The sequence below is a fragment of the Methanobrevibacter boviskoreani JH1 genome (assembly GCF_000320505.1).
Lineage (GTDB): Archaea > Methanobacteriota > Methanobacteria > Methanobacteriales > Methanobacteriaceae > Methanarmilla > Methanarmilla boviskoreani.
In genome coordinates, this window is the sequence record NZ_BAGX02000020.1 from 288,357 (window position 1) to 346,027 (window position 57,671).

The following is a 57,671-nucleotide window of genomic DNA, read 5'->3' on the forward strand; positions in this document are numbered from 1 at the left end:
AGGGGATATACTATGGAGAGTCCCTTAGGGATTATCTAAATAATAAAGGATTAAACAACTCTAATTCCTATCTAAATGCCAGATCACCATCCATTATCAAAGAATGTCCATATACGCCATATCCCATCCATGGAAATAATGGTTTAATCTCCAACTGTATTGAAAATAAGTATTATCATGAAAGTTCAGACGGAAGTTGCATATTCTGTAGAATGGAAGGCAAGGGGAACTGCTCCCACTATGGAATTGAAACCTTTATCATTACAAGGGACAGTAACTATTCAAGTTCCATCACCTCATCGGACCATGTTATATTCTCGGACAATCCCTATTATGGAAATAAAATCAATTTAAATAATTCCACCTATGTAATTTATCTGGATAATGGCCATGAAAATAAGTATGGTCTAGACAATTATTAATGGGGGTAATTTAATCTTAGACAATAAAGGAAATATCTACTCTTTAGAACTACTAGTTTCAATAGTGTTAATTATTCTAATCTTGTCCACTTGTTCCAATATGATTTACACTACAAATAACAAGATTACAAATAGGGTGGATATGGATAGACTAGAATCCATCAGTATGAAAACCATGGATCAACTGATTAAAAACCCTGGAAATCCAAGCAACTGGGAAGAATATAGTGACAGTTTAGATTATACCCCAGGTTTAGCTAAAGATTCCCCAGATAATAAGACGAATCTCTGTATCCTATCCTATCGAAAAATCTTAGCACTAAAAAATAATTATGATGCAATTGATAGAAATATATTCCAGGACGAGATCAGCAGTCAGATAATCATAATCCCCTCATCTGATAGTTTAGATAAGATAATTCTGGGAGATAACCTGGATTTTAACAATCCCAAAAACATCATATCAATAAATAGAATGGTGAAGATAGACTATTATAGTGGTTATACCATTTTAAACATTAAAAAATCAGATTACATCTGTAATCAAAATCATGATAAGGCATATTGGAGATGCAATACCTTTAAAATAGACTATGGTGATTTAAAAGACTCAGACTATTATATATTAAATGACAAAAGTGAAAACATTGAATTTTATTTGGATAATGGAAAGAACCACTCGGATTTAAAAACTGCAGGTAGTAATCCGGTATGTTTAAACGACGATTTAAATAGCCTAATCAATCAGAATAGCTCAACAAGTATTATAGTCCATGAAAATACAGACAATGTCAATTCCATAATCGTAATGGTACCTAAAGATTTCAATAAAGAACATCTAAAATACGACTATTTTAAAGAGATTAATGGAAAAATAATACTTAAAACCTGGTATAAATGAAAAATACTTAAAAAAAGACTGTTTTATGGAAATCAACGAAAAACAATTCCAAAGATAGTATAAAAGGATACAAACTTAGGTTATATTATAAAAAAAATATTATAATTTAAATAAAAGATGGAATTCCATTTATTATAAAAAAAATATTAAAGGATTAAAATTATTATCATTAATTAACATCATATGTAAATTTATCGATTAAGTCCCTGTCACCATTAGGCTTTTCTTTATATACAAACACTTTTAGATAGGATATGTTAAAATCATTGGAATTCTTTTGACCAAACATCACATCAGCTGTTTTACTTGCACCGGAGCTAATATTATCATCATAACAAAGTATGTTTAAAGAATTCAAACCAAAGAAATTTGCCATGACATCTAATTGTTTGCCATCTGAGGAATATGGATATATTTCCACGGTTGTATCTTTTAAGTTATCTTTAGCAGTATAAGTTATCTTATATGATTTGGTATGACCTTTATAATCATCGGAATTTAAGTCCTCGCTACCAGTTAAATCTACAGAATTAATTGCAATTTTATGTGGCATTAAACTGAATTTCATTGCATCCATATCTCCATGGGAATTATAATATGAAAATCCTGTAAACGCGACAACTGCAATAATAAGTATTACAACAAGGACTGATAAGTAGTTTTTATTACTGGTTTTAGGTTTCCTTGAGGCATCTGCAGTTTTATCTTTATCATCAGGCAACTTTCCATTTAAATAAAAACCGCATTTATAGCAGTATTCATGATCCTTTTTTACTTCTGCACCACACATAGGACAAAACTTAAAATCAGACATTTAAAACCCCCTTTAATTCAATTTTAAAAAAAATAGATTGTTTAATCTTTAGTCTTTTTAAAAAAAAAACTAGATATTAATTTATCATCTTAAATATTTAAAATTTTTTAAAATCTAGTACTAAACCAAATATCTTAAAATATTTATAAAATCTTGATTTGAACTAGATAAATACCTTGAATATTTAAAATCAGGTATTTAACTAGATAAATATTGCAATGATAATTAATGAAAATACAACAAGTAATGAGTTAGATAATGCATCTGTAAGACTTGTTGATACTGGAATGATTACATTATCCGGATCAAAACCCTTATTGTATGAATGCACACCTATAAAGAACACAATAAACATCATTATAAATATTAGTATAAGTCCTGCAAGCATACTAATCAGGATCAATTGAGCCATTGGAAACATCTGTACACCTAGTAATGCACTTGAAATATCTGCAATAATAGCTATAAATGGGTATACAATCAGGGACAATAGGAATATAATGAAGAAATTATATTTCATTTGACTTGTAAACCTGAATTCTGCTTCTATTAAACCGGAGTGTAGTCCTGAAGATAATCTTGCACCTAATATACTTACTAAATCCCCACTTTCACCTGAAAATAGAGGCACTAATGTTAATAAAGTTGGGTTTGTAAGTAAAGTAGATTCGCAACTATCTAATATAAATCCTGCAAATATACCTAAGAATGAACATAAAACCAATGTAGGTGTTGATTGTCTAAGAATCAATCTAATATCCTCGTTAGAACTTATAGCATATACAAATAACAATATAATAAAGATTAAAACCCCAACAAATATTATTGTTTTAATAAAATAATTGTTAATAAACAATTTTAAGATATATATTGATGCTATAATTGCAGGTAAAGTAAATAAATCCCCAAATGCTGCAACAATAGGTGTTGTTATGTTATCCGGGTCCCATCCACCTATGTAACTTTTAATGGATATGAAAAATGTAATCGGCAACATTATAATACTTGAAATTGCACCTGCGAAAACGGATATTAGGATTATATCCATAATACCAATACATTTCAAGTGGAAGATAAAACATATTAACTTAGCAAAAATAGCTAAAAATAGTGATAAAACCATAGTTAATATAAATGAAGCTGAAAGGTTTGTATTAAGTATTGGAGACCATTTAAATTCCGGATCCAAAGTACCGATATGGAGGTTGGTACTTAATCTTGATGCAAAAGATCCGAATATATTGCCTCTCATTCCAATAGCCCCAGGAATAAGAACAAGAAGTCCAGGGAATAAGTCTAAGAAATAGGTCATGTTTCCTAAGATTATACCTGCGCATAAATCCCCAACAGCACATATTAAAAGAGCAGTTAAACTTTCCCTAATAAAGGATTTGTTTACACTAATTATATGAGGTAACTTATCTACTTTAGTTTTATATTTCATTATATCAACATTATTTAATTAATAAAAGGTTTTTAAAACAATATAGAATAAATTAACTCATATTAAATAAAAAAAATTGAAAAATTTTATAATTTAATCATCATCGTCATCTAAACTAATATCAGAAAGGTCATCAAATGACATTTCTCCATCTGCAATTTGAACTAATATATCAGAACCTGTTTCAGTTCCCTTAGCAAGTAATACATCATCCTCTAATATTACAGTATGTTTATTTGGTCCGTAAATCCAGGTGTCATAACGTCTAATAGCTATAACCCTCATACCGGTACGGGTATCTAACAATAGGTCTCCTAAACTCTTGTTGCATAGTTCAGAATCCCCCTTTACAGTTACACTAGCAATCATCTCATCGGATTCCTCCATAACACGTTTAAAAATTGGATGTGGTTTGAATCCTTTGATTACTAGATCAGCTAAATCCTTTGCAGCGTTTGCAATTGATTCTGTTGCCTCTGCAATTTCAAGTAATGCAGTCAATTCCTCAGCATCCTCTTTTGACCTTGCAGCTAAAAGAGATTGAGTCTTAATTTCATAGTTTAAACTATTAATTCTATTTTCTAATTTCAGCACCTCGTGTGAGGCGTCTTTACTATTAAAAAGAACAGCAGAATAGGCTAAATCTACCATTAACTCTGACATATTCTTCATTTCAATTAAAATATCTTTAATACTCGGCATTAAATCCCTTCAATATATTAAAATTTTTTAAAAAAATTCTAAATTCAATATTATATCTTTTATTTCTTTAAATATAAATATTAAATTTTCATGAATTATCATTGATAAAAATCAAATATAGATAAAAAATCTAGTATTTGCAAGTACTAATTAATAATGTCTAAGTAGATTTATAAATAGATAATAAAAACCGACTATTTAAAAAAAATCAATACAATAAGCTTATAAAAAACATTATTAAGAAGAAATTGATTATTTAAAAAGATAGGATAAAATATTAAAAAAAATAGTTCAACAAATAATCAACAATCTTAAAAAAGAATTAATAATTTATTGAAGATTATCATAAAAATATAAAAATAAATTTTAAAAATAAGAGGTTACTTATTCTACTTTTGGATTGGACAAAATACAAGCCCGTCTCAATTTTAAAAGGGCTTTCTTATTCTTTAATAAATCGTTAGGCTCTTTGACTAATTTATTGACATATGGTTTTATACAGTCAATGTTTTCCTTTTTATGTACCCACACACAGTCCTCACATGACCATACATTCTTGTTCTTGATCCACCTTCCGCCTGTTGACGGATCTCCACAGGGATAAAATGGACAATAACAGAAATCGCAGTATTGACCGTCCTCATGACATGGATAATAACCACAGGATTTATTCGGTCCTGTTGGGGTCTCACCATCAATATATCTTTGATAGAAATCCACAGACATTGGATGTAATCTTTCACGAACCACATACCCTCTTGAGGTAATCATGTAACCGTTTTCCTCATAGGTCATCTTATTTCCAACAATAAGACATGTAAACATGTTAATTTTATCTGGATCAAGCTCTTTTAATTTAATTACCTTAACCTTTGACGGATAGGTTTCACTGTTTACAATACCTATTAACGTATTCTCTCCACGGATCTTTAAAGTTAAATCCATGAACAATTTAAATGGCTCTTTTCTTGACTTACTTATTGGATTATAAATAGCTATAATCAAGTTTGACTTTAAGGCATGCTCCAATTTATTTTCAATTTCGGATAGTGGAGTTAATAGATTACTTAAACTGATGGCTGCAAAATCATGAAGTGGAGCTCCAAGCTTACTTGCGGAGTAATTTAATGCTGAGACACCTGGATAAACATTTATGTCAATGTTATCATATTTACTTCCTATTTGAAACAATACATTTGCCATTCCAAATACGCCAGGATCGCCTGAGGATACAATGGCCACAGTCTTACCTTCAAGACTTCTTGCTATAGCCATTTCAACTCTCTTAACCTCATCGCCCATACCTTTTTTAATTACTTCCTTACCTTCAATTAAATCAGATATAGCCTCGATGTAATTTTTATAACCAACAATTACATCGGAATCCTCAATAGCTTTTAAAGCTCCAAGTGTCATTGTATCTCTATCTTGACCAATACCAATAACATTTATCATAATACCAACTGTTATCCATTTACATTAAAATATTAAAAATAGCTATTAAAATTAAAAATTATAAAAAAATAATATTAAATTAAAAATCTAATTATTAAACAATTCCTAATGAATCATTGGATCCATTTGACGTATTATTAACTGTGTTAGTTGCATTTGGATTATATATCTTCAATATTGAATTAATTTTAATTGAATTTAAATTAACCTGATAACCTTCATCGGTTGAATTAGCAGTTGCAGTAGCCAATATCTTATAGTCAGGACTTGCACTGATTACAATTGATGAACTTGAAGATGAAGGACTTGAATAACCATATGCAGTAATATTTAAATTGATTTCATCATCATCAGTAGAATCAAATGTTCCAATAGTTAAATTATTATAATCGATTCCATCTACACCCGTCAGGTTCTGCAGTTGTGCTGCAAACTCCTGTTTATTTGTTACATTAATAGGTGTTGGATCTTTAATAACTACACTATTAATATTTTGAGATGAAAAGATTCCATTTATAGTATCCATTTGTAGGTTAATCAATCCACCTACATCTGGAACCTGAGATGTAACTATAGTATAAGAACTTAATAACCCAGCTTCGAAAAAACCTATAAATAAAACTATTATAAGTATTCCTTTAAGCACTTTATTCATTATATCACGTTCTAAATTTTAAATCATGAAAATATTAAATATAATAATAAAAATTATTTAATTGAATTACTAATATATTTGAAAATCCTTGATTTATTATACTATATTTAAATTTATTAATATAAAAATATACCTAATTTATAAAAAAAATATCTGAAAAATCCATTGATTGAAATATTCATAAAATTTTATATAATTCTAAATAAAAAATTAAATAATGATAAAAATTTAGAAATATTCTTTTATAATAAATTGAGAATTTATTTAAATTTACTGGTATTTAGCTTAAGTCCGTTTTAAAGGATTTAAATCCTATAAATAAATAAAAATGATTATTATGTCTTCAGAAATTCTTTTAAAATTTGCAAAAAAAGGTTTCAACCTATCACCAGCTGCATACTCCAAGATTCTAGAATCAAATGATCCTTTAACTCTTACATCATCAATCATTGTTAAGTTAAAAAGCAGTGACCTTACAAAAGATGACTTTGTATCCGTTAATGAGGACATTATAGAGAAATTAATTAATGGGGAGAATGTCGACAATCTAGAATCTAAAGATATTAAAAGTATTCAAAATCAAAATAAACCTTTAAACAAGGCCATTAATAATGATTTAAAAATCTCAAAAGAAGTTGAGGATATTGAAAACAACGGTATAGAAATAGAACCAGAAAAAACCATCAAAAACAGAAAACCAGAAACAGAACCAAAAATAGAAAACAACATTGAAAACAACAACATAAAAACAGAACCGGAAATGGAAAAGCCTCAAACTTCAATTGAAAGTGAGTTAGACGAATCAGAAGAGGATGGGGAATTTGATGCATCTAAAATAAGGTATAATCCAGGTACCGATGCACAGGCTGAAAAGATTGCAGATATTAAAAACATCAAAGACAACCACAAAATCTGTAGAAGAAACATGGAGGAAAGCAATGTCGAATATGATTTTGAAATACTTCAGGATACAAGTAACAAGTCATATACTAGTGGTGAAATCGGAAACCTTATAAGCTACTTCAGAAGCAGATATGAAAAGGAGGCGGAGATTCTATCTAAAAGACCTGAGCTTAGAGTATACCAGAAAATTGAAGATATCTCAGATGATCAGACTGATTTAGCTCTAATTTTAATGGTCAATGAAATTAGAACCACCAAAAAAGGCCATAAACTAATTGAATTCGAGGATGAAACCGGTACAATTCCAATCCTATTTAGTAAGGATAATACTGAATTGTATAATGAGGCTGAGAAACTTGTAAAGGACGAGGTAGTAGGAATTCTTGCAAGTAAAATGCAGGGTAGTGGAAACCAGCTTGCGATTGGAAACCAGATTATACATCCAGGTGTTCCAAGAATACCTCAAAAGGAGATGGACTTTGGTATAGTATTCCTATCCGATGTCCATATAGGCAGTAAAACATTTCTTCCTGAGGCATTTGAAAGGTTTATCATGTGGATAAACGGTGAATATGGTAATGAGGAACAAGTCAGAATAGCTAATGATGTTAAATATCTTATTATTGGTGGAGATATTGTGGACGGAATTGGTGTCTATCCAAACCAGGAAAAGGAACTGGAAATTAAGGATATCCGTCAACAATATGACAAGGCGGCTAGTTACTTAGGACAAATCAGAAGTGACATTAAAATCATCATTACCCCTGGAAACCACGATGCATCTAGGGTTGCAGAGCCTCAACCAGCTGTACCGGAAAAATACGCAAAATCATTATATGAACTAAACAATGTGGAATTTATCAGTAATCCGGGATATGTGTCATTAGATGGAATCAAAGTTTTAATATACCATGGACGTAGTTTTGATGATATGGCAATGAGTGTCAAAGGATTTTCCCATGAAAGAAACGATATATTAATGGAAGAACTCCTTAAAAAAAGACATCTAGCACCAATCTATGGGGAAAGAACTCCACTTGCATCAGAACTTGAGGACTATCTTGTAATCTCCGATGTTCCAGATGTGTTCCATACTGGACATGTACACATTAACACACATAAGGTATTCAACGGCATACATCTAATAAATTCAGGAACATTCCAGACCCAGACCGAGTTCCAGAAGATTTATAATATTGAACCAACTCCTGCGGAAGTTCCTATACTTGATAAAGGAGTTTATAGACAATTAAAATTCATATAAATAGTTTTTATTTTTTATTGGAGGTAAAATATGACAGATTCAAAAACACTAATTGTAGAATATTCAAAAAAACTTTATGACTTAGGTCTAGTTCCTGGAAAATCAGGAAATGTCAGTATAAAATTTAAATCAGATGATGGCTCAGATTTGGTAGCCATTACACCAACCTTGGTTTCATTAGGTGATCTGACAGAGGATAAAATTGTAGTTATTGATTTAGATGGAAATATATTGTCCGATGGTAAGCCTTCATCTGAGTATGTAATGCATTGTTCCATTTACAAGAACCGTGAGGATGTATCAAGTATTGTACATACACATTCACCATTTGCCACAGGCTATGCCCACTCCAATAAAAAACTTAAAAGATATGAGGGTTTCGGACCAATTAAAGCTCCTACAAATCCTGAGATTAAATACTACAAACCGGGAACATTAGAGCTTGCAGAGAATGTTGGCAAGGCATTTAAAGAAAATCAGGATAATATATCAGATGTATTAATCTTAAAAAACCATGGAATAATCACTGTCGGATCCGATATAGAGGAGGCATCTAACCTTGCTGAATTTATTGAATTAACAGCCAAAACACAGTACATATCCCAAACATTAAATTCACTATAAACCATTTTTTAAATGTATCTTATTTTTTTTTTAAAAAAAAGCTTTATATACCATAATAAAATAATATTAATTTTAGCAAAATTTTAATATTATAAAAAAAATAAATAATAATAGTTTATTTTATTTACCAAAAATAAATTTAAAGGAGTGTTATTTATGGTTAACGAAATATTTCAAGAAGTTTCAGAGATATTAAATTATATTATGGAAAACAATACTGTACCAAGAAACATTAGAAAGGCTGCAGAAGAATCTAATGACATTTTAATGAATGGAGAGGACGACGATACAGTAAGGGCAAGTTCAGTTATTGTTATCTTAGATGATATTAGTAATGATCCTAATATTCCTGTACATGCTAGAACTTTAATATGGGAAATTCTAAGTAAATTAGAATCATTATAGATAAAATTTTATTTTATTTTTTTAATTTAAGCTATTTTTATAAAGCTATAATTTTAATCAGCATTTTTATTTAATGTTAAAACTTTTTTTTATACATAATATAATATTGAAATATCTAATCACTTGCTTTTTTTATATATTAATTGAATTATTAGTAATTTATAATAATCAATCCATCGCTATTTTTTATAAAAATTAATTAAATTACTAACTAAATCATTTTAAATTATAAAATAACCTATATTTCTTTTTTATAAAAAAAAATATTATAATAGATTATTATACTAAATTAAATAATATAATAATAATAATAATAACTTAAACAAATCCTAAATCTATTTTGAAACAGCTACTGCTACAGTTACACCATCTATTGCTATTTTTTTATGGATTAATTTTCCACCTTCACCTACAGCTATCATTGCACATTGCTCACAGACACCGTCTATTCCAAATTTCTTCTGGACGAACTCAGATCTGGAACAATCATCTGATGTGAAAATACGGACATCATCTATATCAATTATCTCCAATGGTCTATTGTAATGTTTGCATGCATTAATTATTCCTTCCTCATCTTTTTTAATTGATATAGTTGCAAAACTATTAACTCTACTGATAGGTATATTCAAATTTTCGAGTGCATTTTCAACAGCTATCATCACATTTTGCATGGTCTTACCACGTCTTGAACCAATGCCCACCACAAGTTTCCTCTCATCCATTTCAAGTGTAAACTCCTGACCATCACTTTCAAACGAGAATTGAATCTGTCCTAAATTCACCTTATTTTCAAGATTGTTATCAGAATATCCCTTTTCAGGTAATTGCTCAAACTTGCATCCTAAAAAGTATTTTTTTAAAAAGTTTATATCCTTTTCTGATTTAATAGTAAAAGGGATATTGTTTAAAACGGCCTTATTAAATGGCAATATTGATTTGACGTTATTAATTCTATAATAGTATCTAGATGCAATTGTATCAACACCATATTTATAATTTACATCTGTAGATGTTGAAATGACAGGTTTTGCCCTGATTAATCTAGCTATCTTTCTTGTTAAATCATTTCCACCACCTAAATGACCTGAAAGTAGACTTACAACATATTCACCCTTCTCATCTATATTTAATATTGCAGGATCCTTATCCTTTGATTTGATTAAAGGGGCAACAGTTCTAACCGTAATGCCACTAGCCATTATTGCAATTATACCATCATAGTTATTGAAAGCATAGTTAAAGTTTTCCTTAACATTTTTATAGAAACAATCACACTTTATAACTGTAGGATCTTTAGATAATTTCTCCTGAATCTCCAAGCCTAAATTTTTAGCATTTTCTGTAACTGATATTATTGCAATCTTCATAATTACACCTATAAAACCCTTATTTTACATTAAATTACATTATACTAAATAATAATTAATTTAATAAATCTTGCTTTATATATAAAACCTATTTAAAAAAAAATAAAATCTGATTTATATTAATAATATGTTTTTTATTAAATAAAGTTTTTAAAATTAATAGAATATCCTTATATTTAAAGAATAATTTATCTAAAAAATAAGAATAAGTATTTGTTTAATCAATAAAAGGTTTTTATATCATATATCAATTAAACAATAATTATCATATGATAAATTGAAAAACAAAACATATCATATATTTATAATTAAATAAACTATACTGAAGAAATCAAAAATAAACAGTAAAACAATGGATAAACAATGATATTCAATAATATTAATAAAGTTAGTAAAAATAAGTAAAAAAAAATAGAAAATCAGGAAATTAGATTATCCACATTACGATTAGTATTAAGAATAGAATTATAAATTGGAATAAGATGAAAAGGAATATAGTCCATCTAGACAAATTATATGCTCTTCTAATATCATATGGCTCTATACGTTTTATTGGATCTCCTAAGATATAATGATTCCTCTTAATCAATTGTATTGAAAGTGAACCGGCTGCAGCAGCCATTGGATAACCTGAGTTTGGACTTTCACATGCTCTTGCATCTCTTCTCATTATCCTTAAACCATTCCTCCAATCCATACCAAGAATTCTCGCAGACAATATCATTAAATATCCTGTAATCCTTGCTGGAATGAAGTTCAATAAATCATCGCATATTGCAGGAACAAATCCGATCTTGATGTATTTTTTAGTTTTATATCCAACCATAGCATCCTGTGTATTGACAATTCTAAAGAGATATGCAATGATTATACATACAAATATCAGATCAATGACAACCCTATTTGCATCTATCTGCATATTATTTAAAACAAAGAGATTGAGGTTTGTTACAATATAGCTATAATCAAACAAATGGTTATAACAATTGAATATGATAATTAAAAATCCCAATACAAAGTAATAGAACAATGGACTTATTACAGAGTCTGTAACATTTTCTGTCAAACTCTCAATTGTAGCGGATATAACATAGTTCTGGTTTAAGCCACTTAAGTCTCTGCTTACTAACTGTGATACGGCTTCCCTTGCTGCAAAAATTTCCCTGTTTTCTAAAAGGATCCTGACATGTTCGGCAGAACTTAAAAGTAGATTAATTGAAAATGTAGATGATAGAAGCAATGCGAAAAGTATTATTGTAATTATCAATGGAAGGTATGTGATAATCAATAGTACAATATAGCTCACTATCAAAAATACAAAAACAACTGACAAAAGTAAATACAGTCCTGAAAGATAGGAATCGAGCTTTATATAGATATTCTTAAAAAAATTAGTTAATTTTCCAATAAATACAACTGGATGCATATTTGATGGAACCTCACCAATCAGCTCATCCATCAATATTGCAAGTATGGAAACTACAAAAAACACCGTAGTTGTTATATAAAAATTATTTAAAAGAATACTATTTATCATTATTAAATGTTTTTTAAAAAATCATATAAATAATATACTATTTTTTTTAAATAATAATAAAAAGGAAAAAAATTACATATGAATTATTTTAAAAAACCCATTCAACTGTAATCTTCATATTATGTAAAAGTTCAATGAAGTTTTTTTTTAAATATTATTATAAAAATAAATATTCTTTTTATAAAAAATATAAAATCAATATATTAATGAATAAAACAAATATCTTAATTAAACAAATATAATATAAAAATATTATATTATATGATAATTATTATTTTTTAAAAAAAAAGTTTACAGATGATATAAATGATCGATGAAAGTAAAATAATCAAGTGGCTAACTGATGAAGGTCTTTTAAATAAGAAAATCCAGGATCAAAATGCTAATTTTCATTACATAATCAACTATCCCCAGGACCATATGATGGATTTGATTCAACCTGTTGGAAAGGAGGATATGATCCTCATAGGATGTGCAACCGAAATTGCCGAAGAACAGAAGAAGATGATCAGTCAATCCTCAAAACAGATAAAAGAGAATTTCATATGGGCTATGAGGTTTACATTGAATCAATTTCTAGTTGATTTCGAACTTGAACATCCAGATAACGAGTTGAATAGATTCCTTATTACAGATGAAATATTTGAGGATGGTCTTACAAAAAACAAGTTAATTCACACCATTAAAAGAATTTACAAATCTAAACTTCAATGTTTATGGTTGATTGACAAGACATTCTCATCAACAAGTATTGATCTAAATGATTTTGACAATCAATAGAATTTTTATTCTTTATTAATTTATTTAAATTATTTTTAACTATTTTTATTTTTTTTTTAAATAAAATAAATTTTTTTATATTTATTTTATATTCATTTTATTTTTTTTAAAATAAAATATAACTTTTTTTTATATAATGATAATATAAAATATATATTAATAAATATAATTTTAAAATATTAATAATAATAATAATAATAATAATATTTTTTTATATTCCAATATACCTTATTATATATCATGATTTATTATTTTTATAGTTGAAATTATACCTAGAAATTTCATTGGACTTAACTCTATTTTTTTATATAATTTTACCAATTATTATGAATTTAATTTTTTAATTTTTGGTGTGTGAGAGAGGCATTTCAAGTGAAAGTAAAATTGGTATATATTAGAACTTAAGAGGTATATTTCATCTGTAAAATTTCATAAATTTTACCCCTCTATTTTTTTGACAAAATTCAAAAATTTTTATTTTTAAAAATTTTTTAAAAAAATTTACACTTGAAATAGATGTTTTCATTTTGGTTTTTTACTGAATATTGTTTCACTTGAAATACACCTCACACACACATTTATAAAAAAAGTTAATTCATAGAAAAATTTATAAAATATAATCATCAATATTACACTTGCAGTTGTACTTTGAAAAATTTTAATATAGGTACATATTTTTACAGTTGAAATAGACCTTTAAAATTTTTAGGTGATATTTCACATAAGGGAAATTTTAGTTATTTTATTTTTATTTTAATTTTATTTTAAAATATTATTCTATAACTTTTTTTTAACAATCTAATAAGGGTTTATTTAATTTACCTTTATTATATTGTTTATTTTTTTGTAGGTGGCACAATGACAGATAATATTTTTGCAAATTTAAAAGACCGAAGCAATTCAGTTTTTAAAAATAAAAAACCTTTAGATCATAGGTTTTTACCTGAGAATTTACCTCATAGGAATGAACAAATTACATTAATAGCTAAATATTGGGTTGAAGCATTGGACAATGTGACTCCATCTGATTTAACTATATATGGTAAAACAGGTACCGGGAAAACTGCAGCAGCTAAATTTGCACAACAACAACTTTTAGAAGCTGCTAAAGAAAAAAAGCAATACATTAGAGTTGAATATATTAAATGTACTGATTACACTACTGAATATCAGGTTTTAGCTCAACTATGTCAAAGATTAGGTAGAGATGTTCCATACAGAGGATGGACTAAAGGGGAAATTATCAATACATTTAGGGATATTTTCAAACAGGAATTTAATGGTAATGAATTGATCCTTATAGTAATCTTGGATGAAATTGACATATTACTTGAGAAGGACGGTGACGGATTATTATATACCCTAACCAGAACAGACAATGTTTCTATCTTATCCATCAGTAACTTTTTAGACTTTAAAAAATTTATTAAGCCAAGGGTAATGAGTAGTTTAAGGGATAAGGAAATTGTTTTTCCACCATATAGGGCAGATCAATTAGCTGATATTTTAAAGGAACGTTCTAGAATGTCATTTAAAGAGGGTGTTCTTGATGAGGATGTTATTCCATTATGTTCTGCAATGGCTGCTAAAGAGGAGGGTGATGCAAGATATGCTCTTGATTTACTCAGAACCGCTGGTGAATTAGCTGACAATGATAAATCAGATAAAATAATAGGAGACTATGTTATTGCTGCTAAGAATGAAATTGAACATAATAAAGTTACGGATATTATCTTAACCTTACCAACTCAACAACAAAGGGTTCTTGAAGCTATTTTAATATTAACTAAGGAAAAAGAGGAAATTACTTCAGGTAAATTATATGAAACATATAAGGAAGTTTCAAAAGGTGATTCCGTAACTTATAGAAGGATCTTTGATTTCATTAATGAATTGGAAATGTTAGGTATAATTTCAACAAACACCAAATCCTTTGGTAGAGGTAAAGGTAGAACCAACATTATTAAACTACAATGTGATGAGAAATTGGTTGAAAATACCTTATACTCCATGTAATCCTTTATTTTATTATTTAATAATTTAATTTTTTTTATTATTATTTTAAATGGAATTTAAGTTTTTAATTAAACAATGTCTAAAATTAGCTTTTTTTAGTTTATATGATTAATTATATTGTTAAAATCAGTTTTTGAAAAATATTAACTCTTTAATTAAAAATTAGAAATAGTATTTTAAGATTAATTAAAAATAAATAAATAATTCAATGATTATTTATTATAATTAATTCTCTTTTAGATTGAATATTTTAATCTTCAAATTTTTTATTGTTTAATATTAGATTTTTAAGAATTGCCATTCTTACAGGAACGGCGTTAAATGCTTGTTTAAAGTATCTATTATGTTTGGTATCATCAACATCATAGTCTATTTCATTGATTCTTGGAAGCGGATGCATGACTATTAAATCCTTTCCTTCTAACATTTTTTTATTAATTAAATATGCGTCCTTTATTTTCAAATATTCCTCGACATCTGGGAATCTTTCTTTCTGGATTCTTGTATCATATAACACATCAATATCATCAATGACATCATTGAGATCAGTGTTTTCCCTATATTTAATATTATTTTTTTCAAGATCACGTAAGATTTCTTTAGGCATCCTAAGTTCATTTGGTGATACAAATGTCATATTCACATTATATAATCCTAAAGCATATGCCAATGAATGTACGGTACGACCATATTTTAAATCTCCAACAAGTGCAACATTCAGATTTTCAATATGACCGAATTCCTCTCTCATGGTATATAAATCAAGTAATGTCTGAGTTGGATGTTGGCCTGCCCCGTCACCAGCATTGATTACTGGAATATTCACAATTTCTGATATGAATTGGGATACCCCTTCAAGCTCATGTCTTATGACAAGTCCGTCACAGTATGATTCCAACATCTTAGCAGTATCTGCAATACTTTCACCTTTCTCCATTGATGATGATGAGACACTGTCGAATCCTACACAAGCTCCACCTAATCTTTTCATTGCAGTTTCAAATGATAGTTTAGTTCTGGTTGATGGTTCAAAAAACATCATACCAAGAATCTTTCCATTTAAATCATTGGAAATAGCCTGTGATTTAGCAACCTTCTCAAGTTTCTTAGCTTCATCTAAGATGTAATTAATATCTTCCTTTGAAAAATCTTTAATAGATATAACATTTTTAAGATTAAAAATTTCAATCACCTTAAATTATTATTATGATTTTTTTAAGATATATTTATTTATATTTAAAATTAGTATTGTAAAAATTAGAATTCTTCATGGAATCTTAATTCTGTTTTAGCTCTTTAAAGTTAGATCTTATTTTTATGTGTCAACAATTTAAAAATCAAATAGGGTTAACTATTTTAGAAACTGGTTTTGTTTTTTATTAATTGATAATAATTTAAAAAGAGTATTGTTTTTGAATTGAATTGTTAGAATATAGTTTAAAAATGAGTAAATTAAATTAATTTAAGTGATGTTATCACTTAATTAATTGAATATTTTATTATTATTTCTTACGACGAGCACTAAGCTCGTTGATTTTATCAATAAATGATTTTATACGGCTTTTATTTAGTTCGTTTATTTTACCTTTATTAGGTGTTTTTGTTCTAGGTCTTGAAAAGAAACCTGTGTTGATATTCTCATCATAGAAGAATTCTGTTAGATATGCGGAACTTACTAACTCTTTTGAGTAAAGTTTGTATAGATATTTGGATTCCTTTTCCTTTTCATAGGTTGTAATAAATATTCCAATGTTTTTACCTTTTAATGTTCTCATGTTTCTTTGAACATACTGTTTAAGTTCCCTTGGAATACTTCTTTTACTGACAGATCCACCTAATATTATAAAATCATATTTTAGTAAACATGCATCATGAGCTTTATTTACAGGAAATGCTCTTTTAAATTCTGAATCTACATTTTCAAGGATTTCATTTGCAATTTCTGCAGCTTTACTGTTTACATTATCGTAAAGGATTAAAATTCTCATTACACTCACACCTTATTCATTAATTAAAAATTTAATTTAAATAGCCTTCCCATAATAAAAATAATTTGTACATCATTATAAAATATGTTTTATAAATTATATAAACTTGAAGCTTTTTTAAAAAAAATTGTTGCTTTCTAAAGTAAAATATTATTGACATTTGATAATAATTTCATTTATAAAAGAAGCTAATTTCCGGGATATTTGGATGATTTAATGATTTTCTTTAATTAATTTAAGCTTAATTCATGTTTTATTAAAAAAATATAGATATTAATTTTTGATTAATGTGTTTTTCAATGTTCCAATGTTTTCAATTGTAATTTCAACGGTATCATTTGGTTTGATTTCACCTACACCTTTTGGTGTACCTGTTGATATCACATCTCCTGAGTTTAATGTCATGATATTGGATATAAAACTTAATAATTGGTAGACATTGAAAATCATGTTTTTAGTATTGGAATCTTGCTTAATCCTGCCATTGACTTTAGTCTCTATCTTTTGGTTAAGGGGATTTAAGTCGGTTTCGATACATGGTCCTATAGGGGCAAATGTATCAAAACTTTTGGCCCTTGTCCATTGTCCGTCCTTTGCTTGAAGATCCCGTGCTGTAACATCGTTGACTATGGTGTATCCAAATATGTAATTTTTTACCTCTTCAATGTCAACATCCTTACATTCTCTACCTATTACAACAGCCAACTCCCCTTCATAATCAACCTGGTTTGACATTGATGGGTATATGATCGGATCTTCATGGGCTATTACGGATGTTTCTGGTTTTAGGAAGATTTTAGGTTCCTCTGGTAATTCCATCTCTAATTCTTCACCGTGTTCTTTATAGTTAAGCCCAATACATACCAGTTTAGATGGTTCTGTAGGTTCTATTATTTTAATTTCATTGAAACTATAAGATTTATCATTAATAATGTCCCGATTAAAATCGATATCTAGTAATTCCTTATTATCATCATAGTCTATTTCATAAATCTGACTGTTTTTGATTATCCCTGATTTGACATCATCATTGTATATAAATCTTATAAATTTCATCAAATTACCTTCACTTTAATAATCAGTTAATAACCCTTTCAATCGGAACAACAAGAATGTCTCTTGCCCCTACTTTTTTAAGTTCATTAACCAATTTAAATACTTTGTCCTCATCCACTACAGCTTGAACCGCAAACATATCCTTTTTAGATAGAATCTCGGATATTGTTGGTCCACTCATACCTGGAAGAACATCCTTTACCTGGTTTAAGTTTTCTTTATGAACATTCATTAGTATCAACTTTTTGTTTGATGCATTTATTACACCTTGGATACTGGTTGTAACAGCCTCAACAAGTTCATATTTTTCAGATAAACTGTCTTTATTTGCAATCAATTTAATGGTACTTTCTAAAATGGTGTCAATAATTTTAAGATGGTTTGTTTTTAATGTTGTTCCTGTACTGGTCAAATCGGTAATTCCATCTGCGATTCCTATAAGTGGAGCTATTTCGGTAGAGCCTGCAAGTTCCACAATTTCAACACCTTCAACACCATTTTCTTTAAGGTATTTTCTGGTTAAGTTTGGAAACTCTGTTGCGATTCTCATGTTTTCATTAAAATCTTTTATGCTTTTAATGTTGGAGCTTTCAGGAACTGCAAGTACTAACTTTGTTTGACCAAAATCAAGATCCAATATTTCCTCAACATCCGCGTCTTTTTCATGGATTAAGTCAACGCCGGTAATTCCCATATCAACGATTCCCTCTTCGATAAATGTTGGAATATCACTGGCACGTGTAAACATAACATCTATATTAGGATTATGTGTATTTGCCATTAGTTTTCTGTTGGTGGTGTCTTTTAATTTTAAACCAGCTTGCTCTAAAATTTCAATTGAAGGGTCACTTATCCTTCCTTTTGAAGGTATAGCTATTTGTAATTTCATATTTATTTCCTTTCATTATTTGTTTTTAAGAATTGGTCATGTAAATATAATTAAAATATTTTTAAATAATTTCTATGATTTTTTCTTTAATACATTCCTCTATTAATTATAAATATATTTTATTAATATTTAATTTTATAGATATTCGATTTTAAAAAATAGTCTTACTATAATAATATTCTGGGATATTGATTATAGTTTTTACACTTGAAATGGTTCTTAGATTTAAGATAACAGTTTCATTTTATAGATATCTATCTTAAACTTTAATGATTAAAAAAAGTATTAGTATAGTTTATAAAAACTATACTAAATTGATTGCATCTGGAACTTTATTTAGGATTTTATTTGAGATGTTTGGTATTGTTGATGTAATGATTGTATCATCTGACTTTTCAGAACTGTTCACGTCTCCGTCTCCCTTGATGATAGTTGCATCTAGTTCCTCTTGAAGGTTGTCTACGGTAACATTCTGAATCCAAGGGTCGACATCAGATATAATAATCTCATCCACTTGTTTATCAAGCTCTTTTGCAATTACCCAGGATATGAATCTTCCACCAAGCAATGCAACACTGCTACCATTTACTGATTCCACAATACTATTTAGATCATGTTTTAGATTGATGTTGTCATATATTCTGGAACTTGTCAATGTAGCCCAGTGTGCATCTCCAACGGTGTATGATCCGATCTTTTTAGGGTATATGTTCTCGGGCCCAGCTATCTTAACGGAGGTTGCAAGGGCTATTAACTCTTCCCTTTGAATTGGTACCCTTGTATACTTGTTGTTAACCTCTTCATTCATTATTTCAATTACTCTAGGAAGACCGAAATTACCCCTTTTAGCAGTTCCCGGTTCATATCCACACATATATCCATGATGGTTCTTTGGAAAACCTGTTATAATCATGTTTAGTCCGGATCTTAATCCTGCACGGCATTCATGTTCATATGCTCCATTGGTTGCAACAACCTTTCCAGGACATAATATTCTTGATGCAGCTATTGCTTTGGCATATGCTTCCGTGGTATTTTCCGCACGGTTATAAGGTCCACCTTCTATTACAAACACGTCTGCTCCAATATCTATAGCCTTTTCAAAACCTGTAATAAGCTCATCATATCCATCACCAACAAACATGATGGCTTCAAGTCCCTTATTATATTTTTTAGCTAGATTCGCAACGTCCACTGCCTCGGCATATGGAGCTGCATGTCCCTCACCACTTTGCACTGAACTTAAGTTAATGGCAACGGAAGATGATAGTTTCACCCATTCCTCCTTATCGGATTTTTCTTTTAACTCTTTATCTATTAATCTTTCATGGATTCTTCCTCTTGGGCATTCAGTAAATGCAGGACCTTTGTAATAACATTCTCCACCACATCCAACAATATTCTTAGGAAGTCTCATAGGTCCATTTTCACCAAAATGATCAAGGTCTAGTGGAACATCAACGGTATCATGGACTTTTTTCATAACGTCTATTCCACGCATATCATTATTTTCAGCTATGTCTGCAAATGCATATGCACATATATGAATGGGAGATCCAATCATATTGGCTAGCCTGCAGTTTCCAAGTAAATCCTTTAATTCCAAATCTGATGCACAGGTTCCAACGATTATCTCATTCAAATCACATCCGATTGGGAACTTTTTAAATCTGGTACCAAGTTTCATGGTTTCTTCTAAGGATAACTCAGATATTGCATCTACAACTTCTGTCACATCTTTATCCATTTTTGATAATTCAATAGCAGCCTCATCACTATTGACAGCTTTTTTAATTAATTCATACATTTACCTAAAAGCCTCCAGTTGAATATTTATTATACTTTGTTATTTATCATATTTAATTAATCTCATTTGTTATTAAGTAATAATTATTTAGTTGATTAATAGAATAAATTAATAATTATGTATGCAGTTTCATAATTAAATATAAAAATTTATATATTCTTATTTTTATAATTCTATATATTACTACCATCTGTTCTAAGATAAAATTATTTGAAAAATATAGGGTTTAAAAAATTTTTATCTACTCTTAAAATAATTAATAGATTTTATATATTAAGGCACATTTTCAATAATTTTTTGTAGTAATAGTTTTAAATACGAAATTTAAAATTTAAATATTTTTTAGGAGACAAAAAATGAAAGTAGCTATTTTAGGTGCAGGATGTTACAGAACACATTCTGCAAGTGGTATTACAAACTTTACAAGAGCTTGTGAAGTTGCAGAACAAACTGGTAAAAAAGAAATCGCATTAACTCATTCAACTATTGAAATGGGTGCTGAATTATTACACCTTGCTGGTGTAGATGAAGTAGTAGTAGCTGATCCTGTATTTAAAGAAGGTTTAACTATTGTAGACGATTTTGATTATGATGAAGTTATCGCAGCTCACAAAGCAGGTAAACCTGAAGATGTAATGCCAGCAATAAGAGAAAAAGTAAACTCATTAGCTGAAACAGTCGCTAAACCACCTAAAGGTGCTATTCACTTTGTAGACCCTGAAGATTTAGGAATGAAAACTACTGCAGATGATTCTGAAGCTGTAGCAGATGCTGACTGGGTAATGACCTGGTTACCAGAAGGTGGAATGCAACCTGATATAATCAAAAACTTTGCTGGAGATATTAAAGAAGGTGCTATTGTAACCCACGCTTGTACTATCCCTACCACTCAATTCAAAAAAATCTTTGATGATTTAGGTGCTAAAGTAAATGTAGCTTCCTACCACCCAGGTGCTGTACCTGAAATGAAAGGTCAAGCATACATTGCTAAAGGATATGCTAGTGATGAAGCAATTAACACTTTATTAGAATTAGGTACTAAAGCAAGAGGTGAAGCATTTACCTTACCTGCAAACTTATTAGGACCTGTATGTGATATGTGTTCAGCTGTAACCGCTATTACCTACGCAGGTATCTTAGCATACAGAGACACTGTTACTCAAATCTTAGGTGCTCCTGCTGGATTTGCACAAAACATGGCAGATCAAGCTTTAACCCAAGTTACTGCACTTATGAATGACGAAGGTATTGATAAAATGGATGAAGCTTTAGACCCTGCTGCATTACTCGGTACTGCAGATTCAATGAATTTCGGTGCTTTAGCTGAAATCGTTCCTACTGTATTAGATTACTTAGGAAAAGATAAAAAAGAATAGTTATATTCTATAAATAAGTTGAGTTGATTTTTAAAATCAACATATTTAACTTATTTTTTAATCATTAAGTTAATTAGTTATTAAAAAATAAGTTTTTACTATTTTTTATTTAGATTTATTTATTTTTCAGGTGTAAAATTGATTGATGAAGTTTTAAAAAAAGCAGAAAATAATAAAAAACTAAGTGATGAGGAATATATTCAATTATTAAAAATTGACAATAGAGAAGACTTAGATAAGTTATGTGATATTGCAGTTAAAATTCGAGATAAGAATATTGACCAAATTAAATTAACTTCAACAATCCATATTACTAATAAATGCCAGATATATCCAAGATGTAAATACTGTGGATTTGCAACAGAAACATCTACTGACGGATATTACGACTCTTTTTTCAAGAACAAATATGAGATACTGGAGGCTGCAAAATCTATTGAGGAGGCAGGAATCCCTAGGGTTAGCTGTTCTGGTGGTCATGGTTACAATGGAAAACAGGCTATTAAAGCAACTGAAATTGTTAAAAACAACACCTCCCTTGAAGTTCTTGTAAATGTAGGTGCAGATTTAAACGAGGAGGCTATTAATAGACTTAAAGAATTAAATACCGATACAATTTGTTGTAATTTAGAAACAACCAATGAAGATTTATTTAATTTTGTAAAACCTGGTGAAAAGCTGGAGGATAGGGTAAATGTATGTAGGATGATAGATGATGCAGGTGTTTCACTATCCTCAGGTATATTAATCGGCCTTGGTGAAAGTTTGGAAGATAGGATAGCACATTTACATTTTCTAAACACTTTTAAGAATCTTGAGGAAATTCCTCTTATGGGCTTTAATCCATATAAAGGCACTCCAATGGAAAACCATCCGGCATCTCCATTAGAGGAACAATTGAAGATGATTGCAGTTACCCGTATAATGTATCCAAGTATTAGAATCACCGTACCAACTCCAACCATTGGACCTGAAAATGTTGTATACTCTTTAAATGCTGGAGCAAGTAATTTAGCAACAGTCATTGCCGATAACTATCCATTGGATGTTAAGGGTGTAGGTTCACCTATATGTGGAAACTTTAAAGATGTAATGTCTGTTATAAATAACTTGGATTTAAAGGCTCAGACCCTTTGTTAAATCATTTTACTTAAAGCTTTTAAACTTTTAAAACATAATGTTATTTGATTTTAAAACTGATTAATAGTGTTTATTATGTCTTTTGAAAAGATGATTAAAAATGCATTTGAGGAATCTGAAAATAACTGCCGCTTTGGGGATAAGATCGAAGAGGTTCATGAGATTCAAACTTATATAAAGAATGCTAAAAAAATCTATGTTCCTAATAAGAATGGAATTAAGGTTAAAGTTTTAAATAAGGTATTAAAAGAGTATGGTCTTAACGAAGCTCATATTTTAAAGATAAATACTAATTTTGCAGATACAAGTAGAATACCTGCTCTTTCAAAGGCATATATTGCCCTTGATCAATGTGACTGTGACTTGATTATAAGTCGCGGTAGACTTGGAGTACCTGGTTCAGGTTCACTTCTAGTTTTCATTGACAATAAGGGAAGGATTCTAACAGCAGGATCATCACCGTCACATGCTGTCACATCTAAACCCTTGGAGGAGGCAGTTTATATGGAGGCTGTAGAGGCTTTAGAGAAGGTCGGATTTAAAAAGATCTAGATTCTCATTAAGGTAAACTGTTGAATTTTTTTCATGCTTTAGGAAATCTTTACTTAGTATTTGTTAAAGAAGGTTAAATAATGGATATTGATACTGGAATTACCACGGAAGTATATACAATAAAATCAAAAACAAGATTAATAGATATATTTGATGAGATAATCAGTAAGAAATCTTCAGTAACACTTGATTATGTCAATTCCCTTGATCTCGATAGGGATTCTAATATTATTGTAGTTGGAACATATTTTACAGGACTTGGAATCGTAAAAAAACTCTCTAGGTATTATAACAACATTACATTGATTGATATCTATCCACATCTTGAGGAGCTATTGCATGCTGATATTGGTGGTGAACTTTACTGTGATGTTGAATTCTCATCCAATCTGGATTTAATCTATGCTGCTGATGTTTTAATAGATACAACAGGTTTTGGAGGTTTAACAGTCAAGCAATCATCAAAACTTAATCTTAAAGGATTTATTATTGAGGACCCTGTAGCTGAGGATAACGATGAGCTGTTAAAGGATAAAAACAATATCCATAAAAGGTTGGAGGTTGTAAACTCTCCAAACAAGGCTATTATAAAAACAAAGGGAATCAATACAAAGACGTCCGGTACCATGACTTTGACTATCGGCGTCTTGACAGATGTATTAAACAAGGCTCAAAACATGGATGGTGTCCTATACAGTGCCTGTGAGATGACCTTTTATGAGGAGATTATCTTCAAAGAGAGGAACATTGAAAAATTTATGAATCTTGCATTAAGGCAGGCTCTGAAGATATCTACAATAAATCCATTTGACTGTGACAAGCTTTTAAAAGATGAACTAGATAAGATACATTCAGAAATCATTATTAATTAATTTTAGGTTAGATGCATGATACTCAAAGATATTATAGTATATATTGATAATAGAATTCCTAAGGATTTTGGCTTAGAAGATGACAGTATAGGTTTTCAGGGAGAGTATGATTTAAATCAGGAAATAGGCTCAATTTATATATTGATGGATTTATACAGGGAGGATGATTTGAGATTTTCAGAGGAAAATATTCTGATAGTTACACATCACCCTCCATTGTTTACACCTAAAACCCCTACATATACTATCCATTCAAACTGGGATATTATAGATGGGGGTGCAAATGAATCACTTGCAAATATATTGGGTTTGGATGTTGTTGATGTATTTGATAAAAAGACAGGTATTGGAAGGGTTTGTAGGTTTGATGGTGATTTTGAATCATTCAAATCCACAGTCTCATCTATTTTTTCCAATGTCCGAATCGTAAACCAGGTTGAGGATAAGAAGCAAGTAAATAATATTGGGGTGATCTCTGGTTTCGGACTTAAAAATCCTGAATACATAAAACTAGCATCTGATTTAGACTTGGATATTCTGATATCAGGTGATTTGACTCAGGAAACGGCAGTCTTAGCCTCATATTTGGATATTACTTTAATCGACTTAGGCCATCATGATAGTGAGGTTCCAGGATTATATGATTTAAAGAATATTCTATCTAAGTTAAATATTCCAATAGTTGTCTTAAATAAAAAGCCGTGGGTGGATTTACCATAACGTCTTAAGAGGTTATATTATTGAATAATGATTTTTTTATAAGTTGATTTGCTTTTGTTCGTTTGCAAGTTGAGTAATGGTTTATTTGATTATTTTAGCTATTAAGCTTGAATAGATTAGATGTTTTATTAACTGTTTTAGTTATTTTTACAGGTTAGATAAACTTTTTTGTATATATCTATTTCAGTTTATCTTAAAAGGGCATGATATAATAAAGCATGGATAGATTTATTTAACCATTTTATTTATTTATTTTTTATAAGAGGTATAGAATGATAGAAGATATTGAAAATCAGAGAGTTCCTAAAGGTAGAATAGACCTTGTAGGATTTGGAAGATTAGGTTTAAGAACTGGTATTAATTTAATTCAGGTACATCGTGGTGGACCAAAGGAGATTGTGGCTTTTGATGGTCAAAAGATTGCAGGCTCAGATGTCATTTTCACGTTACTTGGAGGGGAGATAGGTGAATATAAAACAGATTTCCTAAAAAGAATATGCACCCATGATGAGGATTATAGAAATGTTGTAAGTATTCCTGAATATATCAATGAGGATAATATTGATTTAATTAAGGGAGATGTTGTGGTAATTGAGATAGCTGGAGGAAATACAATACCTATGGCGGCTAAAATCATAAAACATGCTAAATCAATAGGTGCCAAAACTATTAGTACCGGTGGAATCTTTGGCTATGGTGATGAGGAGATTACCGTTAAGGACATATCAGAATATAAGGACAATCCTGCAGTAGACGAACTTAAAAAGGAAGGTATATTAAAAGATCATTTAATTGTTTCAACTAATAAGTTATTAAGGGACCACGAACCTATTACTCCATACACCTTAGATGAGGTATCCAAGGCTATTACTAAAACAGCTTTAAGATTATTGGATGATAAAGATGATTAGAATTGCCACGGCAGAATGTTTCACCCATGGTAAGATTGGACGTGAGATCCACGCACTGGCCCAATCCTATGAAGGTAATTTCGGAAGGGACTATATTAAAAATCCAAAGGAATTCGGGGATTTTGACTATAATGATATTGGTCTTGTTTGTGGTTTATTCATTCCAACAATAGACGCAGTTAAGACGGTTTTACAGGTTGAAAATCCTCCGGAACCTAAAACCTTAATTAAGGGTATAAAGGTCTATGATGAAGAGGGGGATAAAAAGGTAAGTAAGATAATGGCCGAGGCTGTTAAAAATATAACCGATTCCGACATAGCCATCGGTACTACAGCCGGTATTGGAAGAGGCGGAATATGTATTCTAACAGATGATTATTCCATCGTCACCACTACCGATGTTTTCTCAGATTTAAGGGAGAATAACAGTGAGGAGCTATATAACAGACAGGAAGATGGAATCAGAAAAGCTTTAAGGATTCTATTATATCTTTTAAATAACGACTTTAAATCCATTGAGGATATGGACAATGTTTCAATTGAAAAAATCTGATTTTTTTAATTAAATGCTGTTAAATTTATCTGAGTGTTCCTCTTCTAATTATAGTATTATTTCATTTAAAAATCTTATTTTTTAATCTAATCATGTTAAGTTTATCAAATAAGCTATTTCATCTTTTAATTTTAGTGTTATTCTATTTTTAAAATCTTATTTTTTAATTTAGGCTATTTCATTATAAGGTTTCTAAATTTAATATTAATTCTTTTTTATATAGTGTATTATAACTTTAAAAGTTTAATTTTCTTTATCTTCTTTTATTAAATTTTTTTTAAAATGAGTATTTATTTTAATTAAAAAATATAAAGTTCTATTATCTAAAATTTTATAATTGAATTCTTTTAAGTCATTAGGTATTAAAGTTAGATTTTTATCGTGTTTATTATTCTAATTTTTATCTTGACTTAAAATTTAATTTATTATGTATCTTAATTATTTAATTGTTAATTGTAGAAACAATTTTTATTTTATGGTGATTTGATGGAGACAAATAATATCTTAATTAAAAATGGAACTATTTTAAATCCTAAATCCAATGGTGAAGTCGAATATGGTAAATCTTCCATTTTAATTGAAAACGATAGAATCAATCTTATTGAAGACGATATAGAAGACGGTAATGCAGAAAAGGTCATTGATGCAGACGGTAAAATTGTAATGCCTGGATTAATCAATACTCATTGTCATATACCTATGACTTTATTTAGAAGTTTGGCAGATGATTTGGAGTTGGATTCCTGGTTAAATGATCATATCTGGCCTATGGAGGCTAATCTTAACAGTGAATATACCTATAACGGTGCTCTTTTAGGTGCTCTTGAGATGATAAAGTCAGGAACAACCACCTTCTCAGACATGTATTTCTATATGGGTGATGTTGCAAGGGCTATTGATAAGGCCGGTATAAGGGCAGTACTATCCTATGGTATGATTGATTTTGGAGATGGGGAAAAACGTGAAAACGAGTTTAGGGAAAACATAGATCTAATTAAAAACTATAACAATACCTCCGACGGTAGAATAACCACTATGTTTGGACCACATTCAATCTATACCACCTCTCCAGAATTAATAAAGAGGGTAAGGGCTGAGGCTAATAAGTATAATGTTGGAATTCATATACATATGAATGAAACCCAGAAAGAGATTAATGATTCCATTGAATTAAATGGCATGAGACCTTTCGAATACTTGGATGATTTAGGATTCTTATCCTCAGATGTTGTTGCGGCACACTGTGTATGGTTATCAGATAACGAAATCAGTTTAATTAAGGAGAACGATGTCAAGGTATCCCATAATCCATGTAGTAATGCGAAACTTGCATCAGGTATTGCACCTGTATCAAAACTTTTGGAAAACGGTATCTGTGTATCCATCGGTACCGACGGTGCTTCAAGTAATAATAATCTAGACATGTTTGAGGAGATGAAATTCGCTGCCCTTCTACAGAAGGTATCAACACTTGATCCCGAGGTTTTATCTGCAGAGCAAACAGTTGCGGCAGCTACTATAAATGGTGCAAGGGCTTTAGGTTTGGATAAGGATATCGGATCCATTGAGGAAGGCAAGAAAGCAGACATCATACTGGTTGATACAAATAGACCTAACTTCACCCCTCTTGGAAACTCATTATGTGCAAACATCGTATACTCTGCAAACGGGGATAATGTTGATACAACCATTTGTAATGGTCAAATATTGATGGAAAATAGAAAACTAAACACCCTTGACGAGCTTTCCATATTAGAAAATGCAAAACAATCTATTAATGAGATGATTGAGCTTAAAGAAAATAGTGAAGAATAAGATTCAATTGTTATTTTATTTAATCTATTATTAGAATAGTTTTTTTCTAATATTTTTAATGGATGGGATAAATAATATTTTTATTCCATTTAAATAAAATAGTTATAAATTTAATTAATATTAATTTATTTAATAGCTATTTTATTATATCTGTTTTTGTTTATTTTATATTTATTGGACTAATGTTTTTATTTATTATTTTTCTATCTATATGTCTATATATTATTTTTATATTTTTTAATCATTTGATTATAATTTTGATAATTAGTTTTTTTTTATTTTAAGTTATTTATATTGAGATTTTTTAAAATTGTTTTAACTATTTATCTTTTATTTTAAGTACAATTTCAAGTGTAAAATTATTTTATGAAAATTCCATATGATTAAATTAGTATTTGAAAATTAGTTTATTTTTTTAATTATTGTTAAAATTAAGTTATAAGGATTGATTATTTTTTTTAAATATATTAATGGGATAGAAAAATTAGTTATAAAGATAAAATGGATTTACTCATCAAGAGTAAATTTTCCATCTCTTTTTAGGAACTTAACCTTGGATTTTCCCATAAGAATACTTTTATCCCAGCCATCATAGGTTTCTGGGAAATCTTCCCTATAATGTGCTCCTCGGCTTTCACGTCTTATAGTTGCAAACTTGACTATTAGAATAGCAACTTCACACATATTGATAACCTCAAGTCCCTCTTGCAAGTCTTTATTATAGGTCTTATCAGAGGATATTCTCATGTTGTTAAGCTTATTGTTTTTGATGTCAAGCAACTTTTTAAGTGCAAGACGTAGGTGTGTTTCGTTTCTTATGATGGATACATTTTCCCACATTATGGTCTGTATTTCCTTTTTAATTTCACTAGGTTTGTATTCTCCGTCTTTTATAAGATTTTTAATACGCTGTTCCTCTTCTTCGACGGATTTATCGTTTCTTTCGAATTCCTCTATCTCTGATGCAATACTTGCAGCCTTACCTGCACGTTTTCCAAAGACCTGTGTCTCAGCAAGGGCATTTCCACCTAAACGGTTTGCTCCATGAACTCCACCGGAAACCTCTCCACATGCATATAGACCTTCAATTGTGGATTTACCATTGACATCAATAAATAATCCGCCCATGCAATGGTGTGCGGTTGGTGCAACCTCCATAGGCTCATTCTTAATGTCCACACCTACATCGGCAAATTGCTCCACCATTGTCTCGAGCTTTTCATCGATTACATCATCATCAAGATGACTTATATCAAGGTAAACTCCACCGTCCTCTGTTCCTCTACCTTCCCTGATTTCATTATAGATAGACCTTGCAACAACATCACGGGTTGCAAGTTCACCTCTGTCATCATAGTTGAACATAAATCTCTCATGGTTCTTGTTGAACAACTTTCCACCTTCACCTCTTACGGCTTCGGTTACAAGTACACCTGCCCTTGATTTAGGTTTTATCATACCTGTTGGGTGGAATTGTATTTGTTCCATATCAACTAGATCTGCACCGGCATCCCATGCAAGCGCATATCCGTCTCCATTCTTCTGGAAGGTATTGGAGGTTATAGGATATAGTTGTCCTGATCCTCCTGTTGCAAGAATAACCTCTTTTGCCTGGAAGAAGATGGTACTTGAATCTTTAAGATTGAATCCTACAGCACCTATTACCTTTGGGAAATCATCATTGTTTAAGATTAATTTTGTAATCATTACCTCATCAATGGTTTCAATGTCCCTCTTAATAACCTCTTCCTTAAGTGCTGTAATGATTTCATGTCCCGTTCTGTCTCCTGCAAAACATGTTCTTCTGTATGTCTGTCCACCAAACGGTCTCTGATTTAGTTTTCCATTTTCCTGTCTATCAAATAGTGCACCATAGTTTTCTAGATCCACTAGTCTGTCAGGTGCCTCGTCCACTAATACATTCACTAATCTACTATCATTTAGATAGCTTCCACCTTTTAATGTATCTTTAAAATGTGCTTTTTTACTATCATCGGAGTCTACAAATCCAAATGCAGCATTATATCCTCCTTCAGCCATTCCAGTACATCCGGATCTAAATGAAAGACCTTTGGAGACAATGATTGGTTTTTTACCTGCCTTTGATACTTCAATAGCAGCCCTTGCACCTGCTCCCCCAGATCCTACAATCAATACATCAGATTGGATTATTTCACTTTCCATATTAGTTTCCTCTATTTGATTTTATAAATTAAATCTATCATTGATTTTAAAACAGTCAAATTGTTTTTTATTTGACTTAATAAGTTGAACTTTAAAGTAATAGTTTAATTAACTATCTTTGGTTAGGTATTCTTTAATATCCTCGATGGTTAAAATTGGCATATCCCTTTCTTTAGAGAATTTGATTATATCTGGCATTCTTGCCATTGTACCATCTTCTTTGGTGATTTCACATAGGACACCATATGGTTTAAGACCAGCTAATTTCATTATTTCAACATTAGCCTCTGTATGTCCGTCACGTTCTAATACTCCACCGTTTTTAGCTCTAAGTGGGAATACATGTCCTGGATGATGTAAATCACTTGGTTTTGCACCGTCTTTGGTTGCAGCTTTAACTGTTGTTACCCTATCTGCTGCTGAAACTCCGGTTGTTACACCTTCTGCCGCTTCAATGGATATTGTAAAACCTGTACCATATGTACTTGTATTGTTTTCCACCATTAAAGGTAAATCCAATTCATCGGCTTTACTTTCTGGTAGGCATAGACATACTATTCCACTACCTTCCCTGATGAGCAATGCCATTTGTTCATTTGTTAGATTTTCAGCTGAAAAGAACATGTCCCCCTCATTTTCACGGTCTTCATCATCGGTAACTATAATTCCTTTTCCAGCTTTTAGATATTCTATTGCTTTATTAATACGATCTATGTATGTTCCTTCTAACATTTCTTCATGATTCATAGTAATTAACTCCTGATATTTTATAAAGTTTCTAGATTAATACTAGAATCAGGGCAAAAAAAGATTAATAAATGCCAATATATAAAAAAATAATTCTATAGATTTATATATTTACTTTCTAAATTCTCTTTCATCCGGACTTTAACCGTTGGTTTTGGATTTTCACCAAATCAACACTTCATGGTGCTCGTGGACTTTTTAACCTATTTTAAATTACCACCAGTGGAGAATTTCACTCCGCCCTGAGAATAGCAAGATTCTTTATTCCTTTAAATATTTATTTTTTATTAGTTATAAAATGTTATGATTTTATTTGAAATTTAATTTAAAAATTACTTCCTTTTAAAATATTTTATAGACTGGATTTAATGTCTCTCTATTAATCCTATTCTTAACCTGTGTTTTTTCATTGATTTTTTATAATAATAGTTATATTTAAATATAATTCACTTAAAATTATTATTGTTAATTACTATTTATTTTTATATAGAAAGATTTTTTTAATTATTTTATGAGGTTTATTATGAGATTAGAAGGTACTGTTACTACTGGTTTAGGTAAGGCTGCTTATTTTTTAGGACAAGATTTCTATAAAAATCAATTTGAGGAAAAATGTGGTTTTATTCCATATCCCGGTACATTGAATATTATCGTTCCAGAAAAAGATCTAGATAATATTGCTGTTATGAAGAATAATTGTCCTAATGTTATTGTATCTGATCAAGGTTTCGGTGGTGTTAAATATATTAAAGCTATTTTGGAAGACACCATAACCGGAGCTATTGTTTTTCCAGATAAAACCACTCATGAAGAGAATTACCTTGAGTTTATTGCTCGTGATAAATTAAGGGATAAGTTAAATCTTAATGATGGAGATAAAGTTACACTTGAAATTGATATCTAATTTAACTTTACCTTTTATAATTGTTTTTCTATTTTTAAAGTCAGGTTTTAAATCTGTATATTAGATTTTCTTTTAGTATGCTTTTTTTTTAAATGTTTCTATTATTTTAGTCTATAAGTTTTTTTAAGTCTATAGAATGAGATTTTCATTTAGAATTAATTTTTATATTCCCTATTTTTTTTTATTTTTTTTTTTTTATTTTATTTTTTTTTTAGTTTATAGTTTCAAGTGTAAAAATTATATTTAGTTTTTAGATTGGTTTGTTTTAAAATTAAATTAATTTCCAATCTATAATCGAATCTTAACCAAACATTAATTCTATTTTTACACTTGAAATACACCACTTGAATGACATTTTTTTAGAATTCTTAATATTCCCTATTTGTTATAGATGTCTAGAATCTCATCATAATCCAGGTATCTGTCAAATGAAGGTTTTTCCTCAATATATCTGATTAGATTTATATCAAAGTTTTCATTCATGGTTTCATATGCCTTGATTGCGAAATCCTCAAATTTGATTTCAACCTCAGGTGTTGCGCCTCTTTCCTCTAGTTTTACCTTTGGTATTGCTATCACGTCTTCTATTCCTGTCTCGGATTGTATGTATCCTTTTACGCTTTCGAATATGTCCATGTCATATACCTTGTTTAATACAATTCCTTTGATGTTTATACCAAAGTCCTTTAGTTTTTTAGCATGTGCGGTTATATCGATTGCTGCAGACTCAATTCCACCTTTGTTTACACCGGTTGTAAGTATCATAGGAATATTTCCGGCTCTAGCTATCTCAGCACCGGAGTAAGGTATTTTTCTATTTAACATCCCTGTAAATACACTCATCACACCTTCAATCAATACCACGTCATAGTTGGAATTTTTAAGGGATTCCAATACGTCTGGAAGTTGACACCAGCCGAGATTTGATATTTTTATTGAGCCATAGTCCTCCATATATCCATTGGTAAGGTATAGACCTGGTACTATGTCTCTTATATCCGGACCAATCTTTATAAGTCCAACGTTAAGGCCTTTTTCTCTTAGTATTCCTGCAAGACCTGTGGTCATAAATGTTTTACCACTGTCGGAACCTGTACTTCCAATTATAAGGCAGGTAGGCAATTTGCCTTCCTGTTTTTTGAGATCTTTTGTAAGGCAGTTTTTACCAGGTATTCTGATTTCCACATTGGTGTCGATACCAATCTCTCTATTGATATTCCTCACACATTCCCTATTTCTTTCAAGTATTGATGTTCTATCATCCTCATCTGCATCTATAAATTGAAGGAAATTCTCCACAACCTGGGGATTGTTATCAAAGATTCTATGTATTACGGTTCCAACTATATTTCCATTGTCACTTACTACACCTGACAGGTGTTTTTCCCTCTTGTTTCCATAATTGATTCTTTTTAACTCTGAATAGATTAGGGGTTTAGCCTCACCTTTAATGTCCCCATATGTGTGGCAGTGAAAACCTGTCACTGGTCCCTCTATATTTCTAGTTAGGAATGAGTCTCCTACAATCTCACCTTCAACCTGGTCTGTAGATATTAATGGTGAAAAGTCAACATCTAACAGTCCCAGTCCCTCTTTAATTATTGGTATCGGTGATTTTCTGCCTACATCTGTCTGATTCGCTAATAGTTGAAAACCAGAACATATTCCCACTATAGGTTTTCCTTCCTTGTTCATAGAATATATCTCTTTAGCTAAATCACTATCTCTTTTGATGGACTCAGACTCTACTATGGTTCCTCCTGGAATAATTAATGCGTCTAATTCTTCATGTGCTTTGTTTCCATTAACCAATCCATTTGATTTAACTAAGTCTGTTGGAAGATGCCCGAAATTTTCATATCCTGGAACAGCTCCCTTAACATATGTAAGGCCTATTTTCATTCTATCACTTACTATTTTTTTCCTTGATAAATTAGTTTACATTTATTTAATCTATAAAATCTATCATATAATCTTTGATTTTACTAAAAAATAATTAAATATTTCATATAAAATTAGCTGTTTAGTTAATTAATTTTTAACTATTCAATGAATTTATAAATAATATTAAAAATAGTTCAAACTTAAAAATAATGGTTATGGATTTATCTAATAAAAAAACAAGCAATTGGCAATTTTTTCAATTTATATGTATTCTAAACTTTATTTAAAGGTTTTAATTTAATTTATTTGTCTTGGAATAAAACCCTTATTACTTTAATATAAGAGTTAGAAATTATCTAAAATATAAACTAGATTATTATATTCTTTGTGATATCTACTCTTTTTTTAGTTTACTAGGTGGCCATATCTCATTAAATGCTTGAAAGTTTTCTGTATTAAGTATATCTGTGAAGATGGTCTTGTTCTTACTACTCATATATTCTAGAAAATCATCTTTGTATTGGCTCTTTGAAATCTTATTGAATTCTTTTTTTGATAGGGTGTAAAAATCTTCTTTTAAGTCACAACTCAAACATTTCATTGTTAATCTAAATGCGTCTATTCTATAGTCTATCAGGTCCTTTTTATAGGCCTCATAGTAACCGTTTTTAACAAACATGTCAAATAAAATCACACCACTAGGTATGATGTCAAAGAATTTCCTATCACAGTTACCTGTAATGGAATCAGAGTGAACCCTTCTTACATATAGGTGTTTTTTGATTAGTGAAATCCTTTCAGCTTTAAGCCACACATAATAGAAGAATGGATTGTCCTCAAAATATATCCTATCTGGAAACTTAGCATTAATGTTCTCTAGAAATTTCCTTCTATAGATCTTCTGACATGCGCTGACAGGTAGCTTAAATAGGAAATCCCTAGTATGGCTGCTATCAAAAACGCAATTGTAAAAACTGTCATCTAGCTGATTTAGATTGGACCAATCATTCTCATGATATTCTCGAGTATCATTATTGTAGTTGGTCATCTGAAACATTGTAATATCGGTGTTGTTTTCTTTTGCCTCGGTATATGCCTCTTTAATACAATCTTCTACAATCCAATCATCGCTGTCAACAAAGGTGATATATTCTCCTTTAGCTATTTTCAATGCTTTGTTTCTACTTGAGCCAAGTCCAATATTCTCTTCGTTATTTATAATTGTGATTCTGTTGTCTTTCTTTTCATATTCCTTTAGAATGTCCAGACTGGAGTCTGTAGATCCGTCGTCTACAAGAATTATCTCGATTTCTTTAAAGCTCTGATTTAAGATACTTTCAATGGCCTCTTTTAGATATTTCTCTCCATTATAAACAGACAATATTACACTAACTTTTATATCAGACATAGTTAAACCCTTTATTTTTTTTAAAATTAGTAATATAGAATTAAAATTTATTAAATATAAATCCTTAGTAATATTTAAATATTTTTAAAAAATAGGGTTGGTACAGGTTCCATTATAGATTCAAATAAAATCTGCTTGATTGTTTCTTTGTCTTTAAAGCAAAAATAGTAATAAAAAAAGTAGTTTTAGAAATAAAAAAAATAAATAGAATATTTATAATTCAAAAGCGGAGATTGCTTGAATTATTTTTTCATCATCTTCTGGTTTAGCCTGTAATTGTAGACCTACAGGAATGCCCTCAACCTCTCCAGCTTTAATACTTGCTGCTGGAATACCTGCAAGATTAGCTATTACAGTTAAAACATCGTATGCATACATTTCCATTGGTTCTAACTTGGTACCAATTTTATGTGGAAGCTTTGGAACAGTAGGACCGACTATTAAATCAACATCTTCCAACATTTCGTTGATTTGGTTTCTAATAAGTGACCTTGCTTGTAAAGCCTTCTTATAGAATTTACCACTATATTCTTGTTGTGAGATATATGATCCGATTTCAATTCTTCTAAGTACCTCTTCACCACAGGTTTCTTCAATTCTTGAAGCATATTCCCTTCCATCATATTTTCTTGTAGCTGAGAAGAATTCAACATAGTTGATTAAGTAATAGGTTGGAAGACAGATGTCAATATAGTCAAAGTTTAATTCTACAAGCTCTGCACCTAGAGATACAAGTTTGTCAATAGCCTTATCCACTACCTCATTGATTTTATCATCGGTAACCTCTGTAAATTCCTTAACCTTAGCTATTTTCATACCTTTAAGTGGAAGTTCCATATCTTTGGTGTTTACAGCTATTTCAGTGAAGTTTGGTAATTCATTGTTTAGGGTTGTACATTCCTCTGGATCATATCCTGCAATTGTGTCAAGTGCAAGGGTGAGTCCTGTAACATCACTTGAAATAGGTCCTATCTGGTCAAGACTCATTGATAAGTCAAGTAGACCCTGTCTAGATACAAGACCATAGGTAGGTTTAAATCCTTCAACACCACAGTGTGAAGATGGGTTTCTGATAGATCCTCCGGTATCTGAACCAAGTGCAATATCACACATGCCTGCTGCAATTGAAGCTGCACCTCCACCAGATGAACCACCGGTGATTCTTCCAGGTGCTGCCGGATTGTTACATACTCCATAGTATGATGTTTCTGTAGAACTTCCTGCTGCAAACTCATCCATATTGTTTATTCCAATAATAATTCCGTCTTCAGCTTTAATCCTTTTAATAACAGTCGCATCATAACTTCCTATATAATCCTCTAATGTTTTACTTGCAGCTGAGATTGTGTAATCCTCTACATTTATGTTTGCCTTTATACCAAAAACAATACCTGCTAATTGTCCTACTTCTTCACCATTAGATATTTTTTCATCAATTTCTTTAGCTTTGTTTATAGCATTCTCTTTATTGATTTCTATAAAAGCATTAATTGATGGATTTTTCTCATCGATTACTTTAATATAATTATTAACATTTTCTAATGCTGTTAATTCTCCGTTTTTTATAGCATTAGCTTTTTCTAATACATTCATTAAAACACCTAATATAATTAAGTTAAAAATTAATTTTTAATAAGGATAATTATAAAAAATAATTATTTCAATAATAATATTGTTTTTATTTATTTAGATTTAAATATTTTATTAATTATTCACATTTTCACAATTACAATTTTAAAAAATATTTAATAATTCTCTTGTTTTTATATTGAAAAATGTGGACCTTGATTTTAAGGGATTATTTATCCTTTCCGATTATCATTTTTCATAAATAATAATATTTATATTAAAAAATAGTTGTCTTGTCTTTGTTTATTTATAAAAAAATAATAAAGTTTAAAAAATAGTGTGATTGGAAATTAATTTTAATTATAACCAATCGTATGCATTGAATTCACTTGGGAACTGATCTACTTCAACAAGTCCCTCTTTAAGCATCATTTCATTAAGGTTTTTATTATCAACGATTACAACTGCAACTGTTCTTCCATATTTGTCATGTGGCTGTTCATCATCAATATCCAGTGAGACTTCCTTATCAAGGCATAATTTTTTTACAAAATTTTTGGAGGCATTATAACCTTTGACTCCTCTTTCAGGGGCGTTTACATCGGCAAATCTTATTTTTTCCCCATTGTCTAAATAAATCGTATCACCATCGACCACTTTTGTACATACTGCCGTTTCTTCCACATGGCAGGTGGTGTCGTTATACTTGTTTAATATTTCACTAGCAGTCATTCCATCGTATTTGTCATCTGGAATATCATGGCTAAATCCTGTTCCAACATATTTAGCAGATACTGTTGTCAATAGTCCAACACATACCACTAATATTGCAGTTATCATTAATATTTTATAGGTTCTAGACTTCATACATATTACCTATTAAATTATTGTACTCTATTTATTAAAAAATTTTCTATATTAAAATATTTTCAGTAATTAAATTCTTTTCTAATCTTTTATCAGACAAGGATATTTTAGTTTTAATTATAAGTTAAAAATTATTAGTTATATTTTATAACTTATAACTTAAAAGTTAAAACCTATTGATTTAGTGTGCCGTTTCAAATCTTAATTTTTTTATAGAATTAAAATATATTATATAATAATTATTTTTTTTAAATGATTTTTATGAGGAGCAAAGCAATTGTCTTTGATAATTCAGGTACTTTAATTGAAAGATATAGGATTATCAAAGATTTGAATACAGGAGAATTTATTACAGACATTAATTCATTGAGTTTGATTGATAATTTGGATTGTGGAGCCTTAGCTATTCTACAGTTTAATACTGGATGTTTATCTAAGCTAGATTCCGATACCCTAATATCAGATTTAATTAATGATTATCATATCCAATTTACTGTAAGCTATTCCACTAGACGACTTTCACATGACGAGATATTGTCCATAATTAATAATGACGATGCAGTTATATCTGATATAACTGAGGGTTTTTCTATTCTAAAAAAACAAGTTCCAAATATGGAGATATGTAACGGCACTGCATTAATACTAGATTGTAAAAATAGGAATATAGCTTACACTATTACAACAGCAGGTAGATTCTTTAACAATGCAATCTTTACAGTTAATCAATTGAAAAATAGGGGTTATGACATTTTCATTGCATCTGGAGATAGAAGTGATGCAATCCAAACCTTAACCGAGTTTTTAGACATTGACCCTTCTCATGGCTTTCCAACTGCCACACCTCTTGGAAAAAGGGATATTGTAAAGTCCTTAAGAAAGGATTATGATAAGGTTGTAATGGTTGGTGACGGACAAAATGATTATTATGCATTTCAGGAATCAGATTTGGCTATTTTAACTATTGCACAATCCCTAATAGAATCAGATCAATTAATCTCATCCTCGGATTATATTGTTGATGATTTAATCGAATTGTTGAATATATTACATTAGATTGAATTTACCTTTAAAATTAGTAATTTGTAGATTTCGTAAGTATATTATTTTAAATTCTACTCTTTTTTTAAAATTTTGAATCTATAATATGTAAATTGCTCTTTTTCAATTTTTAAATATTATTCAATATACTATCATTTTGCTTATGATATGCTATAAAGCACTTTCATATATTGTATACTTTAATATCCTAGACTCTTAATTAATTCCTGTGTTTTTAAAACCTTCTCATAGGTATTTAATTCTATAATTCCCTTATCAATATATTTTAACAGGTTCAAATCTAATGTGCCTTCACCTAGTATTAGATGCTGGTCTTTTATTTTATTGTTATCGTTTATATGGAAATATTCAATGTTTTTTAGTTTAAAAAACTCCTGGCAGTCCTTACATGTATTGGCATGTCCTGTATCTATTGTTATTTTTGAGTCTGTGTTTTCTTGAATGTATTCGATTTCCTCAACTTTATTTCCAAGAAAGCTGTATCTTTCAGGTAGATTTTCTACAGAGATTTTTATATTGCCATGTTCCTTTCCATAGTCAACACATTGGCCAATGGATTCCACTGCAAGATCCAGTGCATACTTTCTAAGTTTATCGTCCTTTCTTCCTATCTTTCCAGGATGAACTGTTATGGCATTCGCACCAATCTTATTTGCCATATCGATTGTTTCTATTGTTTGTTTTACTGATTCCCTTCTTATGCCCTCATTGATACTTGCAAGATTTAAATCCACTGTTGGTCCATGAATGTTTATTTCAATATTACCTTTATCGCTGATTTTGATGATTTCATCATTTTTTTCTATATTGTATGCCGCATATGGACCTTCGGATAATATCTCAATTACCTCGAATCCGTCTCTTTTAGCTGTGTCTAGTATTTCATCCAATGGTTTTAAAAAGAGTGACAATGTGGAAAAACCTAATTTCATGTTTATTACCTTTTTTCTAATTTTATAATATCATTTTGTTCTATTAAATAATAGATTAATTGCTAACTATCTAAAAAGTCATCTATTAGCCATGAGGATATGCTTATATTTGATCTTCTTTCAATCTCATCTTTACTAAACCATCTTGCCTTTAAAATCTCAAAATTATCTACTTTTATCTCCCCGCTATCATATTCAGCTGTAAAACCTACCATTAGGGAATTTGGAAATGGCCATGATTGGCTTGCAAAGTATTTGACATTCTTGATATTGATGCCTACCTCCTCTTTAACTTCCCTGTGTACTGCTTCCTCAAGTGTTTCTCCAGCCTCTACAAAACCTGCAAGTATTGTATATTGTTTTATTTTGTAGTAGCTATGATATGCCATCAGGAGTTTATCGTCTTTTCTAATGGCTACAATTATTGCAGGTGCTATTCTTGTAAAGTTTATATGGCCACATTCTGGACATTTGAGCATCATTAGATCATCATCCATAACATTATGTGTTCCGCATACTCCACAATATTGGTGATTCTTATACCAATCCAAGATTTGTACTGCCCTTCCACCTATTAAAAAAAGTTCATCGTCTATTGGAAATACGTCTGTTAAGTTGTAAAATTTCTCGCTACTTTCTACAATATCTACAACAAATGCTGGCTTATTCTTAAAAGTTCCAATATATAATGAGAAATTCACGTTAAATTTCTTATTTAGTTCCTCTTCGTTGATTAAAGGAAGTTCATTCTTTTCATTTAAGTATAATTCCCTATTATAAAAGATAAAATAGTATGAATCCTCTTCTGTTTTGTAGTTTTCCTTGAAATCTATACTATAGTTATCATATAAACTTTTTTTTATCATATATAATAGTATTATTTTATATAATTAAAATCTTTCATTTTTAAGATAGGTTTATATACTATTATAACATATCAATTTTTAATATATGTCAAAAAAATACATATATTGTTTTTATATATAGGAGGTATTTCTTTGTCTGATGAGATTGATAATGATTTTTCAGATACTGAGTATGTTAATCATATAATGAATAAGGAAAACAAGACAATTGTCAATGGTTTTACCCATTTATTGATTTTATGGTTTTTATCTAAGGAAGATCTCCATGGTTATGCTTTAATGAAAAGATTAAATGAATTTTTCTCTCCTCAAATAGAATGTGGTTTTGTAAAGAAAGTCAGTTCTAGTAAGATCTATCCCATCTTGTCTGATATGGAAGAATATAAGATAATTGAAGGGGAATGGAAAGTCCAATCTTCTAAGAATATTAAAGTTTATCATTTAACTAATAGAGGTGAATTGATTTTAGAAGATATCTCAAAGAAAATTCAATATGTATACTCTATAAAGAATCCTTTATGGCAAGAATTTTTCCAAGATATATTCAAAGGTTCAAATGGAAAATAAAGGTGTTTAAATGAAAAATATTATTGAAACTTATGATTTAACTAAGAGATATAAGGATTTCACTGCTGTTAATTCATTAAATCTTCATATACCTAATAAAACTATCTTTGGTATGTTAGGTCCTAATGGTGCAGGTAAAACCACTACCATTAAAATGCTTACCTGTCTTACTATACCTACCTCTGGAACTGCGAAGGTAGGGGGATATGATATATTAGAAAACCCGAATGAGGTTCGGGAATTATTAGGAATGGTCCCTCAACAAGTAAGTCTCTATAAAGACTTAACAGTTTGGGAAAATGCAGAATTATGTGCGGATTACTATGGGGTTCCAGTAGATGAAAAAGAAGATCGTATTAACGAATTAATGGAACTTGTTGATATTTCTTATGCTAAGGATAAATTGATAGGTAAAATGTCAGGTGGTCAAAAACAAAAAGCATCATTAGTTGCTAGTTTAGTTCATAGACCAGAAATATTGTTTTTAGATGAACCAACCATTGGTTTAGATCCCACTACCAAACGTATATTATGGAATCTTATTGAGGAATTAAATGACGATGGTCATACAATTATCCTATGTTCCCATGATATGCATGAGGTGGATATGTTATGTGATAATGTTGGAATTATAAGTACTGGAAATCTAGTGGCTTATGATTCACCTACAGGATTAAAAGATACTCTTATTCGTCGTCAAAGAGAGGAATATGAATCTTTAAAAGATACATTGGCACTTATTCAAGATGAAAATAATACAGATGACAAATCTAGTAAATCTGATAGGGAAATAGAAAATAGTGAAGCTTTAAAGATTCAACAAGATTCATTATTTAAGTATAGGGAAATGTCGTTTTTAGTGGACGATTTAAATCAGGATCTATTAAAAACTTTAAGAGCAAATAAATATGTTCATAGTGTTGAGGTAAATGATTCAGGTAGAATAATCCTTGAAATAGATAAATTTGAGGATAAGGCTGTTCGATCTGTTCTTAAAACTTTGGTTAAAAACAAGGCTAAAGTCAGTTCAATTTCTACAGAGGAACCTTCACTTGAGGATGTATTTATGAAAACTACTTCCGAAGTTGAATTGGGACCAAGGGCTTGATACTATGGATTTAGAATATAGAAAATTATATTGGATGATTAAAAAAGAGTGGTTAAGTCTTAAAAGACATCCCTCCAGATTAGTGGCTATTATCATATTTCCAATAATCATGATTCTATTATTTGGATATGGTATGGGTGGAGACTTGACAAACTTACCTGTTGTAGTTGTTTCTCAATCTGACGGTCATCTAACTGACCAGACTTTAACAGATATAAAAGCCAATGATGCCTTTTCTGTTGTTGATATTATAGACAATGTAGATGATGGAAAGGCAATGGTGGATAGTGGTAAGGTTAAAGCGGCTATTATACTGCCTTCAAATTATGATGATAATGACACGACTCAGAAGACGGCCACATTGTATTTGGATTCCTCAGATCAAATGGCATCACAGGTTTTAATTCCAAGTTCACAGCAAATATTTAACCAGATATCTATTAATGAACTTCAATCCTCTAACTCAAACTTAGAGGTACAGAATTCAACAAATACTAATCCGGTATCCTCACAGATAAACAGTGCTAAATCCTCAATTAGTATTCAAATTAATAAGATATATGGTGATATTAAATATATTGACTTTTTAGTTCCTGCAGTTCTAGCTATGACTGTCATGATGAGTTGTATGATGGGTATGGGTGCAGCCATTGCTGGAGAACGTGAAACCGGAGAATTGGCTAGATTATTCATGACTCCTACATCTGTTGCTACAGTTATAGGTGGTAAGATTTTAGCCAAGTTATCAGTGGAAATGATGAGGGCAATTGTTTTATTGGTTGCGGCTATTATTCTCTTTAGTATTACTATTAAAGGAGGTATATTACAAACATTGTTATTACTCTTCATAGGAGCGTTATGTTTTGTTGGTTTTGGAGTGGCTTTATCTGCAAGGGCACAGACCCAGGAAGATTATTCCCAAATGGTAATGCCGTTTTCAATGCCGATGATGTTTGTGTCAGGAGTATTCTATCCTATAGAAACTATGCCTTGGATATTCCAGAAAATTGCATATATATTTCCGCTAACTTATTTAAATGATGCTATGAGGGCTGTTATGATTCAAGGACGTCCTTTATCTTCAGTATGGTTGGATATTTTAATATTATTAGGATTCACTTTATTGTTCTTCCTTATTGGAGTTAAAAGATTTAATAGAGATGTATAATTGGTGATATTATGTTTAAATCTAAGAAATTATTTTATGTATTATTGATATTTTTATCATTATCATTGGTTTTAAGTCCTATAAGTAGTGCAGATTGGCCTATGTTTCAAAAATCCCCAGATCATGTTGGTTATGTAGATGAGCCTAGCGATTTTGTAAATAATCTATGGACTATCAATCTCGGCTCTAACACTAACTCAACACCAATTGTCAAAGATGATACTTTATATGCAATATCAAATGACGGAGTTTTACATTCTATTGATTTAAAAAATGGTACTGTTAATTGGACCTATAAATTCTCAAATTCCATTTCAACAAGTCCTGTAATCAAAGGGGATATTCTATATGTTGGAGATTTAAATGGTAATTTCTATGCTTTTAATACCTCTTCAAAAACATTGAAATGGACATTCTCTAATCCGAAACCTATAGAATCATCAGCTGTTGTTGATAAAAACAATGTTTATGTAACTGCAGATAATGGTCATGTATACTCTCTTGATATTAAAGACGGAGATAAGAAATGGGATAAGGAAATAGGTGGTAAATTAAAATCTTCACCTGTCGTTTCTAGTGGTACCATTTATTTCGGTTCTACAAATGGTGGAGTTTATGCATTAAAAACTAGTGACGGATCTTCAAAATGGAATTTCACTACTGGTGATGCAGTACTTGCTTCCCCAGCTGTTAAAGGTGATAGATTAGCTATTGGTTCTGTAGATAATACATTTTATGTAATCAATACAAGTAATGGAAATCTGATATGGAAGGAAGAGATGGCCAATAAGGTTGTATCCTCAGCATCTATTGACGAATATAACAATAATATTTATGTTGGAGATGATTCTGGAAACATGACCTGTTTTGATTTAAGGGATGGAAAAACCAAATGGTCATATCAAACAGGTGGCTCAGTACAGTCTACACCTGCATTTTATAATGACACTATAGCATTTACATCTAATGACGGATCTTTATATATATTAAATAAATTTTCAGGTAAGGAGAATATGACCTATGGTCCAGGATACTATCTCTTTAATTCAAAGATTACAAGCTCTCCTGTTATTATAGGAAATACTCTAATCTTAACAGCTAATGATGGAAATGTATATTCACTTAATCTTTTAAAACAGAGTACTCCAATATCCGTATATGTATGGTATGATATTATAATTATAATCGTTTTAATTATAATTATTGGCGTTTTAATTTCCTTAAATAAAAAGAGAAAAGCTAAAAAACCTATAAAAAAGAAACAATATAAGAAATTTCAATAGATAATAATTTTATATTATTATCTTTATTTTTTTAAGGCACTTTATTATAAGTTATAAGTTATAACTCTTCTTTTAATTTTATTGCTATTATTAAGATTCTAAAAAATACTATTTTTTCATAAGCCTTCTATTATAAGTTATTAGTTATAACTTATTTTTTTTATTTTGCTAGTTTTTCTTATTAGATTTTAGAAAACTAAATTTTATTTTTCTAATTAAGTTAATATAAGTTATAAGTTATAAGCAATTTTTCTAATTTTATTTATTTCTTATTAAATTTTAAAAAAAGTAATTTTAATATTTTATTATAAGTTATAAGTTATAAGATATCTTTTTGATCTTATTAGCTATTTTATTTGATTTTGAAAATTAGTATTTTTTAATTTGAGAATTATTTATTTTAAAAAAAGGAAAAAGATTGAATAAAATAAATTTATTCATTTTTTATAAGAGGTATAGTTATACTAGATACATTGGAGACTCTTCCATCTGCATTTTCAATTTCCTCTGTTGCAGTTTTAATTTCTCCAATACTTGCATTTGGTACAAATCTATTTGTAGCTATTTCTGCTACATCTACAGCTCTATTTATAGCTCTTCCTCTAGCTTTTAATATTACTTCGTTTTTACCATTATTTACTTGTGTTACTACTGCTAATACATAGTTCATTACTGGTTTGTTACCGATATAAATTATATTTTCTTCGCTCATTTTTTCACCAATAGTTTGTAATTAGTTAATTAATAAAGATTATTCATTTAATTCTTTTTTGATTATTAATAGTTTATTTACAGCATTTATTACTGCTTGTACACTTGCTTTGATAATATCTTCATTAGCAGATCTACCTGTTGCTATGTTGCCTTTCTTATCATTGACTCTTACAAACACTTCTCCTAAAGCATCTGTACCACCATTAATTGCTTCAATATGGTATTGTTCTAATTCAAATGATGTTGTGTCTTGAATTAATGATTCAATAGCATTTAATGCTGCGTCAACAGGACCAACTCCAGTTTCTGCTTTTTCTTTAACTTTGTCATTAATTGTTAATCTGACTGTTGCTGTAGGTGAAACATTGTCCCCACTTGTTACAGATAAACCTGATAGTTCAACTATTTTCTCTTTTGAGGTATTCATCTCAGATAATGCAATTGCTTTTAAATCGTCATCAGTAATTGATTTTCCTTTATCACCTAATGCTTTTACACGTTCTAATACATCATCTAATTGCTTATCTGATAGTTTTATATTAAATTCCTCTAGTTTACCTTTAATAGCATGTCCACCACTTTGTTTTCCTAAAACAATTCTTCTGGTTTGACCTACCATTTCAGGACTAATTGCTTCATAAGTACCTGCATTTTCCATAATTCCATGTACGTGAATACCGGATTCATGTGCAAATGCATTCTTACCTACTATAGCTTTGTTTGGAGGTAAGTTCATACCTGTTACTCTTGATACAAAGTCAGATATATCATAAATTTTAGTAGTATCTACATCCATAGGATGGTGATATTCTAAGATTAAGCTCATTACAGTTTCTTCAAGTGATGCATTTCCAGCTCTTTCACCAATACCATTTATTGTTGCATGGAATTGATCTGCACCTGCTTCTAATCCCATTAGAGTATTAGCCACAGCAAGACCAAAATCATTGTGGAAATGAGTACTAATTGGAATGTTGATTTCTTGTTTTAAATCATAGATTAAAGTTTTAGCATCCATTGGAGTAAGAACTCCTACAGTATCTGGAACATTTATTACATCTGCTCCAGCTTCTTCAGCTGCTTTATAAACTTCTACAAGATAATCCCATTCGGTTCTTGTTGCATCCTCTGCTGAAAATTCCACAGTAAGTCCATGATCTTTACAATATTCGATTGTGTTTATAGTTTTCTCTTTAACTTTTTCTTTAGACATTTTGAGTTTATAATCCCTATGAAGTGGGCTTGTTCCAATAAATGTGTGAACATAATCTAAATCACAATCTAATACTGCATCAACATCTGCTTTAACTGCACGTGCTAATCCACAAATTGTACTATTCAATCCTAAAGCTTTAACTTTTTTAGCAGTTTCTTTTTCTCCTTCTGATGCTCTTGGAAATCCTATTTCCATCTTGTCTACACCGAGAATATCTAATTTTTCAGCTATCTCAATTTTCTCATCTACTGTTAAAGCTACTCCAGGAGATTGTTCTCCGTCACGTAAAGTAGTATCGAAGATTGTTATTTTCTCTGGCATATTTTCATATAAATCGTCCATTTTATACACTGGTTTTCTATTCATTTTAATCCTCCGATATACATTTTTTTTAGTACAATTTGTATTTTGTAGTTATATTTTTATTTATATATATAATTATATTTTATTATTTTTTCTTTAATTTTTTGTAAATCTTTAATTTTTTTAATTTTTTCATTTTCTAATGGTCTTATCTTTTATTTTTTTGGAATTTTTCACTTTTTTAACTTATAACTTATAACTTATTTTTTTGTTAATTTTTCCTTTTTAGTTAATTTCTTAATTTAATTCTGTTATAACTTATACGTTTTATAATTTTTATTTTCTTATAAGTTTTAACTTATAATATATTTTCAATTGTTTTTTTCTTTTTATAAGTTATAACTTATAATTTTTAATTAATTTCAGATTTAATTCAAGCTTTTTTGTATGTTTTAAAATATATTTTTTAACTATTATAACTTATAACTTATAATTTTTGATTATTTTAGTTTTTTTATCTTTTAGTCTTTTATTCAAATATTTTTTTAATTATTATAACTTATAACTTATAACTTAATTTTATTAGAAAACCTCAGTTTATTAAAATTGAATTTAAAAAATAAAAAAGTAGTTTTTTGTATATTGGATAATTTACTGGTACAATTTTCTTATATTTTTATCGAATAAGTATTTGCTTAATCTTATATTTGAGGTTCCCTTTCCACATGATTTAGTTTTTCTATGTTTAATTGCTTTTAAAACACTATCGATATCTTTTTCACAATCTATCTCTGTGTAGCAATCCATTATAAAACCTTTAAAATGGGCGTCACTAGATCCTATTTCTGCTATATTCTTTTTTGATGCAAGTTGTTTTCCCTTATAATTGGAATATCCAAATATAAATCTAGCATTTTTAGATTCCACTCCATCTATGTTTAAATCTGTATTTTTATATTTACAGAATAATCCATGTCTATAATAACAATATGGGTGCGGTACTATTGCAAGTCCACCTAAATCATGGATTTGGTCCACAGTTTCCTCAGGTGATAATCCTTTCTCTATTTTCTCTTCCACACCAAATCCTAATATATGTCCATATTCACTGCTGATTTCTATTGATGGAATTACAAATAAATCATCATTTTTTGTAAGTTCTCTTGCAACTTTTGAACCTTCTACTGTATTATGATCACTTAAAGCTATCATATCTAAATCTAATTCTTTGGATCTTTCAATAATCTCTTTAGGTGTGCTAACTGCATCACTAGAGTATGTACTATGTATATGTGGATCAAGTTTTAACATATTTATCATATCCATAATTGTCAAATATACTTCTTTTTTTATTTTTAGTTTATATAATGTTTTAATGATTTGATTAATCCTATGGTTCCTGTCATCATCACATCACCACCAGGACATGCATGATGATAATCCAAACCTGTTTTTTCAATTAAACCTCTTTTAGGACCTGATACAATTACTTTTTCAATATTTGATATTGGGTTTATTACATGTGCTCCATGACCATGGTCATTGTATATTTCTTCATTTGTAAGTGTACCATTTGCTAATTTTTTTACATATCTTTCTAGGGATTCTCCAGTAAGACTACTTGTATGATGTTCAAATACTCCCTGTATTTTTCCATTTTCAATTGATGCTACTGTGGTATGTCCATTTCCTATATCCATAACAATATAACTGTTTAATTTCAATGCTTCCTCGTCATAGCACATTCCACATATTGATGCGAATTTTGTATCCATTATTAATGGGGTATTCCTTATTTGCCACTTTGTTTCATTTTTTAACTTATTTTCTACAGATTTCATTCTACTGTAATATTCTGGTATATTTCCATACCACCCGAACTCCTCAGGTTTTAGGGGATTTTCTAATTTCTCTCTAATCTTTTCAAATCTGAAATCCCTATCTCCCATGTTTTCATTATATCCATGATCCTGTACAGCTACCGCAATATAGTCAAAGTCAAAATCTAAGTCATACTCTTTTAAAAATCCAGCTAATTTGTCTATATCTATATCATTAAGTGATATTCTAGTGTAATCTTTATACTTTTTGCTGTTTTTATCCTCATCATATACTACTTCTATACCATATGATTCTACCTGTTTCAAATCGTCCCTTATGGTTTTTGCGCAATATGATTCCATAGCTACATTGTATCCCTTGTCCATATGTTTCAATATAACATTTTTAAGTTTTCCACCTCCCATAATATTTCCTTCAAAGTAGATATCATCATTAATATTTTTGATTTTTTGAGCTATCAATATATGTGGTGAAGGTAAAACTACTTTTATAGAGTTTTCCACTTCCTTTTCCGTGTTATAATATATTATATCTTGTGTTCCTGTTCCTACATCAATTGCCAATATTTTCATACGAAATCCTCTGATTATTTATTAATATTACTATTTTGTTTTAATAATTTTTATAATTATCACTGTAATTTACTTATAACTTATAACTTAAAAGTTATTTCTTAAAAATTCTAACATATTATTTATAAGATATAAATTACAATATATAAGATATAAGTTAAAAGGTAACATTTTTCACTTATAATTTAAACTTAATAAGTTCTAATTTTTAACTTAAAATTTATAAGATTTCACTAAAATTGCTATTACTTAGAATTTATAAGTTTTAATTTGTCATTTAAACTTGTTAATAATCATATGGAGTTTATATATGGGAGAAATAATTGCTATAATGAATCAAAAAGGCGGTTGTGGTAAAACTACTACTGTTGTAAATCTTGCAACTTCTTTAGCAGTTATGGGAAGAGCTGTTCTCATTGTAGATATGGATCCTCAAGCAAATGCAACTACTAGTTTTGGAATTGATAAAACAAAACTTGATTACACCATATATTCTGCAATTAGTGGAGAGGTTTCAATTAAAAAGGCAACCTTTCCAACTTTTATTCAAAATCTATTCATTGTACCAAGTAATATCTCTTTAAGTGGTGTAGGAGTAGAATTAAGTAAACTAGATAATTATCATATAATTCTTAAAAATATTTTAGATGAAATTAAAGATTTATTTGATTATATCTTAATAGACCTACCTCCATCTTTAGGTGTTATTACAATTAATGGATTAGTTGCATCTGATAGTGTAATCATTCCTATTCAAGCAGAATATTATGCTTTAGAAGGAGTAGCAGATTTAATTAATACAATTAATCTAGTTGAAACTAGATTAAGAAGTCCAACCCCTATAAAAGGAATTTTATTAACTTTATATGATACTAGGACTAGACTTAGTAGGGATGTCTTCAGAGAATTAAAGAAATATTTCGATGGAAAGGAACATTTGTTTAAAACTGTTATTCCTAGAAATATTAAATTAGCTGAAGCTCCTAGTCATGGTAAACCTTGTATAATTTATGATCAAGAAAGTAATGGAACTACCGCTTATTTAAAATTAGCTCAAGAAATTTTAGATATGGAAGAAGATGATTAAGGAGGAAAAATATGTCTAATAATAAAAACTCAGGTTTAGGTAGAGGTTTAGATTCTTTAATTCCATCAGATTATTATGATGAAAATTTTGATGCTAATTCCACTAAATCTTTAGAAGATATGTTGAATGAGAGAGAAGATCTCAAACATAAAGATGAGGCTCCTAAAGGGGAAAATGAACAAAAGGAAATTACTCAGAAAGAAGAAGTTCAAGAGGATCAATCTTCAAAGGAAAGTTCAGATTCAGAAGAGAAATCCCTGGAATTCTCTAAAGATGAGTCTGTTAAAATTGAGGATGATCCTTTAGTAAAGCAACATGTGGAGGAGGTTATGGAGATTGTTCATAAGAATCCTAGAATAACTTTATGGTCTGTTAAATCTTCTGCTGTTTTTAGATATTTAAGAAAGACTCAACCTGAATTTAGTATTAGTAAAGAGGCTTCTAAATTAATTGATGAGGCTGTTTCTCAAAAATACCCTGATATATGGAAATTATTTGAAGATGAGTAGTTTATTTCCTTGATATATCTTTTTTTTTACCTTTTAATTCTATTACTTTTTTATTATAAGTCCTTTTTTTAATTTTTTTATATTTTTAATTCCTTTTTAACTTTTTTTCATAATTCCCGTAATTCCACCTGCTCAAATTCCTTGTTTTCTTGCTTTTTTATTATTATAACTTATAAGTTATAACAATTTTTAATATCAACTTCTTGTTTGCTATTGTAAAATTATAAGCTATAACCATTATTTTTAAATCCTGTTTTCCTTTTTTTCTTATAATTTATAAGTTATAACTAACTATATTCTAATAGCTGATTGTCAATGTTCATTAAAACTTATAAGTATAACTATCTTTTTTGAATTTCTTCCAAACAGCTTTCTATTTTATTAGTATAACTTATAACTTATAATCATTTATTAAAACTAGCTTTTTTATTATAACTTATAATTTATAATTATTTAAGTAATTTAGTTTCTTTATTTTTGTTATAACTTATAACTTAAACTTTATTTTTATAATCTCGTTTCCTATTTTCTTAGAACTTATAAGTTATAATACTTTTTTCATGATTCAACTTTTTTCTTATTTTATTATAAGTTAAAACTTATAACTTTTTTTAAGAAAGCTAATTTTCCACGTTCCTCTTAAAAGTTATAACTTATAATTCTTCTTTAAAATTAGCTTTCATTATAACTTATAACTTATAATTATATTAATTTAGATTAGTTTCCTTATTTCATTATAACTTATAACTTATAATTCTTATCCAAGCTGTGTTTTGTTTTGTTAAAATGTTCTTAGAACTTATAACTTATAATTTTTTATTAAAATTATATTCCAAACTCTTAAATCTCTTAGAACCTATAAGTTATAACTTTAATTTAAATAATCTAATCTAAAATTAGCTTTTATTTTTGATTATAACTTATAACTTATAACTAAATTTTAATATTATATTCTTTAATTTAGGATTCAATTTTTTTAAAAAAAAGTAGAAATTAAATAAATTCATTTAATCTTCAAATATTATGATTGGATTTAAAAAATACTTTATTTTAATAATCCATAATTTGAAAAAACTATTGATCTATTTAATATTTATCTAAAGCACTTTGATAGTTACCTTTTAATTTAATATAAGGTTCTGCTCTTGAGGTAACAACACCTAATTTCTTTAAATCCTCAATTTCTTCAAAAGGTTTGTTTTTACGTATATCCATAATTTTTCTTGCAGACTTAATCCCTATTCCAGGAACCCTAATTAAATCATGGTAGTTTGCATTGTTTACCTCTAATGGGAATATGTTCATATTCTTTGCAGCTAAAATTTTAGGATCCTCATTTAAGGATAAATTTCCATTACCATCAAATATCAATTCTTTAGTTTTAAAATGATAATCGTTTAGTAATGAATCGGCATGGTATAATTGTCCTGTTCTTTTAAGATCACATTCTGTTTTATTTTCAAATTCGGTTCCTTCTAATGGTTGAAATCCTGAGAAATAACTTCTTTTCAGATTTGTTTTTTTATAGATCTTCTCCATTCTCTTTAGGATTTCGCTGTCTGTCTCATCATTAGCACCTACAATCATCTGGGTTGTAGGTCCTGAGGGACATAATCTCCTGTCCCTTTTTCGAATTGAATCAATCCAGCTTAACCTTTTTAATATGTCCTTATTGTAATCCTTTGTAGATGACATCTGGGATAGACCGTCTGCAGATGCGGCTTCAATATTAATGCTTACCCTATCTGCAAGCTTCATGGATCTTTTAATGTCATCTTTAGAGGCACCTGGAATGATTTTTAGGTGAATGTAATCCTGGTATCCATATCTCTTTCTTAATATGGAACAGGTTTCTATAAGTCTGTCCATTGTATTGTCAATGGTGTCACTAACTCCGCTACTTAGAAACAGACCGTTCACATAACCTTCCGTATAATATTTTAGGAATACCTTTGCTATTTCATCAGGACTAAGTTCTATTCTTGTAAAGTCTCTTTGGCATTGATTTATGCAATACTTACAATCATTTTTACACTTGTTAGTCATTAATGTTTTAAAAAGTGGAATAGTACATCCATTTGATCCTGTTGCAGGATATATCCCTGGAAGGTTATGTTGTGAGCTTTTTTGATGATTTACATAATCACATAAATCAAACTGTGCACTGTCACTTAGAACCTGTGTTTTTTTAAGACTATCCATAATAAATCAGCTAAAGTTTTTGTTAATAAACTATTTATTTTATTGTTTTTAATATTTTTTCCCTATATAAATTTTTTATTTTAATGCAATTGATTTTTAAAATTCCTTTAAACCATTACCTATTCTATTGATTTTCAGTGTTTTCTATTAAAAATTTAAAAAACTTTTAATATTATTATAAATACTATTAAATATATGAATATAGTATTATCTGGAACCGGTAGTGCAGTTGGAAAAACTACCATTGCAACAGGGATTATGGGTGCTTTATCAAAGGAACATAAGATTCAGCCTTTTAAGGTAGGTCCTGATTTTATAGACCCCTCATATCATACACTTGCAACTGGAAACTATTCAAGAAATCTTGACTCTTTCTTTATGAATGATTATCAGATTAATCATTGTTATAAAAGGGCATTGGATATTTCCAATTCTAAAATTGGTATTATTGAGGGAGTAAGAGGTTTATATGAAGGTATAGGTCCTATAGGGGATGTGGGAAATACTGCATCTATTGCTAAATCTTTAAATGCGCCTATTGTTTTGATTATAGATTCTAGAAGTTTGGTTAAAAGTGCCTCTGCTCTAGTTTTAGGTTTTAAGCAATTAGACCCTGAACTTAATATTCAAGGGGTAATATTAAACAAGGTTAAGGGTAAAAAACACTATCTTAAAACTAAAGAGGGTATTGAGACATTAACTGACACTAAGGTTATTGGCGGTATCCCTAGAAACGAGGATATTGAGGTAATGCAACGCCATCTAGGTCTGGTTCCAGCTTTGGAAAAGGATAACATTAGGAACAATATTAATAAATGGGTGGAAACCGTAGAGGAATATATTGATTTAGACGCTTTGTTGGAAATCATGGGGGACTATTCCTCTGATTCAAATAAATCTATTAAACAACGGTCTAAACCTTCAATACCTTATGGGGAACCTTTTAGAAAGGAAGATTCAAATGAACTTTGGAAGGCTGGGAATAAACAACCTATAAAAATCGCAGTTGCCCGTGATGAGGTATTTTCTTTCTATTATCAAGAGAATTTGGAGGCTTTAGAAGATAATGGAGCTAAAATTATAGAGTTCAGTCCTTTTAAGGATGAGGAATTGCCTGATGCCGACGGTTTATATGTAGGTGGAGGATATCCTGAATTGTTTATTAAGGAACTTGAGGAAAACTCATCTATGAGACAATCCATATATAACTTCTACAATGACGGTGGCAAAATCTATGGGGAATGTGGAGGCTTAATCTATCTTTCAAAATCAATAGACGGCAAGAAAATGTGTAACATTCTACCATATACCTCACAGATGAATAAAAGAGTCCAGGGATTGTCCTATACCATAGCAGAATCCAAGGAAGATAATGTCATTGCTAAAAAGGGAGAGCTTATTAGAGGTCATGAATTCCATTATACCTCAATAAATACTGATGACAGTACCAGATTCGGATTAGACGTTAAAAGGGGTCGTGGAATTACAGGCTCTGAAGATGGAATCCTACAGGATAATATCTTAGCAAGCTACATTCATGTCCATGCCTGCTCCCATCCGAATTTCGCATATAACTTTACCCAGTATATTAATGAACACTAAGGGATAGTTTTACTTTAATTCTTTATTTAAATTAAATAGATTATTTTATGAATTATAAATTAGACTAAGGGATATTATGAGATATAGAGAAATAGATTGGTTCAATCCTTACATTTTAATACTGTTATTAATATTGTTTGTTTTAATATCCTTACCAATCCATTTTAAATCAAGGCCTCTTCTTCCATTTCCCTCAGGTCAATTATTTTTATATATTCTAATAGGCATGATTTTTCTATCATTAGGTATAGAATCCTCAATTTATATTCTTAAAAAATCAAAAACATTAAAAAATATTAAAAAACGATCAAGTGATGTATATTCTAAGGATGACAATACCAAAAATTTAACTGATTATAGAATATCTTTAAAAGAGCTTCCATTATTTGGAAATTATTTAAGAATTGAATCAGTTCTTATTGTACTAATTCTTTTTAGCCTGGTCTTACAGTTGATCAATTTTTATAATTTAGGAGGTATACCATTATTCAGCGGATACCTTAAAAGTAAAGCTGCAACCAGGATTTGGTTCTTATCTTTTATGTTATTTCTACCTTCCATTAACATTTTACTTTCAAAATACAATAGGAAAACTCATTATGTCCTATTGTTCTTGGGACTTCTATGTTTTGCCCTAACAGGTTATAGGACAACTCCTATTGCAATATTACTCTCAAGCTTCATAACAATATTCTATACCCGCAATATTTCAAGAAAAACCAAGATATTATTTGTTGCATTGATAATTGTTTTACTTTTGGCCATCGGTTTTATTGCCGTTAGATCAATAGAATGGCAGCATTGGACATTAAATCCCCTGGAGTTAATATCTTACAGGGCGGCCTTTACCCTAAATGTTCTGGATAGAATCACATATCACCAGGCCATTACCGGTGGAAATCTATTATACTCCACTTTAACAGGTTATTTCACCTCAACTGATCCACGTGTATTGGTAGGTGAGGCTGTTCTTTTAAAACATCATTCCATTACCTCCACCATATTTGGTCCTGTGCTATTGGACTTTGGTGCTATTGGAATGATTATCCAAATGTTTCTAATGGGTTTTGTCCTTGGAACACTACACATATTACAGAAATACAATCATGGGGTATGCACAGCTTTCTATTCAATCATATTGGCCCAAAGCATCATATGGTTGGAGACAGGTCCAACTGATTTAATAGTCTTCATATTCTATATAATCGGTATTTTATTGATTGTATATAACCTAAATATTATTCATAAACAAAACAATTAACTTTTCATTTTTTTTAATATTTTATTTAATATTTCCCTTTCAATGATTAAAGATTTATAAAATGTACTTTTTGACAAATGGCTTTAATTTAAATATTTAGTCATATAAACTATTCTATGTTAAATATTATATCAATTAAAAAATTCAAGATTGGCGGTTTTTAATGGTAGATTCCAAGAATTCAAAAGATATATCTAAAAAATACAATAAAAATAATTCAGTTGAATCATTATTATCTGAGATAGGAATGGATGCTGATGAGTTTAAAAAAGAGTTTGGAGTATCTGTTGATGAATTTGATGATGATATAGGCGAGTCAGTATATCAATTGTTGGATGAGCTGGATCTTTTAGATGAGGAGTATAAGGACAATCAAGTGGAACGTGCTAATACATCTGGTTTCAGTTTAAACTCAAATAAAGTGGAAGACTTTAATCTTGAGGATGCCGATGAGGATTCAGATGATGAGTATCACTCACAGATTAAAAAAATTGAAAGACAAATTCAGGATAACCTAAATGATGAGGAATCTATCTCAGGCGGAATCAAAACCGTCCGTGACTTTTTTGAAGAGAATAAATATGTAAGTCAAAATGATAACGATATTGATGAGGTAAGAACCATTGCATTCGCATGTGAGATAGCACCTGCAAAAACCATTATTCCCGTAATTAAACTCTTAAAAAAATTGGAAAGTGAAGGTAAATTACATTGGAAAACCACAAGAATTATAGGACTTGCTCATGGTAAAGGTGTTGATGAGTTACTTAATCAATACTGTGATGTAGTATATTATATAGGTCAAGGTAGAAGTGCCAACCAATCAGATTCTGGAAGATTCCA

Annotated in this window: 51 protein-coding genes and 1 riboswitch (2 of these 52 cut by a window edge); of the genes, 26 read left to right on the top strand and 25 right to left on the bottom strand. The window is 29.6% G+C overall.

The window, feature by feature from the left end:
- Both ON24_RS05380 and ON24_RS09225 read left to right on the top strand, forming a co-directional pair.
- Window positions 1–422: the end of a hypothetical protein gene (locus ON24_RS05380; RefSeq protein ID WP_152411890.1), read on the top strand. It extends 541 nt beyond the left edge of the window; the window shows 422 of its 963 coding nt (coding positions 542–963); its start codon lies beyond the left edge, outside the window; the stop codon is at window positions 420–422.
- A gap of 142 nt (window positions 423–564) precedes the next feature.
- The gene (locus ON24_RS09225) at window positions 565–1,323 is read left to right on the top strand and encodes a hypothetical protein (protein WP_040682191.1); all 759 of its coding nucleotides are present in this window, start codon (window positions 565–567) and stop codon (window positions 1,321–1,323) included.
- Window positions 1,324–1,492: 169 nt separating this feature from the next.
- Here the strand turns inward: ON24_RS09225 and ON24_RS05390 are convergent, their stop codons facing one another.
- The 5 genes from ON24_RS05390 to ON24_RS05410 all read right to left on the bottom strand — a co-directional run bounded on the left by ON24_RS05390 (window position 1,493) and on the right by ON24_RS05410 (window position 6,393).
- A complete protein-coding gene (locus ON24_RS05390) occupies window positions 1,493–2,137 on the bottom strand; it encodes a zinc ribbon domain-containing protein (protein ID WP_040682192.1) in 645 nt (214 codons plus the stop codon).
- Window positions 2,138–2,339: 202 nt separating this feature from the next.
- On the bottom strand, window positions 2,340–3,581 hold the full coding sequence (locus ON24_RS05395; protein ID WP_040682193.1) for a magnesium transporter: 1,242 nt from the start codon (window positions 3,579–3,581) through the stop codon (window positions 2,340–2,342).
- A 93-nt stretch (window positions 3,582–3,674) separates the two neighbouring features.
- Entirely contained in the window at window positions 3,675–4,283 is a 609-nt protein-coding gene (locus ON24_RS05400) for a potassium channel family protein (RefSeq protein ID WP_016359282.1), read from the bottom strand.
- 384 nt (window positions 4,284–4,667) lie between these two features.
- Window positions 4,668–5,738 carry a precorrin-3B C(17)-methyltransferase gene (cobJ, locus tag ON24_RS05405; RefSeq protein WP_040682194.1) on the bottom strand — a complete coding sequence of 357 codons (1,071 nt, stop codon included), beginning with the start codon at window positions 5,736–5,738 and terminating at the stop codon, window positions 4,668–4,670.
- 94 nt (window positions 5,739–5,832) lie between these two features.
- On the bottom strand, window positions 5,833–6,393 hold the full coding sequence (locus ON24_RS05410) for a hypothetical protein (protein WP_040682195.1): 561 nt from the start codon (window positions 6,391–6,393) through the stop codon (window positions 5,833–5,835).
- A gap of 337 nt (window positions 6,394–6,730) precedes the next feature.
- On the opposite strand from ON24_RS05410, the gene ON24_RS05415 reads away from it, so the two are divergent.
- The 3 genes from ON24_RS05415 (at window position 6,731) to ON24_RS05425 (ending at window position 9,589) form a co-directional block, all read left to right on the top strand.
- Window positions 6,731–8,560 carry a DNA-directed DNA polymerase II small subunit gene (locus tag ON24_RS05415; protein ID WP_040682196.1) on the top strand — a complete coding sequence of 610 codons (1,830 nt, stop codon included), beginning with the start codon at window positions 6,731–6,733 and terminating at the stop codon, window positions 8,558–8,560.
- A 30-nt stretch (window positions 8,561–8,590) separates the two neighbouring features.
- Entirely contained in the window at window positions 8,591–9,184 is a 594-nt protein-coding gene (locus ON24_RS05420) for a class II aldolase/adducin family protein (RefSeq protein ID WP_040682197.1), read from the top strand.
- Between the two features lie 156 nt (window positions 9,185–9,340).
- Complete coding sequence (locus tag ON24_RS05425; protein WP_016359287.1) at window positions 9,341–9,589, top strand: UPF0147 family protein; 249 nt, start codon at window positions 9,341–9,343, stop codon at window positions 9,587–9,589.
- A gap of 335 nt (window positions 9,590–9,924) precedes the next feature.
- On the opposite strand, the gene ON24_RS05430 is transcribed toward ON24_RS05425, so the two are convergent.
- Both ON24_RS05430 and ON24_RS05435 read right to left on the bottom strand, forming a co-directional pair.
- Window positions 9,925–10,959, bottom strand: coding sequence for a cobalt-precorrin 5A hydrolase (locus ON24_RS05430; protein ID WP_040682198.1), 1,035 nt, complete (start codon window positions 10,957–10,959; stop codon window positions 9,925–9,927).
- Between the two features lie 427 nt (window positions 10,960–11,386).
- The gene (locus ON24_RS05435; protein WP_160162415.1) at window positions 11,387–12,451 is read right to left on the bottom strand and encodes a cobalamin biosynthesis protein; all 1,065 of its coding nucleotides are present in this window, start codon (window positions 12,449–12,451) and stop codon (window positions 11,387–11,389) included.
- A gap of 351 nt (window positions 12,452–12,802) precedes the next feature.
- Here ON24_RS05435 and ON24_RS05440 point away from each other — a divergent pair, with 351 nt between their 5' ends.
- Window positions 12,803–13,276, top strand: a complete 474-nt coding sequence (locus ON24_RS05440; RefSeq protein ID WP_040682199.1) for a DUF2299 domain-containing protein — start codon at window positions 12,803–12,805, stop codon at window positions 13,274–13,276.
- Window positions 13,277–14,134: 858 nt separating this feature from the next.
- Entirely contained in the window at window positions 14,135–15,292 is a 1,158-nt protein-coding gene (locus ON24_RS05445; RefSeq protein ID WP_040682200.1) for a Cdc6/Cdc18 family protein, read from the top strand.
- A gap of 250 nt (window positions 15,293–15,542) precedes the next feature.
- Here the strand turns inward: ON24_RS05445 and pyrB are convergent, their stop codons facing one another.
- The 5 genes from pyrB to hmdC all read right to left on the bottom strand — a co-directional run bounded on the left by pyrB (window position 15,543) and on the right by hmdC (window position 21,032).
- Window positions 15,543–16,484 (bottom strand): aspartate carbamoyltransferase, encoded by a 942-nt coding sequence (gene pyrB / locus ON24_RS05450; RefSeq protein WP_016357629.1) that lies wholly within the window; start codon window positions 16,482–16,484, stop codon window positions 15,543–15,545.
- Between the two features lie 310 nt (window positions 16,485–16,794).
- Window positions 16,795–17,280 (bottom strand): flavodoxin domain-containing protein, encoded by a 486-nt coding sequence (locus ON24_RS05455; RefSeq protein ID WP_040682201.1) that lies wholly within the window; start codon window positions 17,278–17,280, stop codon window positions 16,795–16,797.
- Between the two features lie 273 nt (window positions 17,281–17,553).
- Window positions 17,554–18,336: a fumarylacetoacetate hydrolase family protein gene (locus ON24_RS05460; RefSeq protein WP_050553566.1), complete on the bottom strand. Its 783-nt coding sequence runs from the start codon at window positions 18,334–18,336 to the stop codon at window positions 17,554–17,556.
- Between the two features lie 22 nt (window positions 18,337–18,358).
- Complete coding sequence (hisG, locus tag ON24_RS05465) at window positions 18,359–19,225, bottom strand: ATP phosphoribosyltransferase (protein WP_016357632.1); 867 nt, start codon at window positions 19,223–19,225, stop codon at window positions 18,359–18,361.
- Window positions 19,226–19,529: 304 nt separating this feature from the next.
- Window positions 19,530–21,032, bottom strand: coding sequence for a 5,10-methenyltetrahydromethanopterin hydrogenase cofactor biosynthesis protein HmdC (gene hmdC, locus ON24_RS05470; protein WP_016357633.1), 1,503 nt, complete (start codon window positions 21,030–21,032; stop codon window positions 19,530–19,532).
- A 356-nt stretch (window positions 21,033–21,388) separates the two neighbouring features.
- Here hmdC and hmd point away from each other — a divergent pair, with 356 nt between their 5' ends.
- The 8 genes from hmd (at window position 21,389) to ON24_RS05510 (ending at window position 28,971) form a co-directional block, all read left to right on the top strand.
- Window positions 21,389–22,408, top strand: a complete 1,020-nt coding sequence (gene hmd, locus ON24_RS05475) for a 5,10-methenyltetrahydromethanopterin hydrogenase (RefSeq protein WP_016357634.1) — start codon at window positions 21,389–21,391, stop codon at window positions 22,406–22,408.
- Window positions 22,409–22,546: 138 nt separating this feature from the next.
- Entirely contained in the window at window positions 22,547–23,548 is a 1,002-nt protein-coding gene (hmdB, locus tag ON24_RS05480; RefSeq protein WP_016357635.1) for a 5,10-methenyltetrahydromethanopterin hydrogenase cofactor biosynthesis protein HmdB, read from the top strand.
- Window positions 23,549–23,623: 75 nt separating this feature from the next.
- On the top strand, window positions 23,624–24,100 hold the full coding sequence (locus ON24_RS05485; RefSeq protein ID WP_016357636.1) for a DUF3236 domain-containing protein: 477 nt from the start codon (window positions 23,624–23,626) through the stop codon (window positions 24,098–24,100).
- 80 nt (window positions 24,101–24,180) lie between these two features.
- On the top strand, window positions 24,181–24,972 hold the full coding sequence (locus ON24_RS05490; protein WP_016357637.1) for a DUF1188 domain-containing protein: 792 nt from the start codon (window positions 24,181–24,183) through the stop codon (window positions 24,970–24,972).
- A gap of 15 nt (window positions 24,973–24,987) precedes the next feature.
- The gene (locus tag ON24_RS05495) at window positions 24,988–25,692 is read left to right on the top strand and encodes a Nif3-like dinuclear metal center hexameric protein (protein WP_016357638.1); all 705 of its coding nucleotides are present in this window, start codon (window positions 24,988–24,990) and stop codon (window positions 25,690–25,692) included.
- 272 nt (window positions 25,693–25,964) lie between these two features.
- A complete protein-coding gene (locus ON24_RS05500) occupies window positions 25,965–26,603 on the top strand; it encodes a ThiF family protein HcgE (RefSeq protein WP_016357639.1) in 639 nt (212 codons plus the stop codon).
- Complete coding sequence (locus ON24_RS05505; protein ID WP_016357640.1) at window positions 26,596–27,156, top strand: UPF0254 family protein; 561 nt, start codon at window positions 26,596–26,598, stop codon at window positions 27,154–27,156. Before ON24_RS05500 ends, ON24_RS05505 begins: the two co-directional genes overlap by 8 nt.
- Before the next feature lie 486 nt (window positions 27,157–27,642).
- Window positions 27,643–28,971: an amidohydrolase gene (locus tag ON24_RS05510; RefSeq protein WP_016357641.1), complete on the top strand. Its 1,329-nt coding sequence runs from the start codon at window positions 27,643–27,645 to the stop codon at window positions 28,969–28,971.
- Window positions 28,972–29,478: 507 nt separating this feature from the next.
- On the opposite strand, the gene tfrA is transcribed toward ON24_RS05510, so the two are convergent.
- Window positions 29,479–31,155: a fumarate reductase (CoM/CoB) subunit TfrA gene (tfrA, locus tag ON24_RS05515; protein WP_016357642.1), complete on the bottom strand. Its 1,677-nt coding sequence runs from the start codon at window positions 31,153–31,155 to the stop codon at window positions 29,479–29,481.
- Window positions 31,156–31,263: 108 nt separating this feature from the next.
- Window positions 31,264–31,902 (bottom strand): 3,4-dihydroxy-2-butanone-4-phosphate synthase, encoded by a 639-nt coding sequence (ribB, locus tag ON24_RS05520; RefSeq protein ID WP_016357643.1) that lies wholly within the window; start codon window positions 31,900–31,902, stop codon window positions 31,264–31,266.
- A 118-nt stretch (window positions 31,903–32,020) separates the two neighbouring features.
- Window positions 32,021–32,156: riboswitch (FMN riboswitch) on the bottom strand.
- 269 nt (window positions 32,157–32,425) lie between these two features.
- On the opposite strand from ribB, the gene ON24_RS05525 reads away from it, so the two are divergent.
- A complete protein-coding gene (locus ON24_RS05525; protein ID WP_040682202.1) occupies window positions 32,426–32,806 on the top strand; it encodes a DUF120 domain-containing protein in 381 nt (126 codons plus the stop codon).
- Window positions 32,807–33,184: 378 nt separating this feature from the next.
- Here ON24_RS05525 and ON24_RS05530 read toward each other — a convergent pair whose 3' ends face one another.
- The 4 genes from ON24_RS05530 to ON24_RS05545 all read right to left on the bottom strand — a co-directional run bounded on the left by ON24_RS05530 (window position 33,185) and on the right by ON24_RS05545 (window position 38,534).
- Window positions 33,185–34,708 carry a nucleotide-binding protein gene (locus ON24_RS05530; RefSeq protein ID WP_040682203.1) on the bottom strand — a complete coding sequence of 508 codons (1,524 nt, stop codon included), beginning with the start codon at window positions 34,706–34,708 and terminating at the stop codon, window positions 33,185–33,187.
- A gap of 376 nt (window positions 34,709–35,084) precedes the next feature.
- Window positions 35,085–36,098: a glycosyltransferase family 2 protein gene (locus tag ON24_RS05535; RefSeq protein ID WP_016357646.1), complete on the bottom strand. Its 1,014-nt coding sequence runs from the start codon at window positions 36,096–36,098 to the stop codon at window positions 35,085–35,087.
- 213 nt (window positions 36,099–36,311) lie between these two features.
- Window positions 36,312–37,691: an Asp-tRNA(Asn)/Glu-tRNA(Gln) amidotransferase subunit GatA gene (gatA, locus tag ON24_RS05540; RefSeq protein ID WP_016357647.1), complete on the bottom strand. Its 1,380-nt coding sequence runs from the start codon at window positions 37,689–37,691 to the stop codon at window positions 36,312–36,314.
- Window positions 37,692–38,027: 336 nt separating this feature from the next.
- Window positions 38,028–38,534 carry a thermonuclease family protein gene (locus tag ON24_RS05545; protein WP_016357648.1) on the bottom strand — a complete coding sequence of 169 codons (507 nt, stop codon included), beginning with the start codon at window positions 38,532–38,534 and terminating at the stop codon, window positions 38,028–38,030.
- 261 nt (window positions 38,535–38,795) lie between these two features.
- On the opposite strand from ON24_RS05545, the gene ON24_RS05550 reads away from it, so the two are divergent.
- Window positions 38,796–39,590, top strand: a complete 795-nt coding sequence (locus ON24_RS05550) for an HAD family hydrolase (RefSeq protein WP_040682204.1) — start codon at window positions 38,796–38,798, stop codon at window positions 39,588–39,590.
- 185 nt (window positions 39,591–39,775) lie between these two features.
- Here ON24_RS05550 and ON24_RS05555 read toward each other — a convergent pair whose 3' ends face one another.
- A complete protein-coding gene (locus ON24_RS05555) occupies window positions 39,776–40,528 on the bottom strand; it encodes a sugar phosphate isomerase/epimerase family protein (protein ID WP_016357650.1) in 753 nt (250 codons plus the stop codon).
- A gap of 62 nt (window positions 40,529–40,590) precedes the next feature.
- Entirely contained in the window at window positions 40,591–41,394 is an 804-nt protein-coding gene (nudC, locus tag ON24_RS05560; protein WP_016357651.1) for an NAD(+) diphosphatase, read from the bottom strand.
- A gap of 132 nt (window positions 41,395–41,526) precedes the next feature.
- Between nudC and ON24_RS05565 the strand changes: the two genes are divergently transcribed.
- Genes ON24_RS05565 through ON24_RS05580 form a run of 4 tightly spaced genes read left to right on the top strand, consistent with a single transcriptional unit; the run spans window position 41,527 to window position 45,520 of the window.
- Window positions 41,527–41,961, top strand: coding sequence for a PadR family transcriptional regulator (locus tag ON24_RS05565; protein WP_016357652.1), 435 nt, complete (start codon window positions 41,527–41,529; stop codon window positions 41,959–41,961).
- Window positions 41,962–41,971: 10 nt separating this feature from the next.
- On the top strand, window positions 41,972–43,069 hold the full coding sequence (locus tag ON24_RS05570; protein ID WP_016357653.1) for an ATP-binding cassette domain-containing protein: 1,098 nt from the start codon (window positions 41,972–41,974) through the stop codon (window positions 43,067–43,069).
- Between the two features lie 4 nt (window positions 43,070–43,073).
- Window positions 43,074–44,237 (top strand): ABC transporter permease, encoded by a 1,164-nt coding sequence (locus ON24_RS05575; protein ID WP_016357654.1) that lies wholly within the window; start codon window positions 43,074–43,076, stop codon window positions 44,235–44,237.
- An 11-nt stretch (window positions 44,238–44,248) separates the two neighbouring features.
- The gene (locus tag ON24_RS05580; RefSeq protein ID WP_050553567.1) at window positions 44,249–45,520 is read left to right on the top strand and encodes an outer membrane protein assembly factor BamB family protein; all 1,272 of its coding nucleotides are present in this window, start codon (window positions 44,249–44,251) and stop codon (window positions 45,518–45,520) included.
- 433 nt (window positions 45,521–45,953) lie between these two features.
- On the opposite strand, the gene albA is transcribed toward ON24_RS05580, so the two are convergent.
- The 4 genes from albA to ON24_RS05600 form a co-directional block, all read right to left on the bottom strand.
- Window positions 45,954–46,232 (bottom strand): DNA-binding protein Alba, encoded by a 279-nt coding sequence (gene albA / locus ON24_RS05585; protein ID WP_016357656.1) that lies wholly within the window; start codon window positions 46,230–46,232, stop codon window positions 45,954–45,956.
- A gap of 39 nt (window positions 46,233–46,271) precedes the next feature.
- A complete protein-coding gene (locus ON24_RS05590; RefSeq protein WP_050553568.1) occupies window positions 46,272–47,816 on the bottom strand; it encodes a 2-isopropylmalate synthase in 1,545 nt (514 codons plus the stop codon).
- A 588-nt stretch (window positions 47,817–48,404) separates the two neighbouring features.
- Entirely contained in the window at window positions 48,405–49,064 is a 660-nt protein-coding gene (locus ON24_RS05595) for a PHP domain-containing protein (protein WP_236254927.1), read from the bottom strand.
- A 44-nt stretch (window positions 49,065–49,108) separates the two neighbouring features.
- Window positions 49,109–50,167, bottom strand: coding sequence for a DUF1786 domain-containing protein (locus ON24_RS05600; RefSeq protein WP_040682205.1), 1,059 nt, complete (start codon window positions 50,165–50,167; stop codon window positions 49,109–49,111).
- 310 nt (window positions 50,168–50,477) lie between these two features.
- Between ON24_RS05600 and ON24_RS05605 the strand changes: the two genes are divergently transcribed.
- Together ON24_RS05605 and ON24_RS09130 are read left to right on the top strand one after the other, a co-directional pair.
- Window positions 50,478–51,254 carry a ParA family protein gene (locus tag ON24_RS05605; RefSeq protein ID WP_016357660.1) on the top strand — a complete coding sequence of 259 codons (777 nt, stop codon included), beginning with the start codon at window positions 50,478–50,480 and terminating at the stop codon, window positions 51,252–51,254.
- Between the two features lie 11 nt (window positions 51,255–51,265).
- Complete coding sequence (locus ON24_RS09130; RefSeq protein ID WP_040682206.1) at window positions 51,266–51,763, top strand: hypothetical protein; 498 nt, start codon at window positions 51,266–51,268, stop codon at window positions 51,761–51,763.
- 1,086 nt (window positions 51,764–52,849) lie between these two features.
- On the opposite strand, the gene ON24_RS05615 is transcribed toward ON24_RS09130, so the two are convergent.
- A complete protein-coding gene (locus ON24_RS05615; protein WP_040682207.1) occupies window positions 52,850–53,965 on the bottom strand; it encodes a radical SAM protein in 1,116 nt (371 codons plus the stop codon).
- Between the two features lie 195 nt (window positions 53,966–54,160).
- On the opposite strand from ON24_RS05615, the gene cfbB reads away from it, so the two are divergent.
- From cfbB to ON24_RS05630, 3 genes are all read left to right on the top strand, one after another.
- Window positions 54,161–55,567, top strand: coding sequence for a Ni-sirohydrochlorin a,c-diamide synthase (gene cfbB / locus ON24_RS05620; protein WP_040682208.1), 1,407 nt, complete (start codon window positions 54,161–54,163; stop codon window positions 55,565–55,567).
- A gap of 76 nt (window positions 55,568–55,643) precedes the next feature.
- Window positions 55,644–56,828, top strand: a complete 1,185-nt coding sequence (locus ON24_RS05625; protein ID WP_040682209.1) for an oligosaccharide repeat unit polymerase family protein — start codon at window positions 55,644–55,646, stop codon at window positions 56,826–56,828.
- A 163-nt stretch (window positions 56,829–56,991) separates the two neighbouring features.
- A protein-coding gene (locus ON24_RS05630; RefSeq protein ID WP_050553569.1) for a glycosyltransferase family protein crosses the window boundary here: on the top strand, window positions 56,992–57,671 show its start. The gene runs 898 nt beyond the window's last position; the window shows 680 of its 1,578 coding nt (coding positions 1–680); its start codon is at window positions 56,992–56,994; its stop codon lies off the right edge, out of view.

What these genes read in the sequence shown, in the direction of transcription:
- ON24_RS05395 (WP_040682193.1), bottom strand. Translation starts at nt 3,581, where the DNA reads ATGAAATATAAAACTAAAGTAGATAAGTTACCTCATATAATTAGTGTA.
- tfrA (WP_016357642.1), bottom strand. Translation starts at nt 31,155, where the DNA reads ATGGAAAGTGAAATAATCCAATCTGATGTATTGATTGTAGGATCTGGG.
- ON24_RS05460 (WP_050553566.1), bottom strand. Translation starts at nt 18,336, where the DNA reads ATGAAATTTATAAGATTTATATACAATGATGATGTCAAATCAGGGATA.
- gatA (WP_016357647.1), bottom strand. Translation starts at nt 37,691, where the DNA reads ATGAATGTATTAGAAAAAGCTAATGCTATAAAAAACGGAGAATTAACA.
- ON24_RS05575 (WP_016357654.1), top strand. Translation starts at nt 43,074, where the DNA reads ATGGATTTAGAATATAGAAAATTATATTGGATGATTAAAAAAGAGTGG.
- ON24_RS05580 (WP_050553567.1), top strand. Translation starts at nt 44,249, where the DNA reads ATGTTTAAATCTAAGAAATTATTTTATGTATTATTGATATTTTTATCA.
- ON24_RS05495 (WP_016357638.1), top strand. Translation starts at nt 24,988, where the DNA reads ATGATACTCAAAGATATTATAGTATATATTGATAATAGAATTCCTAAG.
- ON24_RS05510 (WP_016357641.1), top strand. Translation starts at nt 27,643, where the DNA reads ATGGAGACAAATAATATCTTAATTAAAAATGGAACTATTTTAAATCCT.
- hmdC (WP_016357633.1), bottom strand. Translation starts at nt 21,032, where the DNA reads ATGTATGAATTAATTAAAAAAGCTGTCAATAGTGATGAGGCTGCTATT.
- ON24_RS09130 (WP_040682206.1), top strand. Translation starts at nt 51,266, where the DNA reads ATGTCTAATAATAAAAACTCAGGTTTAGGTAGAGGTTTAGATTCTTTA.
- ON24_RS05605 (WP_016357660.1), top strand. Translation starts at nt 50,478, where the DNA reads ATGGGAGAAATAATTGCTATAATGAATCAAAAAGGCGGTTGTGGTAAA.
- ON24_RS05455 (WP_040682201.1), bottom strand. Translation starts at nt 17,280, where the DNA reads ATGAGAATTTTAATCCTTTACGATAATGTAAACAGTAAAGCTGCAGAA.
- ribB (WP_016357643.1), bottom strand. Translation starts at nt 31,902, where the DNA reads ATGAATCATGAAGAAATGTTAGAAGGAACATACATAGATCGTATTAAT.
- ON24_RS05425 (WP_016359287.1), top strand. Translation starts at nt 9,341, where the DNA reads ATGGTTAACGAAATATTTCAAGAAGTTTCAGAGATATTAAATTATATT.
- ON24_RS05485 (WP_016357636.1), top strand. Translation starts at nt 23,624, where the DNA reads ATGTCTTTTGAAAAGATGATTAAAAATGCATTTGAGGAATCTGAAAAT.
- hisG (WP_016357632.1), bottom strand. Translation starts at nt 19,225, where the DNA reads ATGAAATTACAAATAGCTATACCTTCAAAAGGAAGGATAAGTGACCCT.
- ON24_RS05430 (WP_040682198.1), bottom strand. Translation starts at nt 10,959, where the DNA reads ATGAAGATTGCAATAATATCAGTTACAGAAAATGCTAAAAATTTAGGC.
- ON24_RS09225 (WP_040682191.1), top strand. Translation starts at nt 565, where the DNA reads ATGGATAGACTAGAATCCATCAGTATGAAAACCATGGATCAACTGATT.
- ON24_RS05600 (WP_040682205.1), bottom strand. Translation starts at nt 50,167, where the DNA reads ATGAAAATATTGGCAATTGATGTAGGAACAGGAACACAAGATATAATA.
- ON24_RS05420 (WP_040682197.1), top strand. Translation starts at nt 8,591, where the DNA reads ATGACAGATTCAAAAACACTAATTGTAGAATATTCAAAAAAACTTTAT.
- ON24_RS05505 (WP_016357640.1), top strand. Translation starts at nt 26,596, where the DNA reads ATGATTAGAATTGCCACGGCAGAATGTTTCACCCATGGTAAGATTGGA.
- ON24_RS05390 (WP_040682192.1), bottom strand. Translation starts at nt 2,137, where the DNA reads ATGTCTGATTTTAAGTTTTGTCCTATGTGTGGTGCAGAAGTAAAAAAG.
- ON24_RS05615 (WP_040682207.1), bottom strand. Translation starts at nt 53,965, where the DNA reads ATGGATAGTCTTAAAAAAACACAGGTTCTAAGTGACAGTGCACAGTTT.
- ON24_RS05400 (WP_016359282.1), bottom strand. Translation starts at nt 4,283, where the DNA reads ATGCCGAGTATTAAAGATATTTTAATTGAAATGAAGAATATGTCAGAG.
- ON24_RS05545 (WP_016357648.1), bottom strand. Translation starts at nt 38,534, where the DNA reads ATGAAGTCTAGAACCTATAAAATATTAATGATAACTGCAATATTAGTG.
- ON24_RS05570 (WP_016357653.1), top strand. Translation starts at nt 41,972, where the DNA reads ATGAAAAATATTATTGAAACTTATGATTTAACTAAGAGATATAAGGAT.
- ON24_RS05625 (WP_040682209.1), top strand. Translation starts at nt 55,644, where the DNA reads ATGAGATATAGAGAAATAGATTGGTTCAATCCTTACATTTTAATACTG.
- hmd (WP_016357634.1), top strand. Translation starts at nt 21,389, where the DNA reads ATGAAAGTAGCTATTTTAGGTGCAGGATGTTACAGAACACATTCTGCA.
- ON24_RS05535 (WP_016357646.1), bottom strand. Translation starts at nt 36,098, where the DNA reads ATGTCTGATATAAAAGTTAGTGTAATATTGTCTGTTTATAATGGAGAG.
- cobJ (WP_040682194.1), bottom strand. Translation starts at nt 5,738, where the DNA reads ATGATAAATGTTATTGGTATTGGTCAAGATAGAGATACAATGACACTT.
- nudC (WP_016357651.1), bottom strand. Translation starts at nt 41,394, where the DNA reads ATGATAAAAAAAAGTTTATATGATAACTATAGTATAGATTTCAAGGAA.
- albA (WP_016357656.1), bottom strand. Translation starts at nt 46,232, where the DNA reads ATGAGCGAAGAAAATATAATTTATATCGGTAACAAACCAGTAATGAAC.
- ON24_RS05415 (WP_040682196.1), top strand. Translation starts at nt 6,731, where the DNA reads ATGTCTTCAGAAATTCTTTTAAAATTTGCAAAAAAAGGTTTCAACCTA.
- ON24_RS05525 (WP_040682202.1), top strand. Translation starts at nt 32,426, where the DNA reads ATGAGATTAGAAGGTACTGTTACTACTGGTTTAGGTAAGGCTGCTTAT.
- cfbB (WP_040682208.1), top strand. Translation starts at nt 54,161, where the DNA reads ATGAATATAGTATTATCTGGAACCGGTAGTGCAGTTGGAAAAACTACC.
- ON24_RS05490 (WP_016357637.1), top strand. Translation starts at nt 24,181, where the DNA reads ATGGATATTGATACTGGAATTACCACGGAAGTATATACAATAAAATCA.
- ON24_RS05500 (WP_016357639.1), top strand. Translation starts at nt 25,965, where the DNA reads ATGATAGAAGATATTGAAAATCAGAGAGTTCCTAAAGGTAGAATAGAC.
- ON24_RS05555 (WP_016357650.1), bottom strand. Translation starts at nt 40,528, where the DNA reads ATGAAATTAGGTTTTTCCACATTGTCACTCTTTTTAAAACCATTGGAT.
- ON24_RS05550 (WP_040682204.1), top strand. Translation starts at nt 38,796, where the DNA reads ATGAGGAGCAAAGCAATTGTCTTTGATAATTCAGGTACTTTAATTGAA.
- ON24_RS05530 (WP_040682203.1), bottom strand. Translation starts at nt 34,708, where the DNA reads ATGAAAATAGGCCTTACATATGTTAAGGGAGCTGTTCCAGGATATGAA.
- ON24_RS05445 (WP_040682200.1), top strand. Translation starts at nt 14,135, where the DNA reads ATGACAGATAATATTTTTGCAAATTTAAAAGACCGAAGCAATTCAGTT.
- ON24_RS05590 (WP_050553568.1), bottom strand. Translation starts at nt 47,816, where the DNA reads ATGAATAGAAAACCAGTGTATAAAATGGACGATTTATATGAAAATATG.
- ON24_RS05410 (WP_040682195.1), bottom strand. Translation starts at nt 6,393, where the DNA reads ATGAATAAAGTGCTTAAAGGAATACTTATAATAGTTTTATTTATAGGT.
- ON24_RS05440 (WP_040682199.1), top strand. Translation starts at nt 12,803, where the DNA reads ATGATCGATGAAAGTAAAATAATCAAGTGGCTAACTGATGAAGGTCTT.
- ON24_RS05595 (WP_236254927.1), bottom strand. Translation starts at nt 49,064, where the DNA reads ATGTTAAAACTTGATCCACATATACATAGTACATACTCTAGTGATGCA.